The sequence below is a fragment of the Streptomyces sp. NPDC033229 genome (assembly GCF_055576875.1).
Genome location: NZ_JBVIQR010000023.1, coordinates 1 through 56,721, shown reverse-complemented (window position 1 = coordinate 56,721; position 56,721 = coordinate 1). Strand labels below are relative to the sequence as shown.

Below are 56,721 nucleotides of genomic sequence, written 5' to 3'. Positions count from 1 at the left end.
CACGCGCACAACGCGGAGACCGCCGCCGATCCGCTCGGCGGGATGGACGTCTCCGCCATGAAGGCGCGGGCGGGCACCCGCGCGCGGCCGGAGGAGCAAGGGGGAACCCAGCGCTGATGGATCTCGACTTCACCCCCGCCGAGGGCGCCTTCCGTCATGAGGCCCGCGACTGGCTGGCGGCCCACGTGCCCCGGACACCCCTGCGCTCGCTGGAGACCGAGGAGGGGTTCGCCGAGCACCGGGCGTGGGAGCGGACGCTGTTCGCCGGCCGCTGGTCGGCGGTGTCCTGGCCGTCCGCGTACGGCGGCCGGGACCGCTCGCTGCTGGAGTGGCTGGTCTTCGAGGAGGAGTACTACGCGGCCGGCGCGCCCGCCCGGGTCGCCCAGAACGGCATCCATCTCCTCGCCCCCACCCTCTTCGAGCACGGCAGCGACGAGCAGCGTGCCCGCGTCCTGCCCGCCATGGCGAGCGGTGCGACGATCTGGGCGCAGGCCTGGTCCGAGCCCGAGGCGGGCTCCGACCTCGCCTCCCTGCGGTCCGTCGGGGTGCGCACGACGGGTGGCTGGCTGCTCAGGGGGCAGAAGACCTGGTCCTCGCGGGCCGCGTTCGCCGACCGCGCGTTCGGGCTGTTCCGCACCCACCCCGACGCGGACCGGCCGCACCGGGGGCTCACGTATGTGATGTTCCCGCTGGATGCGGACGGGGTGACCGTGCGGCCCGTACGGCGCCTCGACGGCAAGCCCGCCTTCGCGGAAATCTTCCTCGACGATGTCTTCGTCCCCGACGCGGACGTCATCGGCGAGCCGGGACGGGGCTGGTCCGTCGCCATGAGCACGGCCGGGAACGAACGCGGGCCGACCCTGCGCAGCCCCGGCCGTTTCACCGCCGCCGCACGCCGGCTCGTCGGGCTGTGGCAGGCCCGTGCCGACCACGGCGACACGGCCCTGCGGGACCGGGTCGCCGACGCCGTGATCCGGGCCCGCGCCTACCAGCTGTCCGCCTACGCGGACGCCTCGCGCCCGGCCGAAGGCGGCGCGCCGGGCGCGAGGTCGAGCCTCACCAAGGTGTTCTGGTCCGAGCTGGACCTGGCCCTCCACGAAACGGCCCTCGACCTGCTCGGCCCGTTCGGCGAACTCGCCGACGGCGCCACGGACGCGCCCGCGCGGGGCGCCTGGGCGGACGGCTACACGTTCTCCCTGGCCGGGCCGATCTACGCGGGCACCAACGAGATCCAGCGGGACATCATCGCCGAGCGGCTGCTCGGGCTGCCGAAGGGGACGCGCCGCGCATGAGGTTCCTGTTGGACACCGAGCAGACCGCCTTCGGCCGCACCCTCGACCGGATGCTGGGCACCGCCGACACCCCGGCGGTCGTACGGGCCTGGGCGGACGGCGACCACGGGCCGGGGCTCGCGCTGTGGGAGCGCCTCGCGGACGCCGGGGTCCTCGCCGTCGCCGTGCCCCCGGCCTACGGCGGCATGGGACAGCTGCCCGTCGAACTGTCTGTCGCCTTCGTGGAGTTGGGCCGCCATGCCGTGCCCGGGCCGCTGGTCGAGACGGTCACCGCCGTGGTTCTGCTGTCGCGGCTCGCCGAGCGCGGCGCGTCGGCGCCCGCCGAGGAGTGGCTGCCCCGGCTCGGCTCGGGGAAGGCGAGGGTGACGGTGGCCCTGACGGCCGGCGGCCCGTACGCGCTGGACGCGGACGCCGCCGACGCGACCTTCGTGGTGACGGGCGACCACCCCGCGCTGCGGCTCGCCACCGGCCACGGGCCGGTGCAGCCCTCGCTCGACCCCGCGCGGCGGCTGTCGCGCCCGCTCACCGGCGGAAAGCCGCTCGCGAGCGGACCCGCGGTGCGGGACGCGGCCGCCCATGCCGCCGACTGGGCCGCGTTCACAACCGCCGCGCAGGCGCTCGGGGTCGGACTGGCATTGCTGGAGCGCACGGTCGCGTACGCCAAGGCGCGCACGCAGTTCGGGGCGGCCATCGGCTCGTTCCAGGCGGTCAAGCACCGGCTGGCCGACGTGCTGTTCGGGCTGGAGTTCGCCCGGCCGCTGCTCCACGGCGCCGCCGTGGCCCTCGCGTCCGGGGTGCCGGGCGCGCGGGCGGAGATCGCCGCGGCCAAGGTCGCCGCCTGCGACGCGGCGTACGCGGCCGCCCGGACCGCCCTCCAGGTGCACGGCGCGATCGGCTACACCGCCGAGTGCGACCTGTCCCTGTGGCTCGGAAAGGCCCGGGCGCTGCGGTCGGCGTGGGGCACCCCGGCGGTCTGCCGGGCCCGCGCGCTGGAGCTGTTCGACGGGTCATGCGGCAGGTAGAGGGACGGGCAAGGGTCGGCAGGCGGCGCGCGGGCGCGTGCGGACGGGACGGCCCGGCGCGTGAACCGCGCGCGTCGCGGCCTCCTTCGGCGCGTCGCCCGCGAGGCGGCAGAATCACTCTCCAGTGCACCGACCGGAGAGGATCGACACCGTGGGCCATGACGCCGGGGACGCCGGGAGCGCCGTGAGTGCCAGGGGCGACGGGGACGCCGAGGACATCGTCGCGCGGGTGCTGCGCCAGTGGCAGCACGTCCACCCCGGGCTCGACACCGCGCCGATGGCCGTGATCGGCAGGCTTAACCGCTGTGCCGCGCTGCTCCAGCAGGCCACCGACGCCCCGTTGGCGAGCGAGGGGCTGACGCGGGGGGAGTTCGACATCCTCGGCACGCTGCGGCGCACCGGCCGGGAGCTGACGCCGGGGCAGATCGCGCGGGAGACCTTCGCCTCGGGGGCCGCGGTCACCAAGCGGCTGCGGGTGCTCGAAGGGCGCGGGCTCGTCGCCCGCCGTCCCGACGACCGGGACCGGCGGGTCGCGCATCTGTCGCTCACCGAGCACGGCGGCGCGCTCATCGACCGGCTGGTCCCGCATCAGGTCGCCTACGAGGGCGCCCTGCTGGCGGGGCTCGGCGAGGAGCGCCAAGGCCGGCTGGCGGAAACCCTCGCCGAGCTCCTCGTCCTTCTCGAAGGGCGGATCGGGGGGCTCCAGCCCTGAGACACGCTTGCCGGGGCGGCGGGGGGTCAGCGCAGGAGCAGCGACATGATCAGCCGGTCCTCGTGCGGGCCGAAGTAGTCGTCCCGCCGCCCGGCCTCGGTGAAGCCGAAGGAGCCGTAGAGCCGTATCGCGGCGTGGTTGGCCGGCTCGACGCTCAGCCGCACCTCGCCGACGCCGTGGTCGGTGAGCCTGGCGAGGCCCGCCCGTAACAGCCGTCTGCCGTGCCCGTGGCCGCGCTCGGCAGGCTCGACGCCGAGGCCGAGTATCCAGGCGTCCTTGCCACCGGGTACGACGCCGGCCAGCACATAGCCGAGGAGCCGGGGGGCGCCGGGCGCGGTTCCCTTTCCGGGCCCCTCGCCGTACCCCTCGCTTCCGGGGCCCTCCAGCACGAGTAAGTGCTCACGGTGCACGTCGAAGAGCTGACGCATGACGAAGAACGGATAGGCGGCGCCCTGGAATACCGCGCGATCCAGCCGCAGCAGTTGCGGAAGGTCGGCTTCCGAGACTTCCCGCACTTCCCGGACTTCCTTGAGCCCCGGATCTTCCTGGGCCGCCCGGACTTCCCGGCCCTCCCGAACGTCTCGACATTCCCGGACTCCGGGGGCATAACGCTCGCCGGTGCGGGGTGCCGCGGTGCGACGCGACCTGCGGTCGCGGTCGTCGGACAGGGGATTCATCGCGCTCCCTTCGTGGGCCGATGCCACGACTATTGATCCTTTCGGGTGAAGAGCGAGATCCCCCGTCATTCGATCACAGGTCCGGGCGCGCCACGGTCAATGGCGCAAGCCCCACCCCTACCCAACCCCGGCTGCCGGTGTACCCGGCGGTGCGGGTTCTGTCCAGTACGCACCCGCTCCCATCGGGGTGTCACCGCACCCCCCAAGCGCTACCATCGACAGATGGATCTCACGTCCGCGGGATACACCAAGGGGCTCAATCGAGAAGCCCCCTGGGACTCATTCGACTCCCGGGCTTACCACCAGCACAACTACGCCTTCCTCCGGAAGGAAGACCAAGAGATCATCGGTGCCGTTCGCGACTACTTCTGCGAGCATTTCCGGAAGCATCCCGACCGGCCCGATTCCGGTATCGACGTCGGGGCCGGCACCAATCTCTATCCCGCGTTGTCCCTCTTGCCGTGGTGTTCGAATATCACGCTGTATGAGCACTCCGTGGAGAATGTGCTGTGGCTGGAGAGGGAGGTCGCCGCGTTCTCCGCCAACTGGGGCGCCTTCTGGGAGGTGTTCACCGAGCGGCCGGAGTACCGGGCCGTCAGCGACCCCCGGGGAGCCATCGCGTCGGCGGCCGCCGTCGGCAAGGGGGACCTCTTCGACCTGCCCCGGGAGCGGTGGGGCATCGGCACGATGTTCTTCGTGGCCGAGTCGATGTCCACCGCCTACCGGGAGTTCGAGGGCGCGGTGGCCGCCTTCGCCCGGGCACTCACCCCGCGCGCGCCCTTCGCCGCCGCGTTCATGGAGAACTCACAGGGGTATCAGGTCGGCGATCTCCACTTCCCGGCGTGCAGCGTCGATGCCAAGGACGTCCGCGGCGCCCTCGCGCCGTTCGCCGAAGATCTGCGGATCAGCCGGGTGGGACTGCCCGAGGATCCCATTCGCTCGGGTTACACGGGAATGATTCTGGCGTGCGGAAGGCGCGTATAGAACCGGCGGATCAGAATCCGGTTCCACCACGGCGGGGCAGCAGGGAAAAGGGGCAGGGGTACGGGGGATGCGCATACAACCACGCCAGCACATGCTGGAGATCTGGCGGGCCGTCGCCCGGCAGTCGTTCCACCGGGGGGAATGGCGCCCGGACGATACCGATGGCGATTCGAGCAGCGTCGAGGACGCCGAGCGGCTGCTCTGTCTGATGTATCCGGCGACGGAATTACCGGCGTTCAGACTGGACGCGCCGGACGAAACGGCGGCGGACGTCCTGGCCGCCCTCCAGCGGGTCGGCAACAACATCGACATTCCGCGGAAGCTGATCGACGCCATAACGGATTTCACCCGGACGCACACGGACGAGGCGTCGGTCCCGAGTTTCGCGGGCGGCCGGTATTTCTCCCCCGTCGACCCCGCCGCCGAACTCACCCCGGAGCAGCGCGCCCTCGGAGTCGTCGATTCCTATTCCATGTCGATCACCCTGTCGCTGGCGACGCTGGGTTTTCTGAAGGTCCTGACCCGGAAGGTGCACCGCAAGGACGTCCAGGAAATGGCCGAAAAGCTGGAGGTCGCCACCCGCACCCGGCTCTCGGCCGCCATGGTGAGCCTGCTGCGCAGCTTCACGGTGAACCTCTTCGACGCCGAATCCCCTCAAGGGCGCGCGGTGTGCGCGCTGGTGAACCAGGACGGGCTGTCCAACCGCCTGGTCGTGCACCAGCTCCAGCAGCGGCTCAAGCCGCTGCGCGCCTCCATCCGGGAGTACATCACCCTGGGCCTCAATGTGGTCGGCGATCTGGACAACGACAACCTCCTCCTGGAGTGCGGCTGGTCGTGGGGGCTCGTGCGGGACGCCCCGCCGGTCGACACCACCGAGCCGGTCGGGGCGCAGCCCAAGGGGTTGGCGCACCAGGTGCCGTATCTGTACTTCACCGTCGTGGCCCTCGACGGCATCGCCGATCTGTTCTCCGAGCGCACCCTCACCCTCGGGCTGCTCAACGACGAGCAGCAGCGGCTGGCGGAGGCGCTGCGGCTGCGCTGGGAGATCACCCAGCAGTACTGGTCGATGGTGGCGCGGTTCGGTGAGGAACGCTGGCCGCTGGAGGACATTCCCTGGCGGGCGACCGCGCGGGTGCAGGAATCCGAGTATTTCAGCCTCTCCGTCGCCGCCATTCTCGTGCAGGATCTGGTGCGCCGACGGGCCACGGACGACGATCTGACGCGCACCGTCGCGGTGATGGAGGAACTCGCGGTCCGCGCCAAGATCACCCGGCGGATGACCGACGGCGATCCGGCCATCGCCCTGCACCACCCCGGGGTGCGGCTGCCGCTGCTGGGCAGCGAGGGCATCGGGCCGCCCATGCAGTGGACCATGACGGATTTCTCGGCCCAGTTGCTCAAGCGCACCATCCAACTGTGCGCCCTGTCGCGGAACATAGAGTCCCACGACCGGCTGCTGCGGCTCGCCGAGCAGATTCTGGACCACCTCTGGAAGCGCCGTATCCCCTCGGGCCCGGGCGCCAGTCTCTGGGACAACATCCGCGCGGTCTATCCGCAGTCGGCACAGACCGGCACCCCGCTGTCGTGGAGCATGACCGAGCGCACGGTGGAGTGCATGGTGGCGGCCGCGGGGCTGTACGAACAGCCGCCGATCCGCAGCCGCACGCTCAACGACATCGCCACGGCGCTGCTCAGCGAGGCGTCCCACCTCTTCGGCAAGGAGATGATGGAGCCCGCGCCGGCCCTGGAGGAGTCCGCGCGCAACGACCTCAGCGACCAGCTGACGGTCGCCGAGGGGAAGCTCCGGCGTGCCCGTCAGATCGTCGACGACCGGCCCGGCACCGCCTGCACCCTGGCCCTGCAGGTCCTCGGCCAGTTGGACGAGATCGCGCTCGGCCGACGTGCGGCATCGAGGGGGGTGTAGGGGCGTGCTGGTCTTCGCCGCGTCGGACAAGGGCGGCACCGGACGCTCGGTGACGAGCGCGAACATCGCCTATCGCCGTGCGCTCGGCGGAGACGACGTGTGCTATCTCGACTTCGACTTCGGCTCGCCCACGGCCGCCGCCGTCTTCGACGTGCCGGGGGCGCTGCGGGGCATCGAGGCGGGCGGTCTGCACTCCTATCTGCAAGGGACGACGGTCGAGCCGCACCGGGTGGACGTGTGGGCCGAATCCGAGCACGATGTGCTGCGCTCACGCCCCACCGGCGCCGGCCAGCTGGTGCTGGTCCCGGGCGACCGCAGCGGCGGCGAGTTCACCACCAACCCGGCCACCGTGCGCCGGTGCGCGGAGCTCTTCCTGCGGCTGGAGGAAGAGTTCGACATCATCCTGGTCGACCTCAGCGCGGGCCGTTCCTACGCCGTCGACATGGTGCTGGAGGCGACCGCGCGGGAGGAGCTCAGCGGTCTGCGGGTGCGCTGGCTGGTCTTCCACCGGTGGACACGGCAGCACATCATCGCCGCCCACGGCCTGGTGTTCGGCGAGCGCGGGGTGGTGGCGGGGGGCGTCACGCGGGGGCACGAGGCGGACCGGCTGCGCAGCGCCATCCGGTTCGTGCGAGCGGCCGTGCCCGACCCGGAGTCGGCGCTGTTCGCGCATGTGCCGCCGCCCCAGGCGGCGTGGCTGCGCAAGTGCGACCAGGACCTCAAGGAGCTGGCGGCCCGGTTGGACATCGGGGTGACGAAGGTGCTGGGCAGCGTGCCGCTGGAGCCGGTGCTCCAGTGGCGCGAGCAGTTGATCACCGACGAGGACGTGCTCACCAGCCGGGTGGCGAACGTCCGCACCCGGGATGCCTTGAAACGGCTGGCGGAGGCGCTGACCGGCGAGCAGGCATGGGAGCCGCTGTGATGGAGACGACCTTCCGGGAGGAGAGCGCGGATCCGCGCACCCAGTCCCTGCCGCTGTCCCATCTGTCCTTGGAGCTGGGCCATCTCTACATGGAGGACTTCGCGGCGGGGGCCGGGCGGCTGCGGGAGCAGTTCACGCGGGTGAAGCCGTGGGCGGACGCGGCACGGCTGTCCGTGGCGGGCGCGGCCGGGGCCCGGCGGCCCCGGGTGAGTACGTGCTTTCTGGTCGACGACTACTTCACCCGCTTCTCCTCACCCGCCGAGCTGGTGCCGATGCTGCTGGCGGAGGCGGCGGCGTGCGGTCTGACCATCGACTATCTGGCGCGTGAGTCGGGGTGCGCGGGGGCCGACGGCATGGAGTTGGCGTCGCTGGTGGAGGGCAGGCTGGTCGAGTCGCCGCCGGTGGGGAGCAACGGCTCCCGTCCGGCGGTGCGGGAGATCGGCTGGCTGTGCAACGGCGAACGGACCCCGGCCGCCGGCGGCGAGGCGATGAGCGGCGTCACGGCCTGGGCCGCGCCGGTCGAGACCGGCGCCCGACGGCATTCGGTGTTCATGGACGTGGAACTGTGGGACGACGGGGACGGGGGCCGGACGTGGTCGTGCCCGTTTCTGGCCGCCGTCTGGCAGTTGTTACGGCTGGGATTGTTACGTCGCGAGGGACGGCCGGTATTACAGGCCGTTCCCTGGGGTGGTGAGCGAGGCGGCTTTCCCCACGACTGGGACGACCTGCCGCCGCTGGTGCAGCTCAACCCCTCGGCCACCCCGTTCGCCGCCTACGGCACGTTCTCCGTGCTTCCCTCGCGGTTCCTTCCGGTGGAGCACGCGGTACGGCTCGTCCTCGGCCAAGTGGCCCTGGAGGAGGCGGTATTGCGTCAGACCGCCGAGCGGGCGGGCCGCGAGGGCTTCGCCGTTCCCCCCGCGGTCGCCGACCGCGCCGCCTACGCCTTCTACGCCGAGCCATGACGGGCGGCGCGGGAGAGGGGCCCGAGGCGTTCGTCTGCGGCGAGGTGCGCACCTGCCTGTTGCAGACTTCGGCGTCGCTGCCGCGCGCCGAGGCCCTGCGGCTGCTCCGGCTCCGGTCCGACGAGGCGGTGCGCTTCTCGGAGCGCCCGAACATGTACGCCGTCTCCCCCGAGGTGCTCACCGGCGTCGACTGCGCGCTGCCCGCCGCCACCGGCGGCCGGGTGCGGGCGGTGGGCACGGTGCGGGCGCGGGCGGTGCTCACCGAGGGCCGGGTGCTCCAGGCGACGGCCCGGCTGTCCGCGCCCGTCTCGGGCGCCGACCGGCGGTTGCCGTGGGGGCACTATCTCGTCCGACCCGGAGTCGTCCAGCCGCTCGGGCGGCTGTCGGTGCCCGATGTGGCGGCGGGCTTCCTCGGCGCCCGGCCGGCCGCGCCGGACCGGCACGCGGCCGCCACGGTCGATCTGGGGGCGATCGCCGAGCGGTTGCTGGCACGCGTGCTCGGGCAGCCGCTGCTGGACCGGCGCGCGCCCTTCAAGACCCGCCGCACCCGCCTGCGGTGGTTCGCGGTCCACACGGCGGACGGGCAGGGCCCGCCCGCCGCGGAGTTCACCGTCGCCGCCGACGGGCTACGGACGCTGCGGATCTCCGCGGCGGGCCTCGACGCGGCGGAGATCGCCGGTTTCTGCGAGGAACTGGCGCTGCACGACTGGCTGTTGACGACGTTGATAAGGATGATCGACCGCAGTCGGCTCGGGTCGACGGCGGGGCCCGAGGCGGTGCTCGCCCTGCGGCCCGCCGTGGACCATCTGCTGCACCTGTGGATGCCCGGTGCCCGTACGGGAGCCCGGCTGGCCCCGCTGTGGGACGGTCTGGAACGGCACCCGGGCTTCACCCGCCAGTGGCAGACGCTGGTCCAGCGCATCCGCGATCAACTGGCCTTGCAGGCCATCCCGTTCAGGTGCGAGGCGTAGGGAGCACCCGAACGGCCCACTCACCGGAAAGAACACCCATCGGGGGAAGACATGGAACGTACGACGAGAATCCCGCCGTTCCTTCAGAAGGCCGCGATCACCGTGATCCTCGGGTGCGCCGCGTATCTGACGACCACGCTCACCGGACAGCCGGAGATATGGCGGCTGACCATCTCGATATTCATCGGCGGCGCGTCCCTGATCGTGCAGTTCATGACGGACTTCGACCGCCGCCTGGGGGTGGTCGAGACGTCGCTGACGACGCACAGCGAAGACATGAAGAAGCTCGTCGACGGCGGGTTCTCCCGGATCAACGAGGCGACCCGGCTGTTCGGCCTGGTGGAGGGCTCGGCACTGCGCACCGACGCGGTCACCCAACTGGTGCGCAACGCCACCGAGATCGGTGTGGGCGGCCCGGACATCATCTACGACTTCGCGCAGGCCGAGATCAGCCGGCTGGCCCAGCTGATGAAGGACCTGCACGGCGGCCAGGCCGCCTACGACGGCGAGGACCACGACTGGCTGCTGACGCTCACCCGGAGCGCCGGGGTCAGCATCGACGCCACGAGCACCGCGATGGACACCGACTTCTGGCCCACCGAGCTGGGCCGTCGCTATCTGCGGGCGCAGCGCGAGGCGATCAAGCGGGGGGTGCGGGTGCGCAGGCTGTTCATCGTGGCCCGCCCCGAGCTGCTCCAGGACGAGCGGATCAAGGCGGTCTGCCGCAGCCACGAGGACCTCGGCGTGGAGGTGCGGGTGGCGGCGATGTGCACGCTGCCGCCGGCGGCCATGCTGGACCCGGTCTTCGACTTCATCGTCTTCGACGGAGGCGTGAGTTACGAGGTCAGCCCGGCGCTGGGCAGTGAGCAGACGCCGCGCCCCGTCGTCGCCAAGACGACGCTGGACGTACGCGAGAGCCTGGTGACGGACCGGGTCCACCGTTTCAACGATCTGTGGGAGGCGGGTCAGTGATCGCGGGCACCGCGACGGCCTTCTCGTCGGTCTTGGTCGGCAACAGCCTGTGGCCGCGCGGGATCCGCCCCATGGGCCGGTAGGGCTCGTCCGCCGCGGCGGGCTGTCGAGCGACCCCGGCGTCAGGGTACCGGGGACACGGACGGGCCGCTTCGGCCGGCCTGGGGGAAGAGGGAAGCGCAGACCTGGTCGGTGACGGACTTGCCGCCGCCGACCAGGCTCACCTTCACCTCGTCGGCGGGCAGCTTGCCCGGCACCCCGTTGTGGGCCGCCGTGCACACCAGCTGGTTGCGCGCGGTCCGGGTGAGCCGGGAGACGTCCGTCCCCAGTCGGATGACGACACGGTCGGTGCTGGTGACGACGTCCACGCCGCCGACCTTCGGCAGCTCGGAGTAGTAGCCGCGCAGCCGCTCGGGCTCGTTGGGCCCCTTCAGCAGGAGCGGTACCGCGTCCTCCGCGGTCACCGCGTCACCGGCCGGGCGGCTCACCGGCACCACGCCCCCCGGGTAGGCGAAGTAGAGCACGGCCTGCGTCGCCGGAACGCCCGGCCGCTTGGCACCGGTGGCGGGATAGCCCACGTCGATGACCTCGGTCGGTTCGATGCCGCAGCCCGCCAGCGCGGTGAGCAGACCGAACAGGGTCGCGACGGCCGCCGCGTTTCGGAACCTCATGCTTGCCCCTCCTCGGGCTCCCCGCACTCCCCGCGCCGCAGCGGGAGATCCACGGTGAACACCGCGCCCCCTTCGGGGCCGTTGGCGGCTCGTACGGTGCCGTCGTGCAGACGGACGTTTTCCAGGGTGATGGCGAGCCCGAGCCCGCTGCCCTCGGAGCGGGCCCGGGCGGAGTCCGCCTTGAAGAACCGCTCGAAGACGTGGGGCAGCACCTCGGGGTCGATGCCCTCGCCCCGGTCCGCGATCTCGATCAGCAGACGCTGCCCTTCGGCCCCGTGCGCCGTCCGGACCGCGACGCTCACCGGTTCCCCTCCGTGCTTGAGGGCGTTGCCGACGAGGTTGGCGACCACGACGTCGATGCGGCGCGGATCCAGCCGGGCCCGTACGCCCTCGGGCAGGTCGGCCGTGATCCCGTCCTGCCAGCCACGGGCCTGGAGGGTCTTGCGCACGGTCTCGGAGACGTCGACCTCGTCCAGGTGCAGGGCGGCGGCGCCCGCGTCGAAGCGGGAGATCTCCATCAGGTCCTCGACCATGCGGGCGAGCTTGCCGGTCTCCTCGCTGATGAGCCGGACGGCATAGGCGGTGTCGGGGTCGAGCGTGGCGGCGTCCTCGTCCAGGACGTCGACGACGGCGGTCATCGCGGCCAGCGGGGTGCGCAGCTCGTGCGAGACGTCGGCGGCGAAGCGCCGGGAGTTGGCCTCCATGCGGCGCAGCTCGGCGACGTTCTCCTCCAGCGCCGCCGCCATGTCGTTGAACGTCCGGGAGAGGTCGGCGAGCTCGTCGCGGCCCGTCACCTTGAGCCGGGTGTCCAGCTCACCGGCGGTGATCTGCTGGGTGGCGCGCCGCAGCTCCCGTACGGGCCGCAGTACCCCGCGCGCGGCGATCAGGGCGGGGACCACGGCCAGCGCGATGGCGGGCAGCGCGCCGTTCTGGGCGGCCTGGACCAGCGCCTGCACATTGAGCTCGTCCTCGCGCAGCGGGAGCTTCGCGTAGACCTCGAGGCCGGAGATCTCCCCGCCGTCACCGCTGTAGGTGACGGGCAGTCCGATCGCGAGCCACGGCTTGCCGTCGAGTTCGATGCGCTGGAACGCCGCGATGCCCTTGTGGACCTTGCCCTGCACGCCGGCCGGGATGCCCCGGCTCCCGTTCGGGCCGGTGGGCGGGACGAGCGGCCCGTCCTTGTACCGCGTGTGGACCATCCAGCGCTGGGCCACCCCCGCCCGGTTGAGGCCCTCGGAGAGCCGCACGAGGTCGTCGTTCCCCGGCGGGAAGGTCACTTCGGGCACCTGCGAGTTGACCTGCGCGCGCAGGGTCTCCACGGCCGTGTCCTGGGTGCGCTGGAGGATCTTGGTGCGGGCTTCCCGGAAGGTGAGCCCCGCCGTGGTGAGCGCGCTCAACGCGGCCACCAGCAAGAACGCCACCACGAGACGTGCCCGCAGCCCCCGGGCGAAGGTGCCCAGCGCCGGGCGCCCGAGCCGCAGGCTCCGGAACCTGATGCTCCGCAGCCGCGCGCGCCACGGGGCCGGGGGCTTCTCGGGGATCACCGGGGTCACAGGGGCCCGAACCGGTATCCGAAGCCCCGCACGGTCTGGATGTACTTCGGCGACCGCGAGGAGTCCTCGACCTTGGTGCGCAGCCGCATCACACAGGCGTCCACCAGCCGGGCGTCGCCGTGGTAGCTGTGCTCCCACACGTGTTCCAGGAGCTGCTGGCGGCTGAAGACCCGGCCCGGGGTGGCGGAGAGGTACAACAGCAGCTTCATCTCGGAGGGGGCGAGCGCCAGGTCCTGGCCGTTCTTGGAGACGAGCAGGCCCGCGCGGTCGACGGTCAGGTCGCCGTGGGTCTCGGCGGGCTGGGTGACGGCCGGGTCCGGACCGCCGTCGCTCGGGGCGGCGCGGCGCAGCACGGCCCGGATGCGCGCTTCGAGGACCTCGCCCCGGGCGGGCTTGACGATGTAGTCGTCCGCGCCGGCCTCCAGGCCGAGGACGACGTCGATGTCGTCACCGCGCGCGGTGAGCATGATGATCGGGATCTGCTGGGTGGCCCGGATGCGGCGGCACACCTCGAAGCCGCTCTTGTCGGGCAGCATCAGATCGAGCAGGACCAGGTCGGGGCGGAAGGTCTCCAGGGCGGCGAGACCGGCCTCGCCGGTCGGCGCGGCCTCGACCTCGTGGCCGCGGCGGCGCAGGGTGAGAGTGACGCCTTCCCGTACAGCCCGGTCGTCCTCGATCAGAAGCACGCGTGACATGCGGACAGTATCGTTCCCATCAGCACACTTGTGCGCCGCACGGGCCTGTGAACGGCGCAACTGTCACCGACTGCTCATATTCCCCGCACCCCGCGTGGGCGCCGCGGCGAGGACCGGCCACAGCCCGGGCTCCTCGAAGTCCAGCGCCCACAGCGCGGTCCCCGTGACCCCGTACCGGGCCAGTACGGGCAGGTGGGCGGCGATGCCGCGGGCGTCCTGGTACCAGACCTCGCGCCGTCGGCCGCCCTCGGTGTAGGTGAAGTGCGGTGTCCGGGAGACGGGGTCGAGGGCGTAGGGGGCGCCGACGCGGCGGCGCAGCGCCTCGGCCTCGCGCGAGGTGCGGTGGGTGGCGCGGGCGGGGTCCGCCACCCTGTGGTCCCAGCCGTAGGCCGGGATCCCCATCTCGATCTTCCGTGCCGGGACCCGCGCGGTGGCGTACCGCAGGACGTCCGCGTACCAGTCGGGGCTGGAGAGCGGGCCGGGGGCGTCGAGGGCGTTGTGCAGGTTGTAGCCCATGATCCGCAGCCGGTCGAGGGCGCGGCCCAGGTGCGCGTAGTCGTGGACGGGCCCGTCGTCGCGGGAGGCGGAGCGGGGGAAGACGGCGGCCACGCATTCCTTGCGCAGGGCGTGCAGACGGTCGCACAGCTCGCTGATCAGGGTGTTGAAGCCGGTGCGGACGCGTTCGACGAGGGCCGGGGCGGCGGTGGGCTCGTTCATCCGCTCGTAGTCGAGGTCGAGACCGTCGTAGGGGTGGGCGGTGGCGAGGCGGACCAGGGTGTCGACGTGGGTGGCCCGGGCCTTCGGGTTCTCCATCAGCCCTGCCATCGCGGCCGCGTCGAGGCTTTCGGTGACGGTCGGCACGACCTTGATCCCGGCCCGGTGCAGCCCGTCGATCACGGCCCGGTCAGCGGCGCCCGGGTGGGCCGTGACGCGGTCGGCGGCGGTGGCCTCGTACCAGAACGGGCTGACCGTGTGGAGCTGGTCGGCGTGGGCGAGGGCGTCCCGGTAGGCGCCGGGTTCCCAGTACGGCAGCCAGGCCGACACGGTGCGTTTCGCGGGCGCCGGCGGCTCGGCGGCGGCGGGCAGGGGCGAGCCGGCGAGGGCGAGGGCCGTGGCCAGGACGGCCACGCGTCTGCGGAGCATGGGCTCAGCGTCGTACGGGGTGGCTTGCGCCGCATCCGGGCACCTGCTGCGGGCGGCCGGTGCCGCCTGCGGCGGCGGGCGCCCTGCGGGCGCGTCCTCAAACGCCGGACGGGCTGGTTCTGGCTGAGCCCGGCCACGACCAGCCCCCTGGGGCCCTAGCCCCCGATGTGCCGCAGCAGCAGGTCGCGGAAGTCACGGTCAGTGCTTTCGTAGCGGCGCCGCAGCCGGTCGCCGGGCCAGTTCTCGGGGAGCAGGGCGGCCGGGAGCACCGGGTCGGCGAGGAGGTGGCGCAGGACCGCCGCCGAGACCATGAAGCGGTCCGCGAGGTTCTCGGTCCGCTCCTCCCGCAGCGCCTCCTCCAGCACGCGGGCCCGCGCCGCCCAGCCGTCGAGGTCCCACAGGGTCGCGGCGAGCGCGGCCGGATCGCCCTCGGGGACGCCGGTGAGCCGGGTGCACTGCTCGTCGACGACGTCGGAGTGGGTACGCACGAGGTTGGCCGGGCGCAGCCAGCAGCCCTCGCGCAGCTCGGCCAGGCGGAGGGCGGCCATGGCCTGGCGGAGGGCGGCGCGGTCGGTGGCGGAGCGGCGTTCGCCGGTGACGACGGCGATCTCCCAGTCGCCGTCCCAGGGGCGGGTGCGCGGGGCCCGGCTGTCGTCCTGCCGGGTCTGGCGGGCGAGGAGGCGGTCGGTGAGCCGGTACGTGCCGTCGCGTTGTTCCAGGTCACCGGCGGCGACCATCCGGGTGAGGGCGGTGCGGACGGTGCCCTCGGCGGTGCCGAAGAGTTCGCCGACGCGGACGAGGGCACGGGCGGGCAGGGCGGGCGGGTGGTGGCCGAGGAGGGTGGAGAGCACGATCGAGCGCGCGGTCAGCGGCGGCAGGGCGAGGAGGTCGGTGGCGTCCATGATTGCCGAAACCCTATCCATTACAGTCCTGTATCACGCATCATGAAACTGTAATACCTGGCCGTACGCACCCCTCGGAGGTCGCTGTGAGCGCCACGCACGAAGTCCTCAACCAGGCTCCGCCCCTGACCGGCTTCACCACGGCCGACGATCCGGCGCTGCTGGAGGCGCTGCGCCGGGACGGCGGTGACTGGGGCGAGGCGGAGGTGCGCGAGCTGGGCGCACGGGCCGGATCGGAGGAGACGCAGGAGCAGTCGCGGCTCGCCGAGGCGCATCCGCCGGTGCTGCGCACCCACGACCGCTTCGGCCACCGCCTCGACGAGGTGGAGTTCCACCCCGCCTGGCACCGGCTGATGGCGGCGGCCGTGGAGAGCGGCCAGCACGCCGCGCCCTGGGTGGAGGCCCGGCCCGGGGCACATCTGGTGCGCGCCGCGAAGTTCTACGTCTGGGCCCAGGCCGAGCCGGGCCACGGCTGCCCGATCTCCATGACGTACGCCGCCGTCCCCGCGCTGCGCGCCCAGCCCGAGCTCGCGGCGCTCTACGAACCATTGCTCGCGTCGCGCAGTTACGACTACGGGCTGCGGCCCCCGTTGGGCAAGCGGGGCCTGATCGCCGGCATGTCGATGACGGAGAAGCAGGGCGGCTCGGACGTGCGGGTCAATACGACGACGGCCGTGCCGACGGGCGACGGCTCGTACGCGATCACCGGCCACAAGTGGTTCACGTCCGCGCCGATGAGCGATGTCTTCCTGGTGCTGGCCCAGACGCGAGAGGGCCTGACCTGCTTCCTCATGCCGCGCGTGCTGCCGGACGGCACCCGCAACGCGATGCGGCTGCAGCGGCTGAAGGACAAGCTCGGCAACCGCTCCAACGCCTCGGCGGAGATCGAGTACGAGCGGGCCGTGGCCTGGCCGGTCGGCGAACTCGGCCGGGGAGTGCGGACGATCGTCGAGATGGTCAACATGACCCGGCTCGACTGCGTCATCGGCTCGGCGGCCGGCATGCGCGCGGGTCTGCGGCAGGCCCTGCACCACACCGCGCACCGGCGGGCGTTCGGCGCCGAGCTGATCGACCAGCCGCTGATGCGCAACGTCCTGGCGGACCTCGCCGTCGAGTCCGAGGCGGCGACGCTGCTCGCGATGCGGCTCGCGGCGGCGCTGGACGCCTCCGAGGCGGGCGACGCCTCCGAGGCCGCCCTGCGACGGCTCGCGCTGGCGGCGGGCAAGTACTGGGTCTGCAAGCGCGGCAGCGCGCACGCCGCCGAGGCGCTCGAGTGCCTCGGCGGCAACGGCTACGTCGAGGAGTCCGGCATGCCGCGGCTGTACCGGGAGGCGCCGCTGCTCTCCATCTGGGAGGGCTCGGGCAATGTGGCGGCCCTGGACGTGCTGCGCGCCCTGGCCAAGGAACCGGCGGGGCTGGACGCCTACTTCGCGGAGGTCGACGCGGCGGCCGGGGCGGACGCCCGCCTCGACGCGGCGGTGGCACGGGTGCGCGAGCTGCTCGGTTCGCTGTCGGACCCGCACCGGGCCCAGTTGCTCGCCCGCCGGCTGGCGGAGCAGCTCACGCTGGTCCTCCAGGGCAGCCTGCTCGTACGGCACAGCACTCCGGCCGTCGCGGACGCCTTCTGCGCGTCCCGGCTGGGCGGGGAGTGGGGGCACGCGTTCGGCACCCTGCCGACGGGCACGGACCTGGGGCCGATCATCGACCGCGCGGTGGCGAAGGACTCCCTGTGACGGACGGCCCGGCGGTCCGTACCGAGCGCCGGGGGCCCGTCACCACCGTCGTCCTGTCCCGGCCCGCGGTCCGCAACGCCGTGGACGGGCCGACGGCCCGGGAACTGGCCGACGCCTTCCGGGCGTTCGAGGCCGACGACGGCGCGCGGGTCGCGGTGCTGTGGGGCGAGGCCGGCACGTTCTGCGCGGGAGCGGACCTCAAGGCGCTCGGCACGGCGCGCGGCAACCGGGTCGCACCCGACGGTGACGGCCCGATGGGCCCCACCCGGCTGCGGCTGTCCAAGCCGGTGATCGCCGCGGTGAGCGGCCACGCGGTGGCGGGCGGGCTGGAGCTGGCCCTGTGGTGCGATCTTCGGGTGGCGGAGGAGGACGCGGTCTTCGGCGTCTTCTGCCGCCGTTGGGGCGTGCCGCTGATCGACGGCGGTACGGTCCGGCTGCCCCGGATCGTCGGCACGGGCCGGGCCCTGGACATGATCCTGACGGGCCGCCCGGTGCCGGCGGCGGAGGCCCTTGCCATCGGGCTCGTGGGCCGGCTCACCCCGCCGGGCGGGGCCCGGGCGGCGGCCGAGGAGCTGGCGGCGGAGATCGCCCGCTTCCCGCAGACGTGCCTGCGCGGCGATCGGGCCTCCGCCCTGGACCAGGAGGGGCTGACGGAGCAGGCCGCGCTGGCCGCCGAATTCGACCGGGGCCGGGCGGCGTTGGCCGAGGCCGCCGAGGGCGCGGCGCGCTTCGCGGCGGGCGCGGGGCGGCACGGGGACTTCTCGGGGCGATGAGGAGGGGCGCACTGCCCGGGGTGACCGGGCTCCGCACGCCGGGCCCGTCGGGGTGAATTCCCGCTGAACGTCCGGCCATTAAGTCCACATTGCCCGGGATGACGCACACACAACGCACACAGTTGTTCATCCCATCGGAGGGATTTGGTCCAGGACGCGACCAAGGGGAGCGCGGGCACCGGAAGATCTCCGTCGTGAACGGACGGGCGCCGACAGGGCGAGCGGGGATCGTGGCCTTCGTGGCCGTACTGGCGACAGCGGGGTCCGGGCCCGCGTGGGGCGGTGAGGCCGACGGCCCACCGGCCGCGGAGCCTCCGGCGTTCGCGGCGCCCGGTCACGCCGCGAACGGCCATGTCTTCGACGGCGCGTCGGCCGTCCGCCGCTCCCACGGAGTGAACGTCACTGCACACGACGGCTCGTCCTCCGTCGTCATCCACGAGGGGCGTCGTCGCACCGGGGCGTCCGACGGTCGGCGGGCCCGCACGGTGACCGCCGTCACGGGCGACGGACTGTCCTCCGCCGTGGTCCGCGACGGCGACGGGTGCCTGTCCGTCAGCGCACGCACCGCGGGGAGCGCGACCGTGGTGCGGATCTGCGGCCCACGGGCGCCTCGCCCGAAGCCCGCGGCCGTCATCCGCCCCGCACCGGTCCCACCGGTCCCACCGGCCGTGAAACCGGCCCCCGCTCCCCCGGCCCCGCCGGCCCCCGCATCGCCCCCACGCCCCGTCCCCGTCCTGGCCCAAGGCGGCGAGGCGCCGGCGCCGGCGCCTCCCGCGGCCCGGGCCGCTCCCCCACCGCCGCCCTCCCCCGTGCCGAGGGCGAGGCCCGCCCGGATCGCACCGCGCGCCTACCACCGGGCCGAGACCAGGACACCCGACGGCGGGACCTCGATGGTCACGCTGATGCTGCTGCTCACGGCCCCCGCCGTGCTCACGGCCGCGCTGCTGCGGCCCCGCGGCGGCAGCGGGCGGCGCTGACCGCCCCGATCGTCCGTCCCTTCCCCGCCCCCGAAAATCCCTTCCCGCCCCGAAACCCCCTGTTCGATCCCGGAGGTTCCCTTGTCCGAATGGCTGGTCCTGGCCATCGCTATGGCCGCCGCGTGCGCCGTCGTCCTGACCATCACCGTCGTCAGAGAGCGCAGGCTCGGAGCGGACGACGACCCGAGCCAGACCCCCGACGTCATCGAGTACATGACGATGATGGTCGGCGTGGTCTACGCCATCGTGCTGGGCCTCGCCATCGCCGGTGTCTGGGAGGCACGCAACGGCGCGCAGCAGGCGGTCGCGGCCGAGGCGCAGGCCCTGCACGAGGTCAGTGAGCGGGTGGCGGCGTACGCCCCGGCCACCCGGGACCGTACGCGCGAGGACGTCGAGACGTATGTGACGTACGTCGTGCACACCGAGTGGCGGCACATGCTGGACGAGGGCGAACTCACCGACAAGGGTGCGGAGCTGCTGGCCAAGGTGCGCCAGGACGTGACCTCGTACGTGCCGCGCAGCGACCAGGAGGGGCAGCACTATCAGCCACTGCTGGACCAGGTCTCGGCGGCGGACGCGGCGCGCGTCGGACGGGGGCAGAACGCGGAGCCGACGCTGCCGGGCGTGGTGTGGTTCGGCCTGATCGCGGGGGCGCTGGTCGCCGTGGGACTGATCTTCACGCTGCAGATCCGGCGTTCGCCCCGCGAGCTGCTGCTGGCGGGGCTCTACAGCGCGCTGATCTCTTTCCTCCTCTTCCTCGTCTGGGACTTCAACTCCCCCTTCGGGCACAGTGTCGCGGACGCGTCCGGCCCGTTCACCGATCTGTTCGCCATCTGACCGGCAGGCGCTTGAGGCCGTTCTGGAAGTTGGACGCCAGCCGGACGGCCTCACCCGCCCGCTCCAGGCCGGGGAGCCGGTCGATCGTGACCCGCAGCATGGTCCGCATTTGTACGCGCGCGAGGTGGGCGCCCAGGCAGAAGTGCGGGCCGAAGCCGAAACTGACGTGGTCGTTGGGGGTGCGGGTGATGTCGAAGCGATCGGGGTCGCTGAAGACGCGCTCGTCGCGATTGGCGGAGGCGTGGAAGACGACGACCTTCTCGCCGCGCCGGATGCGCCGGCCGCCGAGCTCGGTGTCCCGGGTGGCGGTGCGCCGGAAGTCCATGACGGGCGGCCAGAAGCGCAGCACCTCCTCCACCGCGGACGGCATCAGGTCCTCGCGCTCCCGCAGCAGGGCGTACTGGTCGGGGTGGTCGAGGAGCGACTTGAGGCCACCGGGGATCCCGTTGCGCAGCGTCTCGTTCCCGGCCGTCGCGAACAGCAGGAACATGGTTTCGAACTCGTCCCGGGTCAGGCCGCCTTCGCGCATCTGGGCCATGATGCTGCCGGGCCGGGCGTGGTCCGCCAGGGCGTGGGCGTAGACGAACATGTCGGCGAGGGCCTCACGGGTGCGCGGGGCGGCCACACTCCCGTCGGCTCGGGTGAGCGTGGCCGGCCGGTGGGCGAGGGCCGCGCGGCCCATCGGGCTCAGCTTCCCCGCGTCGGCGGTGTTCGAGCCGGCGCGGTCGGTGTCCTGGTAGCCGATCACCCGGTTGGACCAGTCGTACAGCAGCCGACGGTCCTCCTCGGGCACGCCCATGAGGTGGGCGAGGGTCCAGACGGGCAGGTCCGCGGCCAGCTCCACGTAGTCCGTGGCGCCGAGGCCGGCGACGGAGTCGACGAGGGCGTGCGCCCGCGCCTCGACGACGGCCTCCAGCTCCCGCACCGCACGGGGGGTGAAGGCGGCGGAGACGATGCGCCGCAGCCGCGCGTGGGCGGGCGGGTCCTGGTTGAGCATCATGCTCCGCAGGAAGACGAGGTCGTTCTCGGTCTCCGGGTCGGCGATCTGGGTGGCGCCCGCGTACGAGGAGAAGACCTCGGGGGTCCGCAGCACATGTTTGACGTCGGCGTGCCGGAAGACCGCCCAGAAGCCGGGGCCGGCGGGCCAGGGTCCGACGGCCGGTTCCCCGATCCGGCACACCGGGGCGATGTCCCGCAGCTCCCGGTAGCGGGCGTAGGGCACGCCGCGCGCATAGGTCTCGGAAAGGAAGACGTCGGCGGTCACCTCGTGTGAAGTCACCTCACGGACGGTAGGTCCTCCCCTGGCGGAGGCGTCAAGGGGTGGCCACAATGTCCTGGTGGCCCGATGCCGTCCGGCCGGCCCGGACGGCGTGACGGCTGGTTCGCGCCCCCATGCACTCTTGAAGCAGCGGGCATGCAGTGGTTTAGGTGGTACGGACCGAACGTACGGGAGGTACGGACCGTGACCGACAGCAAGGACCTCAGAGAGGACCGCGACCGGCTCGTCGACGCGGCCGACGCGGACGCCTATGTGCGGGGCATCTGCTTCAAGACCGGGCCGCCCCGGTTGCTCGGTGTCGAACTGGAATGGCTCGTCCACGACGGGCGCGACCCCCTGCGCCCGGTCGCCCCGCCCCGGCTCGCGGCCGCCGCCGACCGGCTGCGCGCGCTGCCGCTGAAATCGCTGCTGACCGTCGAGCCCGGCGGCCAGCTGGAATTCTCCTCGCAGCCCGCGAGCTCGCTGGCCTCCTGTGTCACGGAGGTCTCGGCGGACCTCGCCCTCGCCCGCGCCGAGCTGAGCGATCTCGGGCTCGTCCTCGCCGGGTACGGCAAGGCTCCCTGGCACGAACCGTCCCGGGTCGTGCACGATCCGCGCTACGACGCCATGGAGAACTACTACGGCCGGTGGAACGACGCCGGGTACACGATCATGTGCCGTACGGCGTCCGTCCAGGTCTGTGTGGACGCGGGGTACGAGGAGCCCGGACCGCTCGGCTACGGGCGCCGCTGGGCGCTGGCGCATCTGCTGGGCGCGGTCCTGGTCGCCTCGTTCGCCAATTCCCCGCTGCACATGGGCCGTCCCACGGGCTGGCGCTCGACCCGGCAGGCCTGTTACGGGCGGACGGACCCCGGGCGCACCCTGGCCCCGTCCGACCGTCTCGACCCGCGGTCGGCCTACGGGGCGTACGCGCTCGAGGCGCCGGTGATGGTGCTGCGCTCCGAGGACGGGCCCTGGGACCCCCCCGAGGGACTGAACCTGCGCCGCTGGACCCGTACCGGGCGGCCCCGGCCGCCGACGGTCGACGATGTCGCCTACCACCTGACCACGCTGTTCCCGCCGATACGGCCGCGGGGGCATCTGGAACTGCGCATGATCGACGCGCAGCCCGGGGAGGAGGGCTGGCTGGTGCCGCTGGCCGTCACCGCCGCGCTCTTCGACGACCCCGTGGCCACCGAGACGGCCTACCGCGCGGTCAAAGCGCTCGCGGACACGGCGGGCACCGATCCGGCGCCCCGCAATCCGCTGTGGCGCAACGCCGCCCGGTTCGGGCTGGCCGATCCGGAGCTGCACGCCGCCGCCACCGTCTGCTTCGCCGCGGCCCGTGAGGCGCTCCCCCGGCTCGGTGCCCCGCCGCACGTCCTCGACGCCGTCGACGCCTTCACCGCCCGCTATGTGGACCGCCACCGATGTCCCGCCGACGATCTGCTCGACCGGGTGAACGGCAAGGAGGTCCGCCCATGAGCGCCCCCGGCCCGGATCCCGACCTGTTCCGCTCGCGGGCCGTGGACGCCCTTCTCACGGCCCGCGAGCGGACCCGTGTCCTCACCGCCTGCGTGGACGAGCGGGAACTGACCGCCCAGCATTCGCCGTTGATGTCCCCGCTGGTCTGGGACCTCGCCCACATCGGCAATCAGGAGGAGCAGTGGCTGCTGCGCACCGTGGGCGGCCACGACGCGCTGCGGCCCGAGATCGACTCGGTGTACGACGCGTTCGAGCACCCGCGTGCCGAGCGGCCGACGCTGCCGCTGCTGGCGCCCGCCGAGGCCCGGGGCTATGTCGCGGACGTCCGTGACCGGGTCCTGGACGTGCTGCACAGCGCCCCGCTGCGCGGCGGGCCGCTGCTGGAGGCGGGCTTCGCCTTCGGCATGATCGCGCAGCACGAGCAGCAGCACGACGAGACCATGCTCATCACCCATCAGCTGCGCCGCGGCCCGGCCGCGCTCTCGGCACCCGAGCCGCCGCCGGCCGCGCCGGACGCGGCGCTGCTGCCGCCGGAGGTGCGCGTCGAGGGCGGCCCGTTCACGATGGGCACCTCCACCGAGCCGTGGGCCCTGGACAACGAACGGCCCGCGCACCACCGCTTCGTGCCGTCGTTCTTCATCGACACGCTGCCGGTGAGCAACGGCGCGTATCTGCGCTTCATCGGCGACGGGGGCTACGCCGACCCGCGCTGGTGGCATCCCGAGGGCTGGGAGCAGGTCCGCCGGCACGGGCTGGAGGCGCCGCTGTTCTGGCGGCGCGAGGGCACCGGCTGGGTGCGGCGACGGTTCGGGGTGGTCGAGCCCGTACCGCCGGACGAGCCCGTGCTGCACGTCGGCTGGTACGAGGCGGCGGCGTACGCGGCGTGGGCGGGGCGGCGGCTGCCCACGGAGGCGGAGTGGGAGAAGGCGGCCCGCCACGACCCCGTCTCCGGCCGCTCGCTGCGCTATCCGTGGGGTGACGCCGACCCCACCCCCGAGCGGGCCAATCTCGGTCAGCGCCATCTGCGGCCGGCGCCGGTCGGGGCCTATGCCGCGGGTGACTCGCCGCTGGGTGTGCGGCAGTTGATCGGTGACGTGTGGGAGTGGACGTCGAGCGATTTCCTGCCCTACCCCGGTTTCCGGGCGTTTCCCTACCGGGAGTACTCCGAGGTCTTCTTCGGCGATTCCCACAAGGTGCTGCGCGGCGGCTCCTTCGCCGTCGACGCCGTCGCCTGCCGGGGGACGTTCCGCAACTGGGACCTGCCGGTGCGCCGGCAGATCTTCGCGGGTTTCCGTACCGCCCGTGACGCGGAACCCGCCTGATGTGCCGCCATCTGGCCGTCGTGGGGCCCGAAGCACCCCTCGGCGAGAGCGTCCTCGCGCCCCCGCACTCGCTGCTGAGGCAGTCGTGGGCGCCTCGGCGGCAGCTGCACGGGACGGTCAACGCCGACGGGTTCGGCGTCGGCTGGTACGCGGCGGGCGACCCGGTGCCCGCGCGCTACCGGCGGGCCGGGCCGATCTGGGCGGACGGCTCGTTCCTCGACCTGGCCCGGGTCGTCCGCACCGGGGCACTGCTCGCCTCGGTGCGGGACGCGACCGTCGCGGACCCGGACGGGGAGGCGGGCGCGGCCCCGTTCACGGCCGGGCCGTGGCTGTTCAGCCACAACGGCGCGCTGACCGGATGGCCGGACACCGCGGCGCCGCTCGCGGCGCTGCTGCCCCCGGCGGCGCTGCTGCGGCTGGCCGCGCGCTGTGACTCCGCGTTCGTCTGGGCCCTCGTGGAACACCGGCTGCGGGAGGGCGAGGCGATGGGGCCGGCGCTGGCCGGGACGGTCCGGGCGCTGGCCGACGCCGCCCCCGGCTCCCGGCTCAACCTCCTGCTCACCGACGGCACCGCGATAGCCGCCACCGCCTGGGGGGACACCCTCTGGTACCTCAGCGGGCCGGACGGCCGGACGGCCGTGGCCTCCGAGCCGTACGACGACGATCCGCGCTGGGTGGAGGTCCCCGACCGCACCCTCCTCACCGCGACCCCCACCGACATCACGCTGCGCACGCTCAAGGAGCCCTGTCTGTGAGCCCGTTCGCCCTGACCCGCACCCTCCCCCTCGACGCGACCGCCGCGGCCCTGCGCGCGGACGTCGCCACGGGGCTCACCCGAACCCCCAAGGAACTGCCGCCGAAGTGGTTCTACGACGCCCGGGGCAGTGAACTGTTCGACGAGATCACCCTGCTGCCCGAGTACTATCCGACGCGCGCCGAGCGGGAGATCCTCATCGGCCGCGCCCCGGAGATCGCCGAGGCCACCGGCGCCCGTACGCTCGTGGAGCTGGGCTCGGGGTCCTCCGACAAGACCCGCCACCTCATCCGGGCGCTGCCCGCCCTGGACCACTACGTGCCCGTCGACGTCAGCGAGAGCGCCCTGCGGGGCGCGGCCGGCACGCTGCTCGCCGAGCACCCTTCACTGACCGTGCACGCCCTCGTCGCCGACTTCCAGTACGGCCTGGCGCTGCCCCGGACCCCCGGCCCGCGCCTGGTCGCCTTCCTCGGCGGCACCATCGGCAATCTGCTGCCCGCCGAGCGGGTGGCGTTCCTCACGGCCGTACGCTCCGAGCTCGCCCCCGGCGACGCCCTGCTGCTCGGCACGGACCTCGTGAAGGACGAGCGGACGCTGGTCGCCGCGTACGACGACGCGGCCGGGGTGACGGCCGCCTTCAACAAGAACGTCCTCGCCGTCGTCAACCGCGAGCTCGGCGCGGACTTCGACCCCGACGACTTCGCGCACGTGGCCCGGTGGGACGCGCGACAGGAGTGGATCGAGATGCGGCTGCGGGCCCGTACGGCGCTCGTGGCGAAGATCCCCGCGCTGGACCTCGCGGTCCACTTCGCGGCGGGCGAGGAACTGCGCACGGAGGTGTCGGCGAAGTTCCGCCGGGACGGGGTCGCCGGCGAGCTGGCGGAGGCCGGACTGCGCATGAGCCACTGGTGGACGGACGAAGAGGGCCGCTTCGCCCTGTCGTTGTCGGTGCCGGACGAATCCGGGGGCGGGGCAGGACTAGCCTCGGGGGTGTGAACCAGGGGAACAGCGAAGAGAACACGTCCCACGCCGACGACCGGTCGGCCGGCTTCGAGCGCGGCACGGACGGCCCGAAGGTGATCGTCGTCGGCGTGGACGGCTCCGACTCGTCATGGCGCGCCGCGGCCTACGCGGCGGGCCTGGCCCGTCGGCAGAACGCGCTGCTCGCGCTCGTCTACGTCCAGCCGGTGCTCGCGGGCGGCGCGGCACTGGGCATGTCCGTCGTGGAGGCGACGGAGGAGATCGCCGAGGAGCTGATGGCCGAGATCCGTACCCAGGCGGAGCGGTTGCGCGGCATCTTCGAGGTGCGCTGGCAGTTCCACACCTTCCGCGGCGACCCCTACAGCGGCCTGGTGCGGGCGGCCGACGACCTCACGGCGGACGCGGTCGTGGTGGGCGCCTCCGAGCGGGCCGGCCACCGCATCGTCGGCTCGGTGGCGGTCCGCCTGGTCAAGGCGGGGCGCTGGCCGGTCACGGTGGTGCCGTAGGCCTGCCGGCCTCGGGTCACCCGATCGGGACGGCACCGCCGCCGGCGCCCGGCGGGCGGCCTCCGGAGCCCACCCCGGCCCTGCGGGCACACCGACAACGGCGCTCGGCCCGCACGCCGCCGCGCGTGGCGCCGCCGCCCACCCAGCCGGAACGGCGCCGCCGGCGCCCGGCGGGCAGGCCGGGGGCCTCACCCCGACCGTCCCGGTCCGGCGGGCCACGCCAAAGGCGGCGCTTGCCTCGCGCCGTACCGTCGCGTGCACGACGGTGGAGGTGTCAAGGCCGCCCAGTCGCCCGGAGAGCACCCATGACGCACCACAACAGCCACACCTACCGCGTGACCGAGATCGTCGGTTCCTCCCCGGACGGCGTGGACGCAGCCGTTCGCAACGGGCTCGCGCGTGCCTCGCAGACACTGCGGAACCTTGACTGGTTCGAGGTCACACAGATCAGGGGGCACTTCGAGGAAGGCAAGGTCGGTCACTACCAGGTGGGCCTGAAGGTCGGCTTCCGGCTGGAGGACAGCGCCTGATCCCGGCGCCCGGACCGGTCAGCCGCGGGGGACCACCGTGGAGAGGACCTGCGGCAGCGGGTGCCAGTCGGCGGTCGCGAAGCTGGCGTGGGCCCTGGCCATGAGGGCGACGCGGGCGCGCGCCTCCGCCTCGGTCGGCTTGGTGCCGTCGATGACGGGCGGCACCTTGTGCGCGTCGGTCATGACGACGAGGTAGTGCCGGTTGTCGTACCAGGCGGTGTCGATGCCGCCCTTGGCGTAGGTGGCGGCGTCACCGTCGAAGACCACGAACCACGGGCGGATGGTGGGGTCGGCGTAACGCGTGCGCGGGTCGCCGGCCACCGCGCCGTGGACGGCGGGGAAGGCCCCGGCCTGGCGGAGCCGGCCGGCGGCGGCGAGGTCGCGCAGGTGTGTGGCGTACTCCCGGTCCGTCCACAGCCGGTCGGCGGGGTTGCCCTCCTCCACCGTGCCGGGGATCAGCTCGACGACGAACTTGCCCGCGAGCGCCGACCGGCTGGGCCAGCCGCCGGCCCGTACGGCCTGGTCGAGGTCGGCGTGGCCGGCCGCGAGGTCGGCGGGCCGGTAGAGGGCGTCGCCGAGCTTCTCGGTGAGCAGGGCGTCCAGTTCGGCGGGGCCGCGTCCGCTGTCCGCGTTGAAGCCGTCCTTCATCTCCACCTTGAGGAAGACGGGCCGGTGGCCGGGGTTGGCGTCGTGCCAGGCCCGGATGTCCGCGAGGCAGCCGGAGAGGGGCTGGTTGCGGGACTTGGTGCGCAGCTCGGCGGGGGACGTGGCGCCCTCGCAGTTGTTGGCGTTGCGCACCGGGTTGGCGTGCGAGACGCGGAAGGCGCGGCCGCCGAAGCCGTTCGTCCAGACGTCGAGTTCGAGGAGCGAGGCCCCGGAGTCGAGGGCGTCGGCGAAGTAGGGGTACTTGTCCTGGAGGTAGGCGTTGTGGAGGCCGACGGACGTCGTCGCGGAGTAGGGCGCGGCGGCGGTGCCCGTCGCCGCGCCCGTGGTCCGTGCCCCCGCCGGGGCCACCGTCGTGGCGACCGCCGCCGCTGCCGCCACCGCGACCATTCCCGTACGCGTGACTGCGCGCATGTCCCCCACCGCTTTCGTTCTGTCTTTCTGTTACGAACGAGGAGCAGGGTACGGGAGTTGATCAAGTGGCGGGAACGGGGGTTGCTCAGCCCATCCCGTAGACGTCCTCCACATAGCGGCCCGCTTCGGTCAGCTCGCGCAGCCAGGCGTCGCAGGCGGTGGTGTCCGCGCCCGTCCGGCGGGCGTACAGCTCGCGCAGGGCCGCGCGGACGCCCGGTGCCATCCGGGCGCCGTCGCCGCACACGTACACGCGCGCCCCGGCCGCCAGCAGCGCCCAGACCTCGTCCCCCTCGGCGGCGATGCGGTGCTGGACGTAGCGGATGCCCTCCGCGCCGCCGGGGCGGGGTGCTGCGCTGAACGCGGGCCGCAGGGAGACCGCGCCCGCGTCCTCGGCGGCGCGCAGTTCGGCCGCGTGCAGGAAATCCGCCTCCGGTGCGTCGCAGCCGAAGTACAGCAGTGCGGGGGCGAGTTCGGCACCGGCCGCGAGGAGGGCGCGGCGGTCGGCGACCGCGCCCCGGAAGGGGGCGAGGCCCGTGCCGGCGGCCACCATGACGACGGGGGTCCCGGCCCCGTGCGGGACGCGGAAGTCCGCCCGGCACGGCTGGACGCGGGCGAGGACGGTGTCGCCCGGCCGCAGGCCGGCGAGGTGCCCCGAGCCCGTGCCCCGGTACTCGCCCCGGCCGGAGCGGGCGGGGGCCCGCAGCAAGGAGACCATGAGGTCGAGGTGACCCGCCCCCGTGGCGGCGGGCGAGGAGGAAATGGAGTACATCCGGGGCCGCATGGGCGCCAGCAGGTCGGGCACGGCCGCCGGGCCGAGCGTGCCGCGCAGCGCGGGGTGGTCCTCGATCAGGTCCAGGAGGGTACGCGGGTCGTCGGCGGGCAGGGCGCGCAGGGCGGCCTGTTCGGGCGGGCAGGGGTGACGGTCGGCGAGGGCGGCCAGTTGCCGGGGCGTGGGGCGGTCCTGCAGCTCGACGTGGTGGGTGAGGATCTCCCGTACGGTCAGCGGCCGGTCGAGGGACAGGGTGCCCGGGCCCGTCCGGCCCGGACCGCCCGGCCGCACGTCGAGGACGGTGTCCGGGTCCAGGCCGAGAAGGTCCGCGGCGCGGGCGACGACGTGCGGGGCGTTGGCGGGGAGTACGGCGAGGTGGTCGGCGGTGCGGTACTCCACCCCGTCGGGGAGGGCGAGCCGCAGGAAGTGCTTGGTGCGCGGATGCGCGGGGTCGGTGAGGGGGTACGCCTCGGTGACCGTCATGGGCACCATGCCGTGCCGGTCGGCGAGTGCGGTGAGCGGGTCGCCGGGGATCTCGGTGACGGTGCGGGAGGGTTGCGAAGCGGAGGTGGAAGCGTCCGCCCCGATGGATTCCGGGTCGCCGTGCCGTTCCAGGAGCGTCCTTCGCAGGGCGTGGGCGAAGTCCTCGATCGCGCCGGTCAGATCGCCCGAGGCGTCGGCCTCCGCGCGGGGCAGCAGCCGGGTGGCGCCGAGCGCCGCGAGCCGTTCGTCGAGGAGGGTGGGCACGCGCTGGTAGGTGGCGGCCCAGTTGCGGTCGCCGACGCCGAGGACGGCGTAGGTGACCCCGGTGGCGGCGTCCGGGGCCGCCGTCTCGGCCCACCGGGTGAAGGCGGCCGCGTCGTCCGTCGGCCGGCCGTTGTAGGAGGCGGCGACGATGACGACGGGCGCGTCGGTGGGCAGGGCGTCGGCGTGCGCGTCGAGCGGGGCGACGGTGGCGTCGAAGCCGAGGGCGGCGGCCTCGTCGGCGAGGTTGCGGGCGAAGTCGCGGCAGGTGCCGTAGTTGCTGCCGTGCAGGACGAGCAGTCCGGTGCCCTGGCGGGCCCGGGTGGGCAGTTCGTCGCCGGTGCCGGTGCCCGTGCGCGGGGCGGGGGCGGAGCCGCCGGGCAGGGCGGCGCGGACCTCGGCCCGGTCGGCGGGGGTGCGGCGGGCGAGGGTGAGGGTGAAGCCGTCCGGCTTGAGGGTCAGCGTCTCCTTGATCCGCAGCCGGTAGCCGGTGTGGTCGATGAAGCGGTAGCGGTGCACCAGCAGCCCGAGCAGCATGGTGGCCTCGTGCAGGGCGAACTGCCGGCCGATGCAGGCGCGTTCTCCCGTGCCGAAGGGCTTGTACGCGTGCGGGGAGCGGGCCGCCTCCGCCTCGGGGGCGAAGCGGGTGGGGTCGAACAGCTCGGGGTTGTCGCCCCAGACGGCGTCCCGGTGGAGCAGCGGTGTGAGGACGGTGACGCCCTGCCCCGCGCGCAGCGGGTAGCGGCCGCCGAGGAGGGTGTCCTCGCGGGCCTGGCGGCTGAAGGCGGCGGCGGTGGGCCACAGCCGCAGCGCTTCATTCAGCACCTGCCGGGTCCAGCGCAGCCGCCCGACGTCCTCGAACGTCGGCTCGGGGTCCTCGGCGTCGCCCCACAGTTCGTCCGTCTCCCGCTGGGCGAGCCGTAGCGCGACGGGGTCCTTCAGCAGGTGGTGGAGTGCGAAGGACAGCGCCCCGGAGGTGGTCTCGTGGCCGGCGATGAGGAAGGTGATGACCTGGTTGCGGATGTTGGCGGGGTCGAGGGTGGTGCCGTCCGCCGGGTGCGGGGCGCCGAGCATGAGGCCGAGGAGGTCGTCGGTGCGGTCGTCGCCGGCGGCCGTACGGGCGCTGATGACGTCGTCGACGACAGAGGCGAGGAAGGCGGCGTCCGCCCGGAACGCCTCGTCCTCGGCGCTGTGGTCGCCGCCGGGTGCGCGCCCGAGGGCGTTCATGCTCCAGTCCAGGCAGCGCACCATGGCGCCGACGAAGGGGTGCGGCTCCTCGCGGGCGAACGACTCGAAGTCGTACCCGAACCCGGCGAGGCCGATGGTGTCGAGCGTCATCCGGGTCATGTCCTCGGGGACGTCCACGGGCGTGCCCCGGCCGAGCCGGGCGTCCCAGGAGGAGATGAGGCGGCGGGCGACCCGCAGCATGGCCGGGTGGTAGGCGCGCATCGACCCGAGGGCGAAGGCGGGCATCAGGATGTCGTGCGCCTTGCCCCAGTTGGGCTCGTCGTTGTACGCGGTGAACAGTCCGTCGGCGGCGAACTCACGGACGTTCTCCAGGGCCGGGCCGATGTACTTGGTGAAGCGTTCCTCGTCGGCGAGTTCGGTGACCAGGTCGAGCGAGCTGACGAAGAGGGTGTCGAGGCCGTTCAGCCTGCGCCGGAAGACCGGGCCGTGCCGGCGGGCCAGCCGCATCGCCTGCTGGACGGGGGTGGCGCCGGCGCCGATGGCGGAGATGTCCACCACGGGGACGGCACCGTCCCAGGTGCCCGATGGCGTCCCTGACGGTTCGGTGCCTGAAACCTCAGTGCTTGAGGCCGCCGTGCTTGAGGCCGCCGTGCTTGAGGCCTCTGTGCCTGAGGCCTCTGTGCCTGACGGCTCGACACGTGCGGCGGGCAGGGCGTGCGCGGGCTGCGCGGGGGTCGCGTGGATCATGCGTCCAGGCTGACCGCCCCGGCGGGGGATGCCGTCGACGGCGACTGCATGATTGTGCAGTGGTCCACGGCGTGCCGCTCTTGCGCGCGAGCACGCGAGGGGCCATGCACGAGCACGGTACGAGCGGGAGGCCCGCGGGCATGAGCAGCGACGCGTACATCGCCTGGCGCAACCACTTCCTGCTGCTGCTCGACCGGATCCCGACGCCGATCGCCGTCTGCCGGGCGGACGGGGAGATCACCGTCGCGAACCCGGCCATGGCCGCCGAGTGGGGCGCGGTCCCCGGGCGGCTGCGGGGCCGTAATGTGCTGGACCTCTTCCGCCCCCGCGCCACCGCCCAGCTCGACCGGCTGGGTGAGGCGCTGCGGCTGGGCCACCGCTCCCGCTACCGCGTCGAGGTGTGCTGGTCCCCGGTGGGCGCGGACGGCGTCGAGCGCGAGGGCGAGCTGCTGGTGGACCCGGTCGGCGAGCCGTCCCCGACGTATCCGCTGCTGCTGGTGGTGCTGCGGGTGCGAGCGGCCGGGCCGCCCCGCCCGTGGCGGCGCCGGAGGCGGAGGTGAGCGAGGTGGAGGGACGGATCCTCGCGCTGGCGGCGTCGGGGGCCACGACGGCCGCCGTGGGCAAGGCGGTCGGGCTGACCGTGGACGGGGTCAACTACCACCTGGCCCGGCTCACCCGGCGCTGGCGGGTGCCGAACCGTACGGCGCTGGTGGCCAAGGCGTACGTACTCGGTGTGCTCTCCCCCGGGCGGTGGCCGCCGGAGCCGGCCGGTCAGCGGGTGCGCAGCACGCAGTCGCCGCACATGCCGCCGGAGGGCACCCGGTAGTACAGACAGCAGCTGCGGCGCCGGAAGGACGGCTCGCCACGGGTGGTGAGCGTGCCGGTGTCGCGCAGCAGCGGGTCCTCGAAGAGGGCCCGGGTGACGGTGATCGCCCGGGCCGCGTCCTCGGGCCGGCCCTGAGCGAGGCACCAGGTGTGCAGGACGCGCAGGGAGCCGGCGAGGGAGGAGGCCGCGTTGCCCCACAGCAGCCGCCCGGAGACCGGGACGACCGCGCGGGTGAGGTGGTGCAGGGAGGCCAGCCGGTCGTGCAGGACGCTCGCGGCGATCTGTGGCACCGGGTCCGTGCCGGGTGGCAGGGCGGCCGGGCGGTGCAGCCAGAGGTCGTCGGGGGCGGTCCGGGCGGGGTCCCACCACAGCGTCGGGCCCGCGAGGTCGGGTACGCGCCCGGTGAGCACGGCGGAGCCGAGGGCGATGGAGAGCAGCCGTCCGGCGATGCCCTGGAAGGCGATGGACGCGGCCACCCGGCGGTCCGCCGTGCCGAGCCGCTCGGCGACGGTCGCCACCCGGGCCCGTACCGCCGGTTCGGCCAGGGGCAGATAGCCGGGGCCGGGCGGCCCGTCAGGTCCGGCGTCGGTGCGCAGGGCGAAGAACGGTCCTACGGAGGCGAGGTCGCCGAGGTGCATGGGGCGGGTGCGCCTTCCTCAGTCGGTCGTGCGGCTGCCGGGGGGCGCGCCCATAGGTATCAGAAGGCGGTCCCCGGGCCACCGGCGGGGTGACAGGGCGTCAACCCGTGGGCGGGCGGCCCCAAGACGTGGCCCGGACACCACGCCCACCATCCGACGCATCCTTGACAGGCTTCCCGCCCCACAGGAGCCTCGATCTGACAACGATGTCATCGGAACATGTGAGGGACGTGGACGATGAGATGGACCGAACGCCTGCGGCCGCGCACCCTGGCGGCCTCGCTCGCCCTCGCGGCGATGCTGGGCGGTACCGCACTCGTGTCCGCACCGGTGGCCCCGAGGGCCGAGCGCCTCACCGATCTGGTGAACCCGTTCATCGGCACCCAGAACGCGGGCAACACCTTCCCCGGCGCCTCGGTACCGTTCGGCATGGTGCAGCTCTCCCCCGACACCAGAGGCGACTTCGGCTACGACTACAAGGACGACCACATCCGCGGCTTCAGCTCCGTACATCTGTCCGGGGTCGGCTGCAATCTCGGCGGCGACCTGCCCGTCCTGCCCACCACGGGTGAGGTGACGGAGACCGACTACGGGCGCTACGCCGCGAAATTCGACCACGCGGACGAGAAGGCTCACCCCGGCTACTACCGGGTCGCTCTGCGGACCGGCATCACCGCCGAGCTGACGGCGGGTGCCCGCACCGGTCACCAGCGCTACACCTTCCCCGCGACGGACAAGGCCAACGTCCTGCTCAACGCCGGACAGTCGATCCACAAGACGGTCTCCACCACCGTCGAGATCCTGGATTCCCGTACCGTCCGCACCACCATCACCGGCCGGGGCTTCTGCCGGGACACCCGCCCGTACACCCTCCACACCCTCACCCGTTTCGACCGCCCCTTCACCGCCTACGGCACCTGGAACGGCGGAACGGTCACCGACCGGTCCAAGCACTCCACCTCCACCGGCCGCAACGGCGCCTGGGTCCGCTTCGACACCACCGCCGACCGCACCGTCGAGGCCACCACCGCCCTCAGCTACGTCGACGCGGCGGGCGCGGCGGGCAACCTCCGGGCACAGCCGGGCGACTTCGACCGTACGGCCGAGGCCGCCCGCGCCGCCTGGGAGAAGCGGCTGGCCACGGTGGGGGCCGTGGGCGGCGGGGAGACGCAGCGGCGCACCTTCTACTCCTCGCTGTACCGCTCCTTCCTCACCCCCAGCATCGGCAGCGACGCCGACGGCCGCTACACCGGCTGGGACCAGCGCACGCACCGCGCCGAGGGCTTCACCTACTACCAGAACTGGTCCCTGTGGGACACCTACCGCACCCAGGCGCAGCTGCTGGCGCTGCTCGCGCCCGGCGAGGCACGGGACATGGCGCTGTCCGTACTGCGGATCGACACCGACAGCGGCTGGCTGCCCAAATGGGGCTACGCCACGGTCGAGACGAACATCATGACGGGTGACCCCGTGACGCCCTACCTCACCAACGCCTATCAGCACGGGCTGCTGGCGGGCCACGAGGAGGAGGTCTACCGGGCGCTGCGCAAGAACGCCGACGGGGTGCCCCCGGCGGAGTCCATGCAGGTGGGGCGGGAGGGCAACGCCGAGTACCTACGGAACGGTTTCGTCCCCTTCCAGCCCGACGCGGCCGAGCGCAAGCCCGGCGACTCCGACTACAAGCACGCCGCGTCGGCCACCTTGGAGTACGCGCTCTCCGACGCCGTGCTCGCGAAGATGGCCCGGGGCCTCGGCCACCGGGAGGACGCCGAGCGCTACACGGCCCGGTCCCGGAACTACCGGAAGCTGCACGATCCGGCCACCGGCTTCTTCCGCCCCCGGGACGCCGGCGGCGCGTTCACCGGTTCCACCGACCCGGCGAAGAGCCCGGGCTTCCACGAGGGCACGGCCTGGCAGTACCAGTGGCTGGTCCCGCACGACGTGCCGGGCATGGTGGAGCTGATCGGCGGCAAGGACGCGGCGGACAAACGGCTGGACGCGTTCTTCGCGTACGACAAGCTGCTCGCCGACCCGGCACGCACCGCGCGCGAGGTGTGGGTCAACGGCCCGTACGCCTACTACAACGCCGACAAGTACAACCCGCAGAACGAGCCGGACCTCATCGCCCCGTACACCTATCTGTCCACCGGCAAGCCGTGGAAAACGACGGACGTGGTGCACGCCGCGCTGACGCTCTTCACCGACACGCCGACCGGGATGACGGGCAACGACGACCTCGGCACGATGTCGGCGTGGATGGTGCTCTCCGCCATCGGGGTGTATCCGGTGCAGCCGGGCGGTGACGTCTGGGGGCTGAGCACCCCGGTCTTCGACCGCGTGGAGCTGCGGCTGGACCGGCGCTGGTATCCGGGAGGCGGCTTCACGGTCACCGCACCGGGCACCTCGGGCACCAACCGGTACATCCGGTCCGCGCACCTGGACGGGAAGCAACTCGACCGTACGTATCTGACGACCCGGGAGATCAGCCGGGGCCGGCGGCTGGACTTCCGCGTGGGCGCCACCCCCTCCCGCTGGGGCACGGCGCGCACCGCCGCGGCGCCCGCCATCGGATGAACCCTTGGCCGGGCGCGGGGCGGCACCTTCCTTCGCCGCCCCCGCTCGGCCATGATGACCCGCCGTCAGCGTCGACGAGAGGACACGAGATGGCCGGGCTCCGGCAAGGCGTACTGCGCCGCAAACCGATCGAGCACATCGAGGAGGCGGAGACGGCCGAGGGCGGCGGGCCCTCCCAACGGCTGACCCGGACACTGGGCCTGTGGCAGCTCACGGCCATCGGCGTCGGCGGCATCATCGGCGCCGGCATCTTCAGCCTCGCGGGCACCATCGCGAACGGCACGGCGGGCCCGGCCGTGCTCATCTCCTTCCTGATCGCGGGCGTGGCGAGCGCGGCCGCCGCGTTCTCGTACGCGGAGTTCGCGGGCCTGATCCCGCGCGCCGGGTCCGCCTACACCTACGGCTACGTGGTGCTCGGTGAGATCGGCGGCTGGTTCATCGGCTGGGACCTGCTGCTGGAGTACACGGCGATCGTCGCGGTGGTGGCGATCGGCATCTCCGGGTACATCAACTTCCTGCTCGGGCAGGCGAACGCGGAGCTGCCCGCATGGATGCTGGGCGCCCCGGGCACCGGGGACGGGCACCGGGTGGACCTGTTCGCGGCGGTGCTGTGCCTGCTGATCGCGTATCTGCTGACCATGGGCATCAAGAACGCGGCCCGTTTCGAGACCGTGGTCGTGGGGCTGAAGATCCTGGTGGTGGCGCTGGTCGTCGTGGTGGGCTTCTTCCACGTCAAGTCCGACAACTACACCCCGTTCTTCCCCTTCGGCGTCAGCGGCGCGTTCACGGGAGCGGCCACGGTCTTCTTCGCGGTGTTCGGCTACGACGCGATGTCCACGGCGGCCGAGGAGTCGAAGGACGCGCAGCGGCACATGCCGAAGGCGATCATGTACTCGCTCGCGGTGTCGATGGTCCTCTACGTCCTGGCGTGCCTGGTGCTCACCGGAATGCAGCCCTACAAGGAGATCGACAAGGAGAGCGGCTTCTCCACCGCGTTCAAGTCGGTGGGGCTGACCGGCATCGCGGACGTCATCGCGGTCGGCGCGATCATCGGCATCCTGACCGTGATGTTCACCTTCATGCTCGGGGTGACCCGCGTGTGGTACGCGATGAGCCGTGACGGGCTGCTGCCGAAGTGGTTCGCGAAGACGCACCCGACCCGGCACGTGCCGACGCGGGTGACGTGGATCGTCGGTGCCGCGTCGGCGGCCATCGCGGGCTTCGTGCCGATCGGCGAGGCGGCGGAGCTCACCAACATCGGCATTCTGCTGGCCTTCGCGGTGGTGTGCACCGCCGTCATCGTGCTGCGCCGCAAGCGGCCGGAGCTGCCGCGCAGCTTCCGCTGCCCGTGGGTGCCGTTCGTCCCGGCGGTCGGGGTCGCCGCGTCGATCTGGCTGATCACGTATCTGGCCTGGCAGACGTGGGTGCGGTTCGCGGTGTGGTTCGCCGTCGGGCTGGTCGTGTACTTCGCGTACTCCTACCGCAATTCGGAGCTCGCGAAGGCGGAGCGGGCGGCCGGCCGCCAGGACTGACGCGCCCTGTCCCAGCTGTCGCGGCAGGGCCTGTCCCCGCAGTGCCCTACTTCAGCAGGGCCCTACTTCAGCAGGCGGGAAAGCCTCCGGTCCGCGAGAGGCTTCCCGCCCGTCTGGCAGGTGGGGCAGTACTGGAGGGAGGAGTCGCGATAGGACACCTCGCGGATCGTGTCCTGGCAGACCGGGCAGGGCTGCCCGGTCCTGCCGTGCACCCGCAGCCCGCTCGTCTTCTCCGCCTTCAGCTCCCCGGCGGCGTGCCCGCGCGAGCGTTCCAGGGCGTCGCGCAGGGTCGCACCGAGGGCCGCGTAGAGCGCTGCGGTCTCCTCCTCGGTGAGGCTCGCGGCGAGTTTGAAGGGGGACATGCGCGCGGCGTGCAGGATCTCGTCGGAGTAGGCGTTGCCGATGCCGGCGATCACGCTCTGGTCCCGCAGGACACCCTTGAGCTGCCGGCGCTCCTCGCGCAGCAGCCCCGCGAAGACCTCCAGGGTGAACTCCGGCGCCAGGGGGTCGGGGCCGAGCCGGGCGATGCCCGGCACCTCGGAGACGTCGCGGACGCAGTACACCGCGAGCCGCTTCTGGGTGCCGGCCTCGGTGAGGTCGAAGCCGTCCCCGCCGGGCCCCGCGAGGCGCACACGGAGGGCGAGCGGCCCCTTGCCGGGCCGCGGCGGAGCGTCCGGCAGCGGGTCCCGCCAGCGCAGCCAGCCCGCGCGGGCGAGGTGGAAAACGAGATGGGGGCCGTCAAAACCGTCGGTGACGAGATCGAGGAACTTGCCGTGCCGGCGCACCTCGGTGACCGTGCGGCCCTCGACCTCGGTCAGCGGCGGGTCGTACGTCTTCAGCACGCTGACCGCCAGCGGCAGCACACGCTCGACCGTCCGGCCGACGAGGTGCTCGGTGAGGAAGCCGGCCAGCGCTTCGACCTCGGGCAGCTCCGGCATGCCTCCAGTCTGCCGCAGCGGGCCGGGGCGGCAAGTCAGCGCACGGTCGCCGCCCAGTCGACGCGGTAGCCGGTGAGCCAGTCGGCGCTGCCGTCGCCGCCCTCCGCGACCTGGCGGGCCACCTCGGCGTCACGCGCCCGCCGCTCCTCGAAGGTGGGCGACAGGCGGCCCGCCATCTCGGCGCTGAGCGCGACGGCCCGCTCGACGCGCTCGCGGCGCAGCCGCTCGTAGGCGACGAAGGCCCGCTGCGCGTCGGGGAGGTCGCGCAGACAGCGGGCGAGGACGACGGCGTCCTCGATGGCCAGGGAGGCGCCCTGCGCGGCGTTGGGCGCGGTGGCGTGGGCGGCGTCCCCTATGAGGACGGCACGCCGGCCGTGCCAGACCGGGGTGGTGGGGATGTCGTAGGCGTTCATGCCGACGATGGCGTCGCCGGTGGCCGCGGCGATGGCGGCGGCGGGCGTGCGGTCCTCGGCGAAGGTCTCGACGACGCGGCGGCGCCAGCGGGCCGGGCCGACGTCGAGGCCGTCGGCGGGCAGCTCGGCGCAGGGGATGTTCGCGAACCAGTAGGTCGTGCCGTCCGGTGCCGTGGTGCAGCCGAAGAACCCCCGCCGTCCGTAGACCATCCGGTAGGTGTGCGGCGGGGCGGGGTCGGTGCTGTCCCGGATGCGGCCGCAGACGGTGAGCTGGCCGGTGTGGCGGGGCGGCGGAGCGGCGGGGTCGAGGAGGGTGCGGGTGCGGGAGTGGATACCGTCGGCGCCGATGAGCACATCGCCCTCGGCGCGGGTGCCGTCCGCGAAGAACGCCACCACCCGGCCGCCCGCCGTGGTCGTGGCGTCGACGAGGCGTTTGCCGTACTCGACGCGGACACCACGGCGGACGGCTTCGTCGCGCAGGGCGCGGTAGAGGGCGGCGCGCTGGAGGGTGCGGGGGCTCAGGGCCGGCTCCGCCGTGCCCGCGAGGGGCCGGGAGCCGAGCCGCTCGCCGGTGTCGGAGAGGAACTCCACCGTCTCGGCGGGAAAGGAGTGCTCGCGCACGGGAGCGTCGGCATCGATGCTCCGCAGCGCGGCCAGCCCGTTGGCGAAGAGGATGAGGAACGCGCCGAGGTGGTCGGCAGCGGTGGGATACGCCTCATGGACGGTCGCGTCGAAGCCGGCTTTCCGCAGGGCCATCGCGGCCACGGGTCCGGCGATGCCCCCGCCGATGATCAGAGCATGCGCCATGGTGCTCCGTTCCGACGCCTCGCGTGCGGTCGAACGCTTGACCATGAGCGTAGCGGGCCGGGGGGCCGTGCTCCAGAGTGCGTGCCACCGGGTCCGGGGCCGCTCAGCCGCCTCCCCGCAGGGCCTCGGCGAGGTAGGGCGCGGTCACGCTTCCGGCGGCGCCCGCCACCTCCGGTGGGGTTCCGGCGGCGACGATCCGCCCGCCTTCGGCCCCGCCGCCGGGCCCGAGGTCGATGACGTGGTCGGCGCCCGCGGCCACGGCCATGTCGTGCTCGACGACCACCACCGTGTTGCCCGCGTCGACCAGTCCGTGCAGCTGACGCAGCAGCAGTTCGGTGTCGGCCGGGTGCAGCCCGGTGGTGGGCTCGTCCAGGAGGTACAGGGTGTGTCCGCGGTGGGTGCGCTGGAGTTCGGTGGCGAGCTTGATGCGCTGTGCCTCGCCGCCGGACAGCTCGGTGGCGGGCTGGCCCAGGCGCAGATAGCCGAGGCCGACGTCCTGGAGCGTCCGCAGGCCGCGCAGCGCGGCGGGCACGTCGGCGAGGAAGCCGCCGGCCGCGTCGACGGTCATGTCGAGGACGTCGGCGATGGTCGCGCCCCGGTAGGTGATCTCCAGCGTCTCGGGGTTGTAGCGCGCGCCCCGGCAGGCGGTGCAGGGCGCGTACGTACCGGGCAGGAAGAGCAGTTCGACGGCGACGAAGCCCTCGCCCTGGCAGACCTCGCAGCGCCCGGCGACGACGTTGAAGGAGAAGCGGCCGACGGTGTACCCGCGGGCGCGGGCCTCGTCCGTCGCCGCGAAGACCTTGCGTACGGCGTCGAACAGGCCGGTGTAGGTGGCGAGGTTGGAGCGCGGGGTGCGGCCGATCGGCCGCTGGTCGACCCGGACCAGGCGGTCGATCGCCGCGAGCCCCTCGGCGGCCGCGGCTGCGGGACCGTGCCCGCCATGCTCACTGTCCTCGTCCTCGGCTCCGGTGTGCGCGCCGACGACCTCCGCGAGCACCTGGCTGACCAGCGTCGACTTGCCCGATCCGGACACGCCGGTGACGGCGGTGAAGACCCCGAGCGGGAACTCGGCGTCGAGGTCGCGGAGGTTGTGCCGGGTGACGCCGCGCAGCCGCAGCACGCCGGAGGGGGTGCGGGGCGCGCGGAGGCCCGGCGCCGGCGCGTCCGGGAAGACGTACCGCCGGGTGGCCGATTCGGCCACGTCCGCGAGCCCCGCGACCGGCCCGCTGTGCAGCACCCGCCCGCCGTGTTCCCCGGCGTGCGGCCCGACATCGACGATCCAGTCCGCGCGGCGCACGACGTCCATGTGGTGCTCGACGACGAACAGTGAATTGCCCGCGGCCTTGAGCCGGTCCAGGATGGTCAGCAGGGCGGCGCTGTCGGCGGGGTGCAGCCCCGCCGACGGCTCGTCCAGGACGTACACGACGCCGAACAGCCCCGAACGCAGTTGGGTGGCGAGCCGGAGCCGCTGGAGTTCACCGGCGGAGAGGGTGGGGGTGGGCCGGTCCATGCCGAGGTAGCCGAGGCCGAGTTCGGTCAGCACCTCGATCCGGGCGACGAGGTCCTTGGCGAGCGTCGCGGCGACGCCGTCGCGGTCGCCGTCGTCCGTGGCGGCCGGTCGCAGCACCTCCGCGAGCCCGGACAGGGGCAGCGCGGCGAGCGCGGCGATGTCCCGCCCGGAGAAGGTGACGGCCAGCGCCTCGGGCCGCAGCCGCCGGCCGCCGCACGCCGGGCACGGCCCGCTCACCAGGTGCCGCTCGGCGCGCGCCCGCAGCGCGGCGCTCTTGGAGTCCGCGAAGGTGTGCAGCACATAGCGTTTCGCGCTCATGTACGTGCCCTGGTACGGGCGTTGGATCCGCTCCGCGTCCCGTACGGGGTGCACGGTGACGACCGGCTGCTCGTCGGTGAAGAGGATCCATTCGCGGTCGGCGCGCGGCAGCTCGCGCCACGGCCGGTCGACGTCGTGGCCGAGCGCGGCCAGGATGTCGCGCAGGTTCTTGCCCTGCCACGCCCCCGGCCAGGCGGCGATCGCCCCGTCCCGGATCGACAGCGACGGATCGGGGACCAGCGACTCCTCCGTCACCCGGTGCACCCGCCCGAGCCCGTGGCACTCGGGGCAGGCCCCGGCGGCCGTGTTGGGCGAGAAGGCGTCGGAATCGAGCCGCGCGGCCCCTTCGGGGTACGTACCGGCCCGGGAGAACAGCATCCGCAGCGAGTTGGACAGCGTGGTCACCGTCCCCACGGACGACCGTGACGTCGGCGCCGACCGCCGCTGCTCGAGCGCCACGGCGGGCGGCAGCCCGGTGATCTCCTCCACCTTCGGCGCGCCGACCTGATGGATCAGCCGCCGCGCGTAGGGGGCGACGGATTCGAAGTAACGCCGCTGGGCCTCGGCGTACAGGGTGCCGAAGGCGAGCGAGCTCTTGCCCGAGCCGGAGACCCCGGTGAAGACGACGAGGGCGTCCCGGGGGATGTCCACGTCGACACCCCGCAGATTGTGCACCCGGGCGCCGCGGACGCGTACGTACGGATCGTGAGCACCGCGCGGGTCGTTCATCGGGGTCATCTCCGCAGGTCGGCGCGTGTGGCGTGGCACGCCGATCTTAGCCGTGACGGCTTGCGTGTCGGGCGGACCCCGGCTGCGTGCCGCCTGCGGCGGCGAGCGCCCTGCGGGCGCGTCCTCAATCGCCGGACGGGCTGCGTGTGCAGCCCCTGGGGGTACCTCCCAGCGGTAGCTGGGGGAGATTGAGGACACCGCCGCGCAGCGGAGGTGCACAACTACCAACGGCCCGCTTCCGTCAACGCGCGAGTGAACCCGTGGTGGGGAGCCGCCAGCACCCTGGCCGTCTCGCCCTGTTCGACGATCTCGCCGTCGTCCAGGACCGCGATGCGGGTCGCGAGGGCCGCCGTGTCCAGGTCGTGGGTGATGAGGACGAGCGCCGGGCCGTCCGGCTCGTGGGCCAGGTCGGTCAGCAGTCGGAGGATGCCGCGGCAGGTAACCGCGTCGAGGCCGGAGGTGATCTCGTCGCAGATCAGCACCCGGGGGCGGGCGATGAGCGCCCGTGCGAGCGCGGCGCGCTGGAGTTCGCCCCCGGACAGCCGGCCGGGCCGCCGCCGGGCGTGTTCCTCGCCCAGCCCCACCCCGGCGAGGAGCGTACGGGCCTGTTCCTCGGCCGCGCGCGGCCCGGCGCCGCGGAGCCGGACGGCCGTGCGGGCCACCTGCTCCAGCACGGGACGGTATTCGTCGAAGGCGGCCCGCGCGTCCTGGAAGACGTACTGCACCGCCGCCAGTTGGGACCGGCTCCGGCGCCGCAGGCTGCGGGGCAGGGGGGAGCCGTCGAGGCGCACGACCCCGTCATAGGTGGAGTGGAGTCCGGCGAGGCACCGGGCCAGGGTGGTCTTGCCGCTGCCGGACCGTCCCACGACGGCCACGCACTCGCCCGCGCGGACCGTCAGCGAGGCGCCGCGGAGCAGATCGCCGGTGCCGCGGTGGCGCGCGGTGACACCCTCGGCGGCGAGCAGCCGTGGCCTGTCGGCAACGTCCGCCCGCACGGCACCCGGATGGGCTTCGGCCGAGTCGGCGCCCTCCGTCCGCCCCTCCGTGACCGCGCCCGGTCCGTGGGCGACGCCGCCGTCACCACCGGACGCCGGACCCACTACCGCACCCGGGCTCCCTCCCTCATTCCCGTACAGGAGTTCACGCGTCCATGGGTGTCCGGGGGCGGCCCATACGTCCTCCACCGCCCCCGACTCGATCACCTGCCCTTCCCTCATCACCAGCACCTCGTCGGCCAGCTCGCGCACCACGGGCAGATCGTGGCTGAGCAGCACGACCGCGATGCCCTGCCGGGCGATCGCGGCCAGCTCGGCGACGATCCGGCGCTTGGTGAGGGCGTCCTGGCCCGTGGTCGGTTCGTCCGCGACCACCACGCGGGCGCCCAGCAGGAGGGCCTGGGCCAGCACCACGCGCTGTTGCTGGCCGCCGGAGAGCTGGTGCGGGTAGCGCGTCAGGACCGACCGGCTGTCGGGGAGTTGCGCCGAGGCGAGGGCCGCGAGCACGCGCTCGCGCGCCGCCGCGCCGCGTGCCCGGCGGGGCAGGGAACGGACCTGGTTGCGGGCGATGTCGTGCAGGAGCGCGCCGACGCGCCGGGCCGGGTTGAGGACGGACGCCGGATGCTGGGGCACGTACCCCACCAGGCCCTCCGCGACGCGTACGTCACCCGTGACCCGCGCCCCGGCCGGGTACTCGCCGAGCAGCGCGAGGCCCGTGGTCGTCTTTCCGCTGCCGGACGCCCCGACGAGCGCCGTGACCCGGCCGGGCCGGGCCGTCAGGTCCACCCCGTCGACGACGGCACGGCCGTCGATCTCGACCCGGAGCCTCCGGATCTCCGCCACGGGCCCGGGTCCGCTCACCGCCTTGTTCATGACCGTCCTCTCTTCTTCGCCAGCCCCGCGTCGAACAGCAGATTCGTCCCGACGGACAGAGCGACGATCAGCAGTGCGGGGACCACCACCGCCCACGGCGCCACGAACAGCCCGGTGCGGTTGCGGTCGACCATCACCGCCCAGTCGGCGGTGTCCGCTTCGACCCCCACCCCCAGGAACGCGGCCGTGGCGACCAGGTACAGCACGCCCGTCAGCCGGACGCCCGCGTCGGCGGCGAGTGTCCGGGCCATCGAGCGCCCGACGTATCCGGCGGCCATCCGCCACCAACTCTCGCCCTGCATGCGCAGGGCCTCGACGGCCGGGCGGGACGCGGCCTCGGCGGCCTGCGCCCGGACGATCCGTGCCGCGTCCGGCGCGGTGACGAGTGCCACGATCAGCGCGAGCCCGAAGGTCCCCGGTTCCAGGGCCGTCGCCACCAGCAGCACGAGGAGCAGGGACGGTACGGCCAGCAGGACGTCCAGGGGGCGCATCAGGGCCTCCTCCAGCCACGGCCGGTGGGTGAGCGCGGCCGTGAGCCCCACCGGCAGGGCCACCGCGTACGCCAGTGCCGTCGCCGCGAGCGAGACGAGGACGACGGACCGGCCGCCGAGCAGCACCTGCCGCCACACGTCCCGGCCCACGAAGTCCGTGCCGAGCCAGTGCCCGCCACCGAGGGTGAACGACGTGCCGCGCGCGCCCGCCTCGCCCGCGAACCAGGGGCCCAGCAGCGCGAGCAGCAGCGGGATCCCGACGATCACCGCGCCGGCCGGAAAGCGGTGGGGTCTCATGCCGCCGCCCCCGTCCGGGGGGCGAAGCGGCGGGCGACCAGGTCGGCCGCCAGGTTGAGCACGACGGCGACGAGGCCGAAGACCAGCGCGAGGCCCTGGACCACGGGGACGTCCCGGGCCGCGACCGCGTCCATGAGGACCGTGCCGAGGCCGGGCACGACGAACAGCGCCTCGACGACGATCACACCGCTGAGCAGCCAGTCGACGGTCCGGGCGAGTTGCTGGGCGGCGGGGGCGACGGCGTTGGGCAGGGCGTGGGCGTAGCGGACGCGGGCCCCGGAGATCCCGTACCGGCGGGCCTGTGCGGTGTACGGCGCGGACAGCGCGTCGATCATGCCGGCCCGTACGAGCCGGCTGAGGGAGCACACCGGGCGGGCCAGCAGCACCAGGACCGGCAGGACCAGCACCGCCGGGTGGGCGAGCAGGTCGGTGCCGTATCCGACGGCGGTCGGCGGCAGCCAGCCCAGACGCAGCGCGAAGACGGTCACCAGCAGCACCCCGAAGGCGAATTCGGGCACCGCGTACACCGCGAGCGTCAGGGAGCTGACGGCCCGGTCCAGGGGCCCGCCCTCGCGCCGGGCGCCCAGCACACCGAGTCCGACGCCGAGAGGCACCAGCAGCGTCACGGTGAGCGCGGCCAGCAACAGCGTCGGTCCGAAGCCGTCGGCGAGGGCCGAGGTGACGGGGCGTCCGGAGGCGAGCGAGACCCCGAGGTCTCCGTGGAGCAGACCGGTGACCCAGTCCGCGAGGCGTTCGTGGGCGGGCCGGTCCAGGTGCAGCGACTCCCGGATCGCGGCGATCCGGGCCGGGTCGGGGTCGTCGCCCGCCAGCGCCACGGCCGCGTCGCCCGGCAGTGCCTCGGTGAGCACGAAGACGAGCAGGACGACGGCCGCGGTCTGCGCGAGGCCGAGCAGCAGTCGGCGGGCCGCCCAGGAGCGCCACGGGGACGGCCCCGCGGGCCCGGGCAGGACCGCGGTCACGCCAGCCACACGGTGTCGAAGCGGGCCCAGTCCAGCGTGTTGGCGGGCGCGTCGTCGGCGACGCCGCGCACCCGGCGTCCGGTGCCGACGATCCAGTCGGCGAACCCCCACACGAGGAACCCGCCCTCGGCGTGCAGCCTGCGCTGCATCCGCTCGTAGAGGGCGTGGCGCTCGGGGGTGCTCTTCGTCGACTGGAGCCGCTGGTAGAGGGCGTCGAAGTCCTTGCGGCGCCAGTGGGTGGCGTTGGTGGTGGAGTCGGTGAGCAGCCGCTGGGAGATGTGCGACTCGATGGGCATGGCGCCGGAGCGGTAGCTGGCCAGGGTGCCGGAGTCGAGGATGTCCTTCCAGTAGCTGTCCTTGTTGCCGGTCCTGACCTCGATCGTGACGCCCGCCTTCTTGGCCTGGTCACGGAAGATCCCGGCGGCCTCGACGAAGCCGGCGGCGACCGGTGAGGTGTCGAGGGTGACCCGCAGGTCCTCGGCGCCCGCCTGCTTGAGCAGATGGCGGGCGCGGTCGAGGTCCTGGGTGCGCTGCGGCAGCCCGGCCGCGTAGTGGGCGTAGCCCTTGCCGAAGAGGTCGTTGCCGATCTCCCCGGCGCCGGAGAGCGCGCCCTTGACGAGCTCCGCCCGGTCGGCGATGAGGAAGAACGCCTCCCGTACCCGCGGGTCGTCGAACGGTGCCCGGTCGGTCTTCATCGCGAAGCCCTGCATGGCGCTGTCGCGCAGCCGTACGATCTCGATCTGCCCCTTCCCCTCGTGGGCGCGGGCGGTGGTGGGGTTCAGCTCGTGCGCGTACTCGACCTGGCCGCCGAGCAGGGCGTTCACCCGCGCGGCCTCCTCACCCGCGATGACGAACTCGATCTCGTCCAGGTGGGGGGCGCCCTCCCAGTAGGCGTCGTTGCGACGGAAGACCGCGGAGCGGCCGGGCGCGAAGGACACGAAGCGGAACGGGCCCGAGCCGACCGGCTTGTCGAACCGCTCGGTGCCCTGGGGGACGATGTACGCGCCGAACGCCGCCAGCACGTTGGGGAATTCGGCCGTCGGCCGCTTCAGCCGGAACTCGACGGTGCGGGCGCCCGCCGCGCGGCTCTCGGCGAGGTCGATGGGTTCCAGGGACGCCTTGGCGCGGTAGGCCTTCTTGGGGTCGGCGATGCGGCGGTAGCTGTAGAGGACGTCCTCGGCGGTGACGGGCCTGCCGTCGTGGAAGACCGCCTCGCGCAGGGAGACCGTCCAGCGGTCCAGCCCCGCGTTCGGCTCCCAGCGGGTGGCGAGGCGCGGCCGGGCGGACATGTCGGAGCCGTAGTCGGCGAGCTTGTCGAACAGCGCCTTGGCGCGGGCGGCGTCGGCGAACAGGTTACTGAGGTGCGGATCGAGCGTCTCGGCGGCGCCGCCACCGGCGAAGGCGGCCCGGAGGCGGCCACCGCGCCGGGGCTTGCCGCCCTTGTCCTGGCCGGGCTTGAGGGCGGGCCCGCTGCCGCAGCCGGCGAGGGTGAGGGCGGCGGCGGTGCCGCCGGTCGCGGTGAGGAAGCGGCGGCGGTGGAGGCCTGGGGAGTCGTGCATGGGTGCTCCTGGTGAGGGAAAATCCAGCCCGCTGGGGGCACCTCCCAGCGGTAGCTGGGGGAGATTGAGGACCGGGGTCCGGGGCGGAGCCCCGGTTCGGGAAGGGGCGGGGTGGGGAAAAGTCAGGTCCGGCGGGCGACGACGTGCAGGCGATCGCCGTCCGCTCCGCCCGTCGGGGCCGGCCCTCCGGACCGCCACGGCGGATCCGTCCGCGGCCCCGGCCCGTCATGCAGCTCCAGCACCGTGAAGCCGTGCGCGGCCAGTGCGTACCGCAGCTCCTGGGGGAACAGCAGCCGCCAGGCGGATCGCTGCTCCAGCGGTGGTGACCCGTCGTCGGCCGTCCAGACGCGGCGTCGGCACAGCAGTTGCGCGGCCCGGTCGACCCGCAGCCTCGTGACGTGGCGGTACGTCGTGCCCTGCCAGGTGAACGAACCGGTCGCCGGCGCGTCCAGCAGTTCCGTACTGCCCAGGAAGAACGCCCCGTTGCGCATCTCCGCGACGAGCAGCCCGCCCGGCGCGAGGGCCCGGCGGCAGGAGGCGAGCAGGCCGTCGAGGTCGTCGTTGGTGTGGCAGTACAGCAGGGCGCTGTCCAGGCAGACGACGGCGTCGAACGCCTTCGCGCCGAGGTCGAAGCGGCGCAGGTCGGCGCGGGCGTACTCCGGGCCCGGGTGGTGGGCGCGGGCGTGGGCGAGCATCGCGTCGGACAGGTCCGCGCCGGTGACCTCGTACCCGGCCCGGTGCAGCCATGCCGCGTCGCGGCCCGTGCCGCAGCCGAGGTCCAGGAGGCGGGGTCCGGCGGTGCGGTAGCGCAGGCAGTGGTCGGCCCAGCGCGCGGCCAGGTGGCCGGGGTCGGGGAATCTGGCCTCGTACAGCGCGGGGTGGTCGGTGAGGAGGTTGGCGTCGGTCATCGGGTGGCTCCGACGGGCAGCGGCAGCGGCGGCAGGACGCGCAGCCGGTGCAGCCAGGCGACACCGCCCGCGGAGGCGAGTCCGAGGGCGAGGCAGCAGGCCCACGGCAGCCACTCGGCCCCGCCGCGGCCGCCCGCGTCCATCGCCCAGCCGACGACGGTGTTGCCGACGGCCGCGGCGATGCCGGAGACGACGTAGAAGATCCCGAAGTAGGTGCCGGTCAGCTCGGGGCGGCCGAACGCGGGGATCAGTTCCATCACGAACGGCTGGGCCACCATCACCCCGAGGTACAGCAGCAGGGCCCCGCCCAGCACCGGCAGCAGTCCGAGGGCCGCGCGGGCCGCGCCGCCGGGTTCCGCGGTGCCCGTCACCGCCATGGGCGGCAGGAACGCGAGTCCCATGAGAGCGAGCCCGGCGCCGATCCACTTCGTCCGGCTGCCCCGGTTCTTCAGCGCGTGGGTGACGCGCAGTTGCAGCCCCAGGTTGGCGAGGGTGCCGACGAGGAAGACGATCCCGGCCGCGCCGTCCCAGCCGGTGGCCCGGCGGGCACCGTCGGGCAGGAGGAGGTAGAGCTGGTTCTCCATGGTGAACATGCCGACCATGGCCAGCGAGAACGCCAGGAAGGCACGGTTGGCGAGGACTTCCCGCCAGTCGGCGAGCACGCTGCCGCCGCTGGGGGTGACCTCCCGGGCGGGCAGGACGAGCGCCTGGGCGACGGTCAGCAGGGCGAAGATGCCGGCGGCCGTGAGCGCGGAGGCGCGGAAGTCGACGAGCAGCAGGGCGCTGCCGAGCAGGGGGCCGACGAGGGCGCCGGTCGTCGCGAAGACGTTGAACAGGGCGAACGCCTCCGCCTTGCGCTCCCCCGCCTCCTGTGCGAAGTAGGCCCGTACGGCCGGGTTGAACAGGGCCCCCGCGAGTCCGCTGAGGACGGACGCGGCGAGCAGGACCGCCAGTCCGTCGCCGAGGGCGAAGAGGGCGAAGCCGACGGTGCGCAGCGCGCATCCGGCGATGATGACGCCGCGTGCCCCGAGCCGGTCGGCGGCCGAGCCGCCGACGATGAACAGGCCCTGCTGGCTGAGGTTGCGGACACCGAGGACGATGCCGACGACGGCGGCGGACATGCCGAGGTCCTGGCCGAGGTGGGTGGCGAGGTAGGGGATGAGCAGATAGAAGCCGGTGTTGACGCCGAGCTGGTTGACCAGCAGCAGGCGGATCGCGAGCGGGAAGGCGCGTATCTCATGCCACGTGCGCACGGTGCGGTGTCTCCTTGGAGGGGCCGGGTATGCCGGGGGCGGGCATGCCCGTGGTGGTCGTGGCTCCGGGCTCGGGAGCGGGCTCGGCCCGGCGCACGCCGAGGCCGGCGCGGTCGGCCGCCCGTACGGTCCCGTCGGTGCCGCCGATGCCCTGCCAGGGGTCGTGGGCCAGCAGCAGGTGGCCGTCGAGGTCGATCCAGCGGGCCCGGTCGGCGAGATGGACGGCGGGGGCGATGCCGAGCGAACTCGCCGTCAGGCAGCCGAGCATGAGGTCGGTTCCGCTGCCCGCCAGCGCCTCGGCGATGCGCAGCGCGGCGTGCGGGCCGCCGCACTTGGCGAGCTTGACGTTGACGCCGTGCACCCGGCCGGCGAGGCGGCGGGCGTCGTCGAGTCCGACGGCGTCCTCGTCGGCGATGAGGGGCAGCGGTGAGGTTTCCGCGAGGCGGGCGAGCGCCTCGGGGTCGCCGGGGGCGGTGGGCTGTTCCACGGCCTCGACGCCGAGTGCGGCGAAGCGCGGCAGCAGTCGCTTCGCTTCGGCGGGGGTCCAGGCGCCGTTGGGGTCGAGGAGCAGCCGGGCGTGGGGGGCTCCCTCGCGGACGGCCCGTACCCGCGCGAGGTCGTCGGCGGGGTCCGGCGAGCCGCCCTTGACCTTGATGACGGTGAAGCCGCTGTCCGCGAGGCAGCGGGCCCGCAGGGCGGCCCGTACCGGGGAGGTGATGCCGATGGTGCGGGCGGTCGCGGCGGCGGGCGGGGCCTGGGCGCCGAGCAGGTGGTGAACGGGGGTGCCCGCGCGCTTGCCGACGAGGTCGAGCAGGGCCGCGTCGACGGCGGCGCGTACGGCGGGCGGGGTGTCGTGGGGCAGCAGCGCGGCGTCCCGGGACGCCGCCAGGGCGCTCTCCGGCTCGGCGAAGCGTGCGAGTTCCACCGCCGCCTCGCGCAGCAGCCGCCCGAGGGTGGCGGCGTCCAGCCCGTAGTAGACGCTGGCCACGGCCTCGCCGTGGCCGCGCGCCCCGCCGTGCTCGACGGACAGCCACACGGCGTCCCGGGCATCCATGACGGACCGGGAGATGCGCAGCGGTTCGGCGAGCGTCAGACGCGTGGTGTGCAGGGTGCTCTTCACGGGGTGCCTCCGCAGGGGGTACCGGGTGCCGGGTCGGTGACCGTCGCGCACCGCGCCCAGCCCGTGGCCTCCGCCGCGCGGGGGTGCGGAATCTCCACGGGCCGGGTGGCGGCGCTCGCGAGGTCGAGGCCGTGGGCGGTGGTGAAGTCGTCGTCGTAGAGGGTGCCGAGGTAGCGGTGCGGGCCGTCGGGGAAGACCGTGGCGACGACCGCGCCGGGGTGGACGCGGGCGGCCCAGGCCGCGACGAGTGCGACGGCGCCGGTGCTCCAGCCACCGCTGACGAAGTTGGCGCGGGCCAGTCGGCGGCAGGCGCCGGCCGCCTCGGCGGGGCCGACCCAGTGCACTTCGTCGAAGGCCTCGTAGGCGACGTTGCGCGGGTGGATGCTGCTGCCGAGGCCGCGCATGAGGCGGGCCCGGGCGGGCTGGCCGAAGATGGTCGAGCCGGTGGCGTCGACGCCGAAGAGCCGCAGCGCCGGCCAGTGGCGGCGCAGCGGTGCGGCGACGCCGGCGCTGTGTCCGCCGGTGCCGACGCTGCAGACGAGGATGTCGAGGTGGTCGAGCGCCCCGGCCAGCTCGGCGGCGAGCGAGGCGTAGCCGGCGACGTTGTCGGGGTTGTTGTACTGGTCGGGCCAGTACGCACCGGGGTGCGCCGCCAGCACCTCGCGCAGCCGGGCCAGCCGGGCGGCCTGCCAGCCGCCCTCGGGGGCGGGCCGGTCGACGAGTTCGAGGCGGGCGCCGTACGCGCGCAGCAGCTGCCGCATCGAGGGTTCCAGCTCGGTGTCGCCGATGAGGACGACGGGGTGGCCGAGGGCCTGTCCGGCGAAGGCGAGGCCGATGCCGAGCGTTCCGGAGGTGGACTCGACGACGGGTGCGCCGGGGAGGAGCTCACCGCGTTCCCGGGCGCCCATGAGCATGGACACCGCCGCGCGGGCCTTCATGCCCCCGGCGCCGAGCCCTTCGAGCTTGGCCCAGAACCCGGGGTGCGGGAAGGGGAGTTCGGCGGTGACGCGGGCGAGCGGGGTGCGGCCGAGCAGGGCGAGGAGGTCGCGGTTGGCCGGTGGTGCGGCCAGCAGCGCGGGGGTCATCGGATGCCTCCGTAGCGGTGGATCACGCCGGGTCCGCCGTCGAGCCAGAAGAAGGGGTAGGGCTCGGCGCACACCGCGGCGACGCCCGCGCCGATCAGTCGCGGCAGTACGGCGCTGCCGGTCTGCGCGAACATCACGAGGGGTGTGCCGTGCCGGGCGGCGTGCTCGCGCAGCGCCTCGAAGGTGCCGTTGCCGAGGGTCATCCCGGAGGCGAGCACGGCGTCGCAGCCGGGGAGTTCGGCGAGCGCGTCGGTACGGACGCGTTCGCCCCATTCGGTGGTGCCGCCCTTGAGGTCGCACGGCACGTAGTCGACGCCCCGCGTCCGCAGGGCCTCCAGCAGGGAGTTGACGACGCCGACCACGAGGACCCGGCCGGGGGCGGCGCCCAGCAGGTCGACGACGCCGCGGGCCCGGGCCCGTGACTTGTGCAGCGAGCTGCCGGCGGGCAGCGGCCAGGGGCTCGCGCCGTGGGCGGGGGTGTGCGGGGCGACGTGCATCAGATAGGCGTCGAGGGCGGCCACCCGGACGGCCCGGGCGGGGTGGGCGAGGAGGGTGGCGACGCTCGCGCCGACGCATTCCTCGATGGCGGTGGCGGGCAGCGCGCCCGGCTCGACCGCGCACGAGCCGACGGCTTCGCCGAGGCGCAGGCTCAGCACCTCGTTGCGGTAGCCGCCGCTGCGTCCGTCGTGGCGGACGGCCTGGCTGGTGGTGAACGCGACGCTGATCCGCGTGTCCTGCGGGGGCGGGCCGAACTCCCCGTCCCGTACGCGCCGTTCGAGGTCGAGGAGGGAGGTGGCGAGCGGAATGCCGGTCACGGTCACGGCTTCACCATCCGGGGACGGAGGCCGGACAGGAGCCGCTCGACGTGGCCACGCGCGCCGGGCCCGTCGGGGTCGGCGGCCATGACGTGGCCGAGGTAGTCGTTGTTGCTGCCGCTCGCCTTGACGGTGGTGCCGGGGCGGGCGAGGTGTGTTTCCAGCACGCCGGGTGCGCCGTCGAGGCCGTCGGCTCCGTCGATGCCCTCCAGCGTGCCGGGGGCCTCGGGGACGAGGAAGCCGATGGCGGCGCTGCGCAGACCGGTCTCACGCGTGGTCAGGTCGGGCGCGAGGCCGAGGGCGACGTCCACGCAGGCGGCGGTGAGGTCGATGCCGGTGACGTGGCGGACGAGTTCGGTGATGCGGTTGCCGGCCGGGCGGGGGTTGACCTCGACGACGCGCGGGCCGTCGTCGGTGAGCTTGATCTCGGTGTGGGCGACGAGGCCGTCGAGCCCGAGGGCGTCGAGGGCGCGCAGCGCGGTGTCGGCGGCGGCCCGGGCGGACCCCTCGGCCAGGTCGGCGGGGAACATGTGGCCCGTCTCGATGAACGCGGGTGCGCCGCTCACGCTCTTGTCGGTGATGCCGACGACGTGCGTCGCCCCGGCGAAGGAGACGGTCTCGACGCTGACTTCGGGGCCTTCGAGCAGCTCTTCGAGCAGGACGGCGGCCTCGCGTCGCTGGCCGCGGGCGTTGACGGGGAAGTCGGCGAGGGCACGGTGGGCCCCGGCCAGCTCGCTCTCGTCGGCGACCTTGCGTACGTACATCCCGGCGCAGAGGTCCACGGGCTTGAACACGAGGGGGTAGCCGAGATCGCGGGCCGCCTCGGCGGCGGCCGCCCAGTCCGGGCAGAGCGCGAAGCGCGGGCCGGGCAGGCCGGCGGCGGCGAGGGCGCGGCGGGTGGCGTCCTTGCGGCAGGCGGCGGCGACGGCCCGCTCGGTGGGGCCGGGCAGGCCGAGGCGGGCGGCGATGCGGGCCGCGGTGGGGAGGTAGTAGTCGCAGGAGGTGAGGACGCCGTCGAAGCGCAGCGCGGAGTGCAGCCGCTCGACGTGCGGAAGCAGCGCGTCCATGTCGTTGGTGTCGGCGGTGACGATGTTGCGGGCGGCGAGCAGCGGGTGGGCCGTGCCCTCGGGGGCGGCCCGCAGGTAGTGGTGGAGGTCGCGGGTGAGGAAGGTGAACTCGTGGCCGCCTTCGCGGATCGCCCGTGGCAGGAGTCTGCTCATCGATCCGACCCAGCTCTCGACCATCAGCAGATGTCCCACAACTCTCCCTTGGGGTGGCGCTGTCCGGGGGCCGGGCATGCCGAGGAGAGCCCTCGGGGCCCGGGTCCCGTCTTGACTGAGCCCACACGTTATCGATAATCGTTTTCATTGTCATCTGTCGCGCCATCAGCCACTCGCGCCCCACTCACCTCGATTGCGAGCCACGTGAACCGCCCCACCCGCCTGCCCGGCCTCCTTTGCGCCCTCGTCGCGACGAGCGCCGTCCTCTCCGTCCTGCCTCCCGTCACCCCGGCACGGGCCGCCGACGCCCCCGCCCGCTCCCCGCACCCCGGCATCCGCTTCGGCGCCTGCCCCAAGGCGGTACCGGACCCGCCCGCCCCCGCCCGCGTCGAGTGCGGCTCGCTGGACGTCCCGCTGGAATGGGACCGCCCCGACGGCCGCCGGCTGCGCGTCGCCGTCTCCCGGGTCCGTGCCGACGGCACCCCCGCCGAGCGCCGGGGCGTCCTGCTCGTCAACCCCGGCGGGCCGGGCGGCTCCGGCCTCCCCTACGCCGTGACCAAGCGCGCCAAGCTCCCCGAGCGGGTCCGCCGCGCGTACGACGTCGTCGGCTTCGACCCGCGCGGCGTCGGCGGCAGCGCACCCGCCGACTGCGGCGCGATGGGCGGCCTGTTCCGCTCCCCCGCCGCCGACCCCGTCCCGCGCGGCCGGGCGGCCGAGCGGGACCACCTGACGGCGCTGCGCCGCCTCGCCGACGACTGCGCGGCCGGCGCGGGCCCTGCCCTGCCCCATCTGTCGACCGAGGCCACGGCCCGGGACATGGACGCGATACGGGCGGCGCTCGGCGAAGAGCGGATCGGCTTCCTCGGCGTCTCCTACGGCAGCTACCTCGGCGCGGCCTACGCGACACGCTTCCCGCACCGGACCGGCCGGATGGTGCTCGACAGCGTCGTCGGACCCGAGAGCTGGTACGACTTCGACCTGCGCCAGGCCCGTGCGATGCTCCGACAGCGCGACACCCTGCTGGAGTGGCTGGCCGCCCATGACGACCGGTTCGCGCTCGGCGGGAACGCGCGCGAGGTCCGCGCGGCCTACGAGCGGGTGCGGTCGTCCCTGGCCGCCCGCCCGGCCGACGGCTTCGGCCCGGCCGAGTTCGACCGCGCGGTGTACCGGGCCCTCGGCCGCACCGAGCGCTGGGCGCCGCTCGGTGACGGGCTGCGCGCGTATCTGCGGGACGGCGCCGTCGACGGGCTGCGCCCCAAGGCGCCCTTCGACGGCCCGGAATCCCGCAACTACGAGGCCGCGAACCGCATCGTGAAGTGCGCGGACGGCCCCGGCCCCGCACCCGCCCACGTCACCGCGGACCTCCGCGCGCTGCGCCGCCTCGACCCGCTCCCCGTCGTCACCGGCATCGAGGCGTCGGCCTGCGCGTACTGGCACCACCGTCCGAAGAGCCGCACCCCGCTCGGCGGCCCGGCCACGCCGCCCGTCCTGCTGGTCGCGTCCGCGCACGACCCCGTCACGCCGATCGAGGGCGCCCGGCTGCTGCGGCGCGAACTGCCCGGCTCCCGCCTGGTGACCCTGGCCGACGACTACTCGCACGGTGTCTTCGCCAGCCGGGGCAACGCCTGCGTGGACGACGCGGTCGCCGCCCACCTCGTCGACGGCTCCCTACCGGCCGCGGACGTCCGCTGCGCGGGGCCGGGCCTGCCGCCCGTCTGAACCGGCGGGTGATTCTGAGCCGGCCGAGGCGGTGGACGGAACAACCATCACCCGACGGCGACGCAGCACCAGCCGGCTCCGCCGCACGGGAGCAACCGTCCTCCCCACCCCGACGTCCGCGCGCCGCGCGAACCGTGCGGGTCCCGTCGACCTGACGACCGGCCCCAGGTCAGCGGCCGGGCATCGCCTGGCCGCCGAAGCCGCGGCCGCCGTCGGCCGCGTCCCGCCACCAGGCGTCGATCGCCTCCGGGTCCATCGCCGCCCACTCCGGCGTCCGCTGGACCTGCGCCCGGCCCAGCCGGCGGGCGAGTTCGACCGCCGCGCGGCCGGAGGGGGTGCGTTCGGCGTCGTACGCGGCGACCGCCTCGCCCCAGGTGGCGGCCGAACGCAGGGAGCGTTCCAGCACCGAGGCGTCCTGGAGTGCCTTGACCGCGCCGCCGCCGGCGTGCGGGCGGGCGACGGCGGCAGCGTCGCCGACGAGGACGAGCCGGTCCTCCCCGAAGTGCGGGACGATGAGGTCGTAGATGGGCTGGACCTGGGTCTCGACCTCGGGGGTGCGTCTGATGACCTCCTGCCAGAAGGGCGGGAAGTACTTCTCGATCACCTCGGTGTGACCGGTGATCAGCTCCTGGGGCACCGCGCCCGGCGGCAGGCTCGTGGGGTCCTCCAGCGTCAGCCCCGCCCCGGCCGGCGGGGCGGCGTAGAACACCCAGTTCGCGGAGACGCCCCGGCCGCCGCGGCCGGGGATGCGGTAGGCCATCAGATGGCCGCCGGGGAAGCCGACGGACGTGGCGGCGTCCTCGGGCCAGGCCGTGTCCGGACCGGGCAGCAGTTCGGCGGGCAGGGCGCCGCGCCAGGCCAGATACCCCGCATAGACGGGCACGGTGGCGGCGCGGGTCGCCGCCCGGACGACCGAGCGGTAGCCGTCCGCGCCGACGACGAGGTCGAAGCGTTCCTCGCTCCCGTCGGCGAACCGCAGCGTGGCACCGTCGGGCTCCGAGCGCACCCGTTCGACGGCCGCGCCCTGGCGGTAGGTGACGGACGCGGGTATCCGGGCCCGTAACTCCTGCCAGAGCGATCCCCAGTTGTAGGAGCGGAACGGGAAGGGCACCGCGCCCACCGTCCGCCCGGCCCGCTCATCGCCGTCCCTGACCACCCAGGGCCGGTGGGTGAGGCGCACCCAGGGGATGTCCGCGTCGATGTATCCGGCGGCCTCCATCTCGGCGTACCGGTCGTCGTGGACGGCGAGGCCGACTCCCCGGTCCTCGAGCCGACCGGCCGCCCGTTCGTACACCACGACCTCGTCGGCCCCGGCCCGTGTCGCGGCGAGCGCGGCGGCACAGCCCGCCACGCTCCCGCCGACGACGGCCACGCGTCCTCCATGCATGGACGATCCCGTTCCTTTCCCGACCCGGGACGTACGCGACGCTCTCCCGGATCTTCGATCTGTACCCGGACCACCGACGTGATCCGTGGGTGCCCAGCGGGCCCCCGCTCGCCAGTGAGTCTGCTCAACTTCTCTTCCACGCGCTCCTCTTTTCACCGTGACCTGCGACTCGTTGTGCGCCGAACGGGCGGTGGCCCGGAGTCCGCTTCGTGCGGCGGTGTCCATGTGGTGGACGCGTCGGGCGGGCCGGTGCTACGCACACCCTGAGCGCCTCGCGCGGACCGCAGGCACCCGGCACGAGAAAGGGCTGAGCGCCATGGCAGACACGGAAGACGAGCCGGGCCGACAGGTCGGATTCGTACGTCGCATCGGGCTGTTCCAGGCCACCGCCCTCAACATGAGCCAGATGTGCGGCATCGGCCCCTTCGTGACCATCCCGCTGATGGTCGCGGCGTTCGGCGGCCCGCAGGCCGTCATCGGATTCGTGGCGGGCGCGGTCCTCGCGCTGGCGGACGGGCTGATCTGGGCCGAGCTGGGGGCCGCGATGCCGGGGGCGGGCGGCAGTTACGTCTATCTGCGGCAGGCGTTCCAGTACCGCACCGGAAAGCTGATGCCGTTCCTGTTCGTCTGGACGGCGATGCTCTTCATCCC

50 protein-coding genes (1 of these 50 only partly in view) are annotated in these 56,721 nt (G+C 73.8%); 26 read left to right on the top strand and 24 right to left on the bottom strand.

What is annotated here, in order from left to right; translation table 11 throughout:
- From ACZ53N_RS20885 to ACZ53N_RS20870, 4 genes are all read left to right on the top strand, one after another.
- A protein-coding gene (locus ACZ53N_RS20885; protein WP_469142323.1) for an enoyl-CoA hydratase crosses the window boundary here: on the top strand, positions 1 to 117 show its final stretch. 819 nt of this gene lie to the left of the window's left edge; 117 of the gene's 936 nt are visible here — the last part of the coding sequence; the start codon falls outside the window, past its left edge; it ends in the stop codon at positions 115 to 117.
- Complete coding sequence (locus tag ACZ53N_RS20880) at positions 117 to 1,292, top strand: acyl-CoA dehydrogenase family protein (RefSeq protein ID WP_469142322.1); 1,176 nt, start codon at positions 117 to 119, stop codon at positions 1,290 to 1,292. The genes ACZ53N_RS20885 and ACZ53N_RS20880 overlap by 1 nt, the downstream gene beginning before the upstream one ends.
- On the top strand, positions 1,289 to 2,314 hold the full coding sequence (locus tag ACZ53N_RS20875) for an acyl-CoA dehydrogenase family protein (RefSeq protein WP_469142321.1): 1,026 nt from the start codon (positions 1,289 to 1,291) through the stop codon (positions 2,312 to 2,314). Before ACZ53N_RS20880 ends, ACZ53N_RS20875 begins: the two co-directional genes overlap by 4 nt.
- A 151-nt stretch (positions 2,315 to 2,465) precedes the next feature.
- Positions 2,466 to 3,026, top strand: coding sequence for a MarR family winged helix-turn-helix transcriptional regulator (locus ACZ53N_RS20870; RefSeq protein WP_469142320.1), 561 nt, complete (start codon positions 2,466 to 2,468; stop codon positions 3,024 to 3,026).
- A gap of 26 nt (positions 3,027 to 3,052) precedes the next feature.
- Here ACZ53N_RS20870 and ACZ53N_RS20865 read toward each other — a convergent pair whose 3' ends face one another.
- Positions 3,053 to 3,541 (bottom strand): GNAT family N-acetyltransferase, encoded by a 489-nt coding sequence (locus ACZ53N_RS20865; RefSeq protein WP_469142319.1) that lies wholly within the window; start codon positions 3,539 to 3,541, stop codon positions 3,053 to 3,055.
- Positions 3,542 to 3,925: 384 nt separating this feature from the next.
- Between ACZ53N_RS20865 and ACZ53N_RS20860 the strand changes: the two genes are divergently transcribed.
- The 6 genes from ACZ53N_RS20860 (at position 3,926) to ACZ53N_RS20835 (ending at position 10,438) form a co-directional block, all read left to right on the top strand.
- Positions 3,926 to 4,687, top strand: coding sequence for an SCO2525 family SAM-dependent methyltransferase (locus tag ACZ53N_RS20860; RefSeq protein ID WP_469142318.1), 762 nt, complete (start codon positions 3,926 to 3,928; stop codon positions 4,685 to 4,687).
- Between the two features lie 67 nt (positions 4,688 to 4,754).
- Entirely contained in the window at positions 4,755 to 6,611 is a 1,857-nt protein-coding gene (locus ACZ53N_RS20855) for an SCO2524 family protein (RefSeq protein ID WP_469142317.1), read from the top strand.
- A 4-nt stretch (positions 6,612 to 6,615) separates the two neighbouring features.
- Positions 6,616 to 7,533 carry an SCO2523 family variant P-loop protein gene (locus ACZ53N_RS20850; RefSeq protein ID WP_469142316.1) on the top strand — a complete coding sequence of 306 codons (918 nt, stop codon included), beginning with the start codon at positions 6,616 to 6,618 and terminating at the stop codon, positions 7,531 to 7,533.
- Entirely contained in the window at positions 7,530 to 8,495 is a 966-nt protein-coding gene (locus tag ACZ53N_RS20845; RefSeq protein WP_469142315.1) for an SCO2522 family protein, read from the top strand. Before ACZ53N_RS20850 ends, ACZ53N_RS20845 begins: the two co-directional genes overlap by 4 nt.
- The gene (locus tag ACZ53N_RS20840) at positions 8,492 to 9,466 is read left to right on the top strand and encodes an SCO2521 family protein (RefSeq protein WP_469142314.1); all 975 of its coding nucleotides are present in this window, start codon (positions 8,492 to 8,494) and stop codon (positions 9,464 to 9,466) included. The genes ACZ53N_RS20845 and ACZ53N_RS20840 overlap by 4 nt, the downstream gene beginning before the upstream one ends.
- A 51-nt stretch (positions 9,467 to 9,517) precedes the next feature.
- On the top strand, positions 9,518 to 10,438 hold the full coding sequence (locus tag ACZ53N_RS20835; RefSeq protein WP_469142313.1) for a hypothetical protein: 921 nt from the start codon (positions 9,518 to 9,520) through the stop codon (positions 10,436 to 10,438).
- A gap of 122 nt (positions 10,439 to 10,560) precedes the next feature.
- Here ACZ53N_RS20835 and ACZ53N_RS20830 read toward each other — a convergent pair whose 3' ends face one another.
- The 5 genes from ACZ53N_RS20830 to ACZ53N_RS20810 form a co-directional block, all read right to left on the bottom strand.
- Complete coding sequence (locus ACZ53N_RS20830; RefSeq protein WP_469142312.1) at positions 10,561 to 11,109, bottom strand: hypothetical protein; 549 nt, start codon at positions 11,107 to 11,109, stop codon at positions 10,561 to 10,563.
- The gene (locus tag ACZ53N_RS20825; RefSeq protein ID WP_469142373.1) at positions 11,106 to 12,590 is read right to left on the bottom strand and encodes an ATP-binding protein; all 1,485 of its coding nucleotides are present in this window, start codon (positions 12,588 to 12,590) and stop codon (positions 11,106 to 11,108) included. Before ACZ53N_RS20825 ends, ACZ53N_RS20830 begins: the two co-directional genes overlap by 4 nt.
- Positions 12,591 to 12,658: 68 nt before the next feature.
- Positions 12,659 to 13,357 carry a response regulator transcription factor gene (locus tag ACZ53N_RS20820; protein ID WP_130881195.1) on the bottom strand — a complete coding sequence of 233 codons (699 nt, stop codon included), beginning with the start codon at positions 13,355 to 13,357 and terminating at the stop codon, positions 12,659 to 12,661.
- 63 nt (positions 13,358 to 13,420) lie between these two features.
- A complete protein-coding gene (locus ACZ53N_RS20815; protein ID WP_469142311.1) occupies positions 13,421 to 14,500 on the bottom strand; it encodes a glycosyl hydrolase family 18 protein in 1,080 nt (359 codons plus the stop codon).
- A 155-nt stretch (positions 14,501 to 14,655) separates the two neighbouring features.
- Positions 14,656 to 15,402 (bottom strand): PaaX family transcriptional regulator C-terminal domain-containing protein, encoded by a 747-nt coding sequence (locus ACZ53N_RS20810; protein WP_469142310.1) that lies wholly within the window; start codon positions 15,400 to 15,402, stop codon positions 14,656 to 14,658.
- A gap of 86 nt (positions 15,403 to 15,488) precedes the next feature.
- On the opposite strand from ACZ53N_RS20810, the gene ACZ53N_RS20805 reads away from it, so the two are divergent.
- The 4 genes from ACZ53N_RS20805 to ACZ53N_RS20790 all read left to right on the top strand — a co-directional run bounded on the left by ACZ53N_RS20805 (position 15,489) and on the right by ACZ53N_RS20790 (position 19,722).
- On the top strand, positions 15,489 to 17,135 hold the full coding sequence (locus tag ACZ53N_RS20805) for an acyl-CoA dehydrogenase family protein (protein WP_469142309.1): 1,647 nt from the start codon (positions 15,489 to 15,491) through the stop codon (positions 17,133 to 17,135).
- Complete coding sequence (locus ACZ53N_RS20800; RefSeq protein WP_469142308.1) at positions 17,132 to 17,908, top strand: crotonase/enoyl-CoA hydratase family protein; 777 nt, start codon at positions 17,132 to 17,134, stop codon at positions 17,906 to 17,908. The genes ACZ53N_RS20805 and ACZ53N_RS20800 overlap by 4 nt, the downstream gene beginning before the upstream one ends.
- A gap of 194 nt (positions 17,909 to 18,102) precedes the next feature.
- The gene (locus ACZ53N_RS20795) at positions 18,103 to 18,885 is read left to right on the top strand and encodes a hypothetical protein (RefSeq protein WP_469142307.1); all 783 of its coding nucleotides are present in this window, start codon (positions 18,103 to 18,105) and stop codon (positions 18,883 to 18,885) included.
- A gap of 81 nt (positions 18,886 to 18,966) precedes the next feature.
- The gene (locus ACZ53N_RS20790) at positions 18,967 to 19,722 is read left to right on the top strand and encodes a bestrophin-like domain (RefSeq protein WP_469142306.1); all 756 of its coding nucleotides are present in this window, start codon (positions 18,967 to 18,969) and stop codon (positions 19,720 to 19,722) included.
- On the opposite strand, the gene ACZ53N_RS20785 is transcribed toward ACZ53N_RS20790, so the two are convergent.
- The gene (locus ACZ53N_RS20785; RefSeq protein ID WP_469142305.1) at positions 19,700 to 21,001 is read right to left on the bottom strand and encodes a cytochrome P450; all 1,302 of its coding nucleotides are present in this window, start codon (positions 20,999 to 21,001) and stop codon (positions 19,700 to 19,702) included. The two genes, ACZ53N_RS20790 and ACZ53N_RS20785, sit on opposite strands and share 23 nt — an antisense overlap.
- A gap of 183 nt (positions 21,002 to 21,184) precedes the next feature.
- On the opposite strand from ACZ53N_RS20785, the gene egtA reads away from it, so the two are divergent.
- From egtA to ACZ53N_RS20755, 6 genes are all read left to right on the top strand, one after another.
- Positions 21,185 to 22,465, top strand: coding sequence for an ergothioneine biosynthesis glutamate--cysteine ligase EgtA (gene egtA / locus ACZ53N_RS20780; RefSeq protein ID WP_469142304.1), 1,281 nt, complete (start codon positions 21,185 to 21,187; stop codon positions 22,463 to 22,465).
- Positions 22,462 to 23,787, top strand: coding sequence for an ergothioneine biosynthesis protein EgtB (egtB, locus tag ACZ53N_RS20775; protein WP_469142303.1), 1,326 nt, complete (start codon positions 22,462 to 22,464; stop codon positions 23,785 to 23,787). Before egtA ends, egtB begins: the two co-directional genes overlap by 4 nt.
- Complete coding sequence (gene egtC / locus ACZ53N_RS20770; protein WP_469142302.1) at positions 23,787 to 24,542, top strand: ergothioneine biosynthesis protein EgtC; 756 nt, start codon at positions 23,787 to 23,789, stop codon at positions 24,540 to 24,542. The genes egtB and egtC overlap by 1 nt, the downstream gene beginning before the upstream one ends.
- A complete protein-coding gene (egtD, locus tag ACZ53N_RS20765; RefSeq protein WP_469142301.1) occupies positions 24,539 to 25,537 on the top strand; it encodes an L-histidine N(alpha)-methyltransferase in 999 nt (332 codons plus the stop codon). Before egtC ends, egtD begins: the two co-directional genes overlap by 4 nt.
- Positions 25,534 to 26,028 carry a universal stress protein gene (locus ACZ53N_RS20760; protein ID WP_469142300.1) on the top strand — a complete coding sequence of 165 codons (495 nt, stop codon included), beginning with the start codon at positions 25,534 to 25,536 and terminating at the stop codon, positions 26,026 to 26,028. Before egtD ends, ACZ53N_RS20760 begins: the two co-directional genes overlap by 4 nt.
- A gap of 305 nt (positions 26,029 to 26,333) precedes the next feature.
- Positions 26,334 to 26,558, top strand: coding sequence for a dodecin (locus tag ACZ53N_RS20755; RefSeq protein ID WP_469142299.1), 225 nt, complete (start codon positions 26,334 to 26,336; stop codon positions 26,556 to 26,558).
- Positions 26,559 to 26,576: 18 nt separating this feature from the next.
- On the opposite strand, the gene ACZ53N_RS20750 is transcribed toward ACZ53N_RS20755, so the two are convergent.
- Entirely contained in the window at positions 26,577 to 27,635 is a 1,059-nt protein-coding gene (locus ACZ53N_RS20750; RefSeq protein WP_469142298.1) for a phosphatidylinositol-specific phospholipase C domain-containing protein, read from the bottom strand.
- Positions 27,636 to 27,720: 85 nt separating this feature from the next.
- On the bottom strand, positions 27,721 to 30,894 hold the full coding sequence (locus ACZ53N_RS20745) for a bifunctional cytochrome P450/NADPH--P450 reductase (protein WP_469142297.1): 3,174 nt from the start codon (positions 30,892 to 30,894) through the stop codon (positions 27,721 to 27,723).
- 329 nt (positions 30,895 to 31,223) lie between these two features.
- On the opposite strand from ACZ53N_RS20745, the gene ACZ53N_RS20740 reads away from it, so the two are divergent.
- Complete coding sequence (locus ACZ53N_RS20740) at positions 31,224 to 31,643, top strand: PAS domain-containing protein (RefSeq protein ID WP_469142296.1); 420 nt, start codon at positions 31,224 to 31,226, stop codon at positions 31,641 to 31,643.
- Positions 31,640 to 31,909: a helix-turn-helix transcriptional regulator gene (locus tag ACZ53N_RS20735; protein WP_469142295.1), complete on the top strand. Its 270-nt coding sequence runs from the start codon at positions 31,640 to 31,642 to the stop codon at positions 31,907 to 31,909. Before ACZ53N_RS20740 ends, ACZ53N_RS20735 begins: the two co-directional genes overlap by 4 nt.
- On the opposite strand, the gene ACZ53N_RS20730 is transcribed toward ACZ53N_RS20735, so the two are convergent.
- Positions 31,855 to 32,547: a (2Fe-2S)-binding protein gene (locus ACZ53N_RS20730; RefSeq protein ID WP_469142294.1), complete on the bottom strand. Its 693-nt coding sequence runs from the start codon at positions 32,545 to 32,547 to the stop codon at positions 31,855 to 31,857. The genes ACZ53N_RS20735 and ACZ53N_RS20730 overlap by 55 nt on opposite strands.
- Before the next feature lie 237 nt (positions 32,548 to 32,784).
- Here ACZ53N_RS20730 and ACZ53N_RS20725 point away from each other — a divergent pair, with 237 nt between their 5' ends.
- Both ACZ53N_RS20725 and ACZ53N_RS20720 read left to right on the top strand, forming a co-directional pair.
- Positions 32,785 to 35,121 carry a GH92 family glycosyl hydrolase gene (locus ACZ53N_RS20725; RefSeq protein WP_469142293.1) on the top strand — a complete coding sequence of 779 codons (2,337 nt, stop codon included), beginning with the start codon at positions 32,785 to 32,787 and terminating at the stop codon, positions 35,119 to 35,121.
- A gap of 89 nt (positions 35,122 to 35,210) precedes the next feature.
- Positions 35,211 to 36,653, top strand: a complete 1,443-nt coding sequence (locus tag ACZ53N_RS20720) for an amino acid permease (RefSeq protein WP_469142292.1) — start codon at positions 35,211 to 35,213, stop codon at positions 36,651 to 36,653.
- Between the two features lie 62 nt (positions 36,654 to 36,715).
- Here the strand turns inward: ACZ53N_RS20720 and ACZ53N_RS20715 are convergent, their stop codons facing one another.
- From ACZ53N_RS20715 to ACZ53N_RS20655, 13 genes are all read right to left on the bottom strand, one after another.
- Positions 36,716 to 37,591, bottom strand: coding sequence for an Fpg/Nei family DNA glycosylase (locus ACZ53N_RS20715; protein WP_469142291.1), 876 nt, complete (start codon positions 37,589 to 37,591; stop codon positions 36,716 to 36,718).
- Positions 37,592 to 37,626: 35 nt separating this feature from the next.
- Positions 37,627 to 38,811: an FAD-dependent monooxygenase gene (locus ACZ53N_RS20710; RefSeq protein WP_469142290.1), complete on the bottom strand. Its 1,185-nt coding sequence runs from the start codon at positions 38,809 to 38,811 to the stop codon at positions 37,627 to 37,629.
- 103 nt (positions 38,812 to 38,914) lie between these two features.
- Positions 38,915 to 41,368: an excinuclease ABC subunit UvrA gene (locus ACZ53N_RS20705; protein WP_469142289.1), complete on the bottom strand. Its 2,454-nt coding sequence runs from the start codon at positions 41,366 to 41,368 to the stop codon at positions 38,915 to 38,917.
- A gap of 221 nt (positions 41,369 to 41,589) precedes the next feature.
- Positions 41,590 to 43,236 carry an ABC transporter ATP-binding protein gene (locus ACZ53N_RS20700; protein ID WP_469142288.1) on the bottom strand — a complete coding sequence of 549 codons (1,647 nt, stop codon included), beginning with the start codon at positions 43,234 to 43,236 and terminating at the stop codon, positions 41,590 to 41,592.
- Positions 43,233 to 44,024 (bottom strand): ABC transporter permease, encoded by a 792-nt coding sequence (locus ACZ53N_RS20695; RefSeq protein ID WP_469142287.1) that lies wholly within the window; start codon positions 44,022 to 44,024, stop codon positions 43,233 to 43,235. Before ACZ53N_RS20695 ends, ACZ53N_RS20700 begins: the two co-directional genes overlap by 4 nt.
- Entirely contained in the window at positions 44,021 to 45,004 is a 984-nt protein-coding gene (locus ACZ53N_RS20690; protein ID WP_469142286.1) for an ABC transporter permease, read from the bottom strand. The genes ACZ53N_RS20695 and ACZ53N_RS20690 overlap by 4 nt, the downstream gene beginning before the upstream one ends.
- Positions 45,001 to 46,563 carry an ABC transporter substrate-binding protein gene (locus ACZ53N_RS20685; RefSeq protein WP_469142285.1) on the bottom strand — a complete coding sequence of 521 codons (1,563 nt, stop codon included), beginning with the start codon at positions 46,561 to 46,563 and terminating at the stop codon, positions 45,001 to 45,003. Before ACZ53N_RS20685 ends, ACZ53N_RS20690 begins: the two co-directional genes overlap by 4 nt.
- A 122-nt stretch (positions 46,564 to 46,685) precedes the next feature.
- Positions 46,686 to 47,471: a class I SAM-dependent methyltransferase gene (locus ACZ53N_RS20680; protein WP_469142284.1), complete on the bottom strand. Its 786-nt coding sequence runs from the start codon at positions 47,469 to 47,471 to the stop codon at positions 46,686 to 46,688.
- Entirely contained in the window at positions 47,468 to 48,724 is a 1,257-nt protein-coding gene (locus ACZ53N_RS20675) for an MFS transporter (protein WP_469142283.1), read from the bottom strand. Before ACZ53N_RS20675 ends, ACZ53N_RS20680 begins: the two co-directional genes overlap by 4 nt.
- Positions 48,708 to 49,844 carry a dipeptide epimerase gene (locus ACZ53N_RS20670; protein ID WP_469142282.1) on the bottom strand — a complete coding sequence of 379 codons (1,137 nt, stop codon included), beginning with the start codon at positions 49,842 to 49,844 and terminating at the stop codon, positions 48,708 to 48,710. Before ACZ53N_RS20670 ends, ACZ53N_RS20675 begins: the two co-directional genes overlap by 17 nt.
- Entirely contained in the window at positions 49,841 to 50,929 is a 1,089-nt protein-coding gene (locus ACZ53N_RS20665; protein ID WP_469142281.1) for a PLP-dependent cysteine synthase family protein, read from the bottom strand. The genes ACZ53N_RS20670 and ACZ53N_RS20665 overlap by 4 nt, the downstream gene beginning before the upstream one ends.
- Positions 50,926 to 51,750 carry a Rossmann-like domain-containing protein gene (locus ACZ53N_RS20660; protein ID WP_469142280.1) on the bottom strand — a complete coding sequence of 275 codons (825 nt, stop codon included), beginning with the start codon at positions 51,748 to 51,750 and terminating at the stop codon, positions 50,926 to 50,928. The genes ACZ53N_RS20665 and ACZ53N_RS20660 overlap by 4 nt, the downstream gene beginning before the upstream one ends.
- Positions 51,747 to 53,003: an ATP-grasp domain-containing protein gene (locus ACZ53N_RS20655; protein ID WP_469142279.1), complete on the bottom strand. Its 1,257-nt coding sequence runs from the start codon at positions 53,001 to 53,003 to the stop codon at positions 51,747 to 51,749. The genes ACZ53N_RS20660 and ACZ53N_RS20655 overlap by 4 nt, the downstream gene beginning before the upstream one ends.
- 165 nt (positions 53,004 to 53,168) lie before the next feature.
- On the opposite strand from ACZ53N_RS20655, the gene ACZ53N_RS20650 reads away from it, so the two are divergent.
- The gene (locus ACZ53N_RS20650) at positions 53,169 to 54,683 is read left to right on the top strand and encodes an alpha/beta hydrolase (RefSeq protein ID WP_469142278.1); all 1,515 of its coding nucleotides are present in this window, start codon (positions 53,169 to 53,171) and stop codon (positions 54,681 to 54,683) included.
- A gap of 169 nt (positions 54,684 to 54,852) precedes the next feature.
- Here ACZ53N_RS20650 and ACZ53N_RS20645 read toward each other — a convergent pair whose 3' ends face one another.
- Positions 54,853 to 56,070: an FAD-dependent monooxygenase gene (locus ACZ53N_RS20645; RefSeq protein ID WP_469142277.1), complete on the bottom strand. Its 1,218-nt coding sequence runs from the start codon at positions 56,068 to 56,070 to the stop codon at positions 54,853 to 54,855.
- A gap of 316 nt (positions 56,071 to 56,386) precedes the next feature.
- Here ACZ53N_RS20645 and ACZ53N_RS20640 point away from each other — a divergent pair.
- Positions 56,387 to 56,721 (top strand): amino acid permease (locus ACZ53N_RS20640; RefSeq protein WP_469142276.1); only part of this gene is annotated, 335 nt, incomplete at its 3' end.

What these genes read in the sequence shown, in the direction of transcription:
- ACZ53N_RS20695 (WP_469142287.1), bottom strand. Translation starts at nt 44,024, where the DNA reads ATGAGACCCCACCGCTTTCCGGCCGGCGCGGTGATCGTCGGGATCCCG.
- ACZ53N_RS20830 (WP_469142312.1), bottom strand. Translation starts at nt 11,109, where the DNA reads ATGAGGTTCCGAAACGCGGCGGCCGTCGCGACCCTGTTCGGTCTGCTC.
- ACZ53N_RS20680 (WP_469142284.1), bottom strand. Translation starts at nt 47,471, where the DNA reads ATGACCGACGCCAACCTCCTCACCGACCACCCCGCGCTGTACGAGGCC.
- ACZ53N_RS20665 (WP_469142281.1), bottom strand. Translation starts at nt 50,929, where the DNA reads ATGACCCCCGCGCTGCTGGCCGCACCACCGGCCAACCGCGACCTCCTC.
- ACZ53N_RS20740 (WP_469142296.1), top strand. Translation starts at nt 31,224, where the DNA reads ATGAGCAGCGACGCGTACATCGCCTGGCGCAACCACTTCCTGCTGCTG.
- egtC (WP_469142302.1), top strand. Translation starts at nt 23,787, where the DNA reads ATGTGCCGCCATCTGGCCGTCGTGGGGCCCGAAGCACCCCTCGGCGAG.
- ACZ53N_RS20685 (WP_469142285.1), bottom strand. Translation starts at nt 46,563, where the DNA reads ATGCACGACTCCCCAGGCCTCCACCGCCGCCGCTTCCTCACCGCGACC.
- ACZ53N_RS20755 (WP_469142299.1), top strand. Translation starts at nt 26,334, where the DNA reads ATGACGCACCACAACAGCCACACCTACCGCGTGACCGAGATCGTCGGT.
- ACZ53N_RS20820 (WP_130881195.1), bottom strand. Translation starts at nt 13,357, where the DNA reads ATGTCACGCGTGCTTCTGATCGAGGACGACCGGGCTGTACGGGAAGGC.
- ACZ53N_RS20710 (WP_469142290.1), bottom strand. Translation starts at nt 38,811, where the DNA reads ATGGCGCATGCTCTGATCATCGGCGGGGGCATCGCCGGACCCGTGGCC.
- ACZ53N_RS20730 (WP_469142294.1), bottom strand. Translation starts at nt 32,547, where the DNA reads ATGCACCTCGGCGACCTCGCCTCCGTAGGACCGTTCTTCGCCCTGCGC.
- ACZ53N_RS20840 (WP_469142314.1), top strand. Translation starts at nt 8,492, where the DNA reads ATGACGGGCGGCGCGGGAGAGGGGCCCGAGGCGTTCGTCTGCGGCGAG.
- ACZ53N_RS20720 (WP_469142292.1), top strand. Translation starts at nt 35,211, where the DNA reads ATGGCCGGGCTCCGGCAAGGCGTACTGCGCCGCAAACCGATCGAGCAC.
- ACZ53N_RS20860 (WP_469142318.1), top strand. Translation starts at nt 3,926, where the DNA reads ATGGATCTCACGTCCGCGGGATACACCAAGGGGCTCAATCGAGAAGCC.
- ACZ53N_RS20705 (WP_469142289.1), bottom strand. Translation starts at nt 41,368, where the DNA reads ATGAACGACCCGCGCGGTGCTCACGATCCGTACGTACGCGTCCGCGGC.
- ACZ53N_RS20835 (WP_469142313.1), top strand. Translation starts at nt 9,518, where the DNA reads ATGGAACGTACGACGAGAATCCCGCCGTTCCTTCAGAAGGCCGCGATC.
- ACZ53N_RS20715 (WP_469142291.1), bottom strand. Translation starts at nt 37,591, where the DNA reads ATGCCGGAGCTGCCCGAGGTCGAAGCGCTGGCCGGCTTCCTCACCGAG.
- ACZ53N_RS20750 (WP_469142298.1), bottom strand. Translation starts at nt 27,635, where the DNA reads ATGCGCGCAGTCACGCGTACGGGAATGGTCGCGGTGGCGGCAGCGGCG.
- ACZ53N_RS20645 (WP_469142277.1), bottom strand. Translation starts at nt 56,070, where the DNA reads ATGCATGGAGGACGCGTGGCCGTCGTCGGCGGGAGCGTGGCGGGCTGT.
- ACZ53N_RS20700 (WP_469142288.1), bottom strand. Translation starts at nt 43,236, where the DNA reads ATGAACAAGGCGGTGAGCGGACCCGGGCCCGTGGCGGAGATCCGGAGG.
- ACZ53N_RS20875 (WP_469142321.1), top strand. Translation starts at nt 1,289, where the DNA reads ATGAGGTTCCTGTTGGACACCGAGCAGACCGCCTTCGGCCGCACCCTC.
- ACZ53N_RS20855 (WP_469142317.1), top strand. Translation starts at nt 4,755, where the DNA reads ATGCGCATACAACCACGCCAGCACATGCTGGAGATCTGGCGGGCCGTC.
- egtB (WP_469142303.1), top strand. Translation starts at nt 22,462, where the DNA reads ATGAGCGCCCCCGGCCCGGATCCCGACCTGTTCCGCTCGCGGGCCGTG.
- ACZ53N_RS20880 (WP_469142322.1), top strand. Translation starts at nt 117, where the DNA reads ATGGATCTCGACTTCACCCCCGCCGAGGGCGCCTTCCGTCATGAGGCC.
- ACZ53N_RS20810 (WP_469142310.1), bottom strand. Translation starts at nt 15,402, where the DNA reads ATGGACGCCACCGACCTCCTCGCCCTGCCGCCGCTGACCGCGCGCTCG.
- ACZ53N_RS20725 (WP_469142293.1), top strand. Translation starts at nt 32,785, where the DNA reads ATGAGATGGACCGAACGCCTGCGGCCGCGCACCCTGGCGGCCTCGCTC.
- ACZ53N_RS20815 (WP_469142311.1), bottom strand. Translation starts at nt 14,500, where the DNA reads ATGCTCCGCAGACGCGTGGCCGTCCTGGCCACGGCCCTCGCCCTCGCC.